We start from the raw sequence: 55392 nt of genomic DNA, 5'->3' as shown, positions 1-55392 counted from the left end.
CCGGGATGGGGTCGTCCCTGCAGCGCTGGACGCACCGGGTGCGCCGCACCCACCGCGACCGCCTGCGAGCGACGGCCGCGGCGCGCCGCTCCGGCTGACGACGAGAACCGACGGCGCCGCCTGACGGCTAGGGCTGGGCCGCGTCCGGCCGGGCCGCGTCGGGCTCGGCCTCCGCCGCCCGATCCTCTCCGGGCGCGGTGCGCCCCTCCTTCGGCATCGCCCAGACCGCGGCGAGCATGCCCACGGCGAGGACCGTGAGCGCGATGCAGACGAAGCGGGTGCCCTCGGCGAGGTCCGCCGGTGCGGGGACGCCGCCGCCCGCCTTCGCGTTTACGATCGCGCCGAACACGGCCACGGCGACGGCGCTGCCGATGTTGCGGGCGAAGAAGTTGGTCGAGGAGACCACTCCGCGCTCGTTCCAGTCGACGCTCGACTGCGCCCGGATCAGCGTCGGAGTCGCCACGAGCCCCATGCCGGCGCCGATCAGCACGCAGAAGCCGGCGATCTCCCACAGCGTCGAGGAGGCGCCGAGCAGGATGGTCAGCGCCGTGCCGATCACGACGAGCCCCGCTCCGAGGAAGCCCGTGTTGCGGAAGCCGATGCGCAGGTAGAGCCGGCCCGACAGGCTCGCCGCGACCGGCCAGCCGAGCGTCATCGCCGCGACGGCGAAGCCCGCGCCGAGGGCGGAGCTGCCGAGCACGCCCTGCGCGAAGGTCGGGAAGTACGAGGTGACGCCGAGCGTGATCGCGCCGACGGTCACCGAGACCAGGCTGGTCGAGATCAGCACGCGCCGCGTGAGGACCCAGAGGGGGAGCACCGGGGCGGCAGCTCGCCGCTCGATCGCGACGAAGCCGGCGAACGCGAGGGCCGAGACGACGAACACGCCGACTCCGGCGGGGGAGAGCCACGGCCAGGCGCTGCCGCCCTCGAGCAGCCCGAGGATGAGCAGCGCGGTGCCCACGGCGAGCACGGAGGCGCCCGCCACGTCGATCCGCTGCTTCTCGCCCCGCGTGGTCTCGCGGAAGCTGCGGATCAGGAGGAACGCCGCCAGGAGGCACAGGGGGATGTTGACGAGGAAGATGCCGCGCCAGGCGCCCAGGTCCGAGAGCACGCCGCCGAGGGTCGGCCCGACGACAGAAGAGATGCCCCAGACGCTCGCGAGGTAGCCCTGGGTCTTCGCACGCTCGGCGACCGTGTAGATGTCGCCGGCGATGGTGATGCCCATCGGCTGGATCGCTCCGGCCCCCAGGCCCTGCAGGGCTCGGAACGCGATCAGCGCGGGCATGCTCCAGGCGAGGCCGCACAGGAGCGAGCCGACCAGGAACAGGGCGATGCCGATCAGCATGATGGGCTTGCGCCCGATCACGTCGGCGAGCTTGCCGTAGAGGGGGACCGAGACCGCCTGGGCCAGCAGGTAGATCGAGAACAGCCAGGGGAACTGCTCGAAGCCCCCCAGGTCGGCGACGATGGACGGCACGGCCGTCGAGAGGATCGTGGCGTCGAGGGCGACCAGAGCGGTCGAGATCATCAGGGACAGCAGGATCGGGCCGCGCTCCGAGCGCAGTCCGACACTCGCGCGGGTGGGGGCGTCGGTCACTCTGCCCAGGCTATTCCATAGCCGGGGGATGGAAGCGGGGCGGAGAGGATCCGCTCCGGGGCTCGGTAGACTGGCGGCATGGAACTCGTTCTCTGGCTCGTCGTGTCCGCCATCGCCGGTGTCGGCCTCGTCTCCGGAGTCGCGGCTCTCATCGCCATGACGCGGGCGCCCTGGTCGGCCGACAAGTAGCCGCCCGGCCGGCCTCGCGCCGGCACTACTCGTAGATCCGCACCACGCTCCACTGCGGCTCCGTCGACGCGACCACGTCGAGCACGAACGCTCCGCCGGTCGCGAGGTCCGTCGCCTGGAAGCGCCAGCCGCCGATGCTCACCGGTGTGCGCCCGAACGTCGGCGGGAACCCCTCGAGGGGCGCCCACCACTCGCTCGTGCAGGTCCACACCGTCGGCCGGTCGGTCACCCGGTAGCTCCCGCCCCGCCACTCGAGCGCGATCGGCACTCCCTCGCCGTCGGTCGAGACCAGCGCCGTCTCGTCGATCACCGCCATCGTCGTGCTCCCGTTCACTCGCCGGACCCGGTTGGCCGTTCGAACATGTGTTCGATAGTCTGCGAGTGTACGCCGCGGCGCTCGTGCTCGCCACGGCCGCGGATCGACCGGTGGGAGGCGCGATGATCGAGTGGAGTCCGCTCCAGATGCTGCGCAGCAGCGGGCAGGACGAGTGGGTGATGGTCGACGCCCTGCGCACCGGCCGGATCGGCCTGGTGCGCCGCATCGAGACCGGCCCGTACCGCGAGACCTGGTTCCGCGCGGTGACCTGGGCGGCCGAGCCGGAGAGGCGGACGCTCGTGGGCTACTCCCGCTCGATGGACACCATCGCGGCCGCCCTGTGGGCCCATCAGCCGCCGACGGCGCAGGAGAAGCCCTTCCCCGGCTACCCGCCCTCGCGGCCGTCGGCGTGACTCCTTCAGCGAGAGGGGGCCCTGCCGTCCCCGCGACGGCGGCCTCCGTGTCCGCCACGGGGGAGAATGGCCCGATGCTCCTCGCACTCGTCGGCGGCCCCACGGGGGCGTGGCGGGCGGTCGACCCCGTCGGCGGCGCCGAGGCCGGGAGCGGCAGGGGGCCGGCCGAGCTGGCGGCGTTCGTCCGGGAGCGGGAGCCGGAGCGCCCGCGCTGGGTCTGGGACGACACCGCGCGCTGGTACCCCGCACTGCTGTCGGCCGGGGTGGTCGTCGCCCGGTGCCACGACCTCCGGCTGGCCCGCGCGATCCTCCGCCGCTCGGTCTCCGCCGCCTCATCGGCTCTCGCGCGCTCGCCCCTCGACCCGTGGGACGCGGGAGCCGCGGCCCCCGCCGCGCAGGACACGCTGATCGGGTTCGAGGAGGCGGCGGGCGGCTCCGACGAGCTCGACCCCGTCCTCGAGCTGGCCCTGCAGGAGGAGGCGCTCTCCGGCGCCGCCGAGGCCGGCCGGCTCCGCCTGCTGCTCGCCGCCGAATCCGTCGGCGCCCTGATCGCTCGCGAGATCGCCCACGCGGGGCTGCCGTGGCGCGCCGATGTGCACGACCGGGTGCTCACCGGGATGCTCGGCCCCCGCCCGCTCTTCGGCGGCCGCCCGGCCCTGCTGGAGGCGCTGGCCGTCCGTCTGCGCGACGAGCTCGGCGCGCCCGAGCTCAATCCCGACTCGCCGGCCGAGCTCCTCAAGGCGCTGCGGCGCGCGGGGCTGCCGGTCGAGTCGACGCGCTCCTGGGAGCTGCAGTCCCTCGAGCATCCCGCGGTGCCGCCCCTCCTGGAGTACAAGAAGCTCTCCCGGCTGCTCACCGCCAACGGCTGGGCATGGCTCGACGCGTGGGTGCGCGACGGACGGTTCCGGCCGGAGTACGTGGTGGGCGGCGTCGTCACCGGCCGCTGGGCGACCTCGGGCGGAGGGGCGCTGCAGCTGCCGCGGCAGATCCGCGCCGCGGTCACCGCGGATCCGGGCTGGAGCCTCGTGGTCGCGGATGCCGCGCAGCTCGAGCCGCGCATCCTCGCCGCGCTCTCGGGCGACTCGGCCATGGCCGCCGCCGGGCGGGGCCGCGACCTCTACCAGGGCATCGTCGACGCCGGCGTGGTCCCCGACCGGCCGAGGGCGAAGGTCGCGATGCTGGGGGCGATGTACGGGGCGACGAGCGGCGAGGCCGGGCGGCTGCTCCCGAGGCTCGCCCGTGCCTACCCGCGCTCGGTCGCGCACGTCGAGGCGGCGGCTCGGGCGGGCGAGCGCGGCGTGAGCGTCTCGACGTGGCTCGGGCGCAGCTCGCCTCCCGGACCCGAGGGGCTCTCGGCGGATGCGGCGCGAGCGCGCGAATGGGGACGCTTCACCCGCAACTTCGTGGTGCAGGGGACCGCGGCCGAGTGGGCGCTCTGCTGGATGGGCGAGCTGCGGGCGCGACTGCGCGCCGAGGGCGGCGCGGTCGGCCGGGCGCACCTCGTCTACTTCCTGCACGACGAGGTGATCGTGCACGCTCCCGCCGACGTCGGCGAGCGGGTCGCCGCGATCGTCCGCGAGGCGGCGGTGCGCGCCGGACGCTCGCTCTTCGGAGAGGGCGAGGTCGACTTCCCGGTCACCGTCGCCGTCGTCGACTCCTACGACCAGGCGAAGTGAGACGCGGGATCAGTACCAGTGCGGCGAGCGGTTGTTCCAGCTCGACCACGCGTTGCAGGGCGAGCCGTAGGCGCTCTTGATGTACGAGAGACCCCAGTCGACCTGCGTCGCCGCGTTCGTCTGGTAGTCGGCTCCCGAGTTGGCCATCTTGCTCGCCGGGAGGGCCTGCGGGATGCCGTAGGCGCCGGAGGAGCGGTTCAGCGCGTTCCAGCGCCACCCCGACTCGCCGTTCCACAGCGGGATGAGGCACCGGTCGACCTGGTCGGCGCCCCAGCCGAAGCGGCCGACAGCGGTGCGGGCGTAGGCCTGGGCCTGCGCGGGGGAGAGGCCGTCCGTGCGTCCGGCGTAGGTGCCGAGGGCGGCGATGGTCTTGGCGGAGCTGTTGCGTGCGCCGGTCGGGTCGTCGTCGCCGAGCTCGACCGGGCCGCCTCCTCCGCCGCCTCCACTGTTGGACGGCGCTGCCGGAGCCGCGACCGCGGCGGGAGCCGACGCGGCGCGCTGGCGGGCGGCCTCGGCCTCGGCGGCGAGGCGGGAGAGGCGCTGCTGCTCCTCGAACGCCGACTTCGCGTCCTGGCCGTCGGCGTACTCCCGCTCGATCTCGGCGGTGGTGTTCTTGAGCGAGGCGAGCTGGGTGTAGAGCTCCTGGCTGTACTTCTCCTGGTCGGCGACCTTGGCGTCGGCCTCGGCCTGCGCGGAGCGGGCGGCCGAGAGCGCGTCGGCCGCGGCGGTGGCGAGGGAGACGCGCTCGCCCCGGGCCTGCTCGGCCTGCGCGGCGAGGGAGACGGCCTGGTTCTCGGTCGACTGCGCCGCGGTCTGGAGCCGGCTGGTCTGCTGGGTGAGCTGCGTCATGGTGCCGAGGCGGTAGAGCAGCTCGCTCGACTCGTCGCCGCCGATGAGGAGGTTGAGCGTCGCATCGGTCCCGCCGTTGCGGTAGAGCTGCGCGGCGAGACGGCCGGCCTGCTCCTTCGCGGCGTCGGCGTCCGAGCGGGCGGCGGAGGCGCGCTCCTCCAGGGCGCTCACGCGCTGAGTCGCCTCGTCGAGAGCGCTCTGCGCGGCGTCCGCCTCGGCGGCCCGGCTGATGGCGGCGTCGGTGAGGGCGGCGGCCTGGTCGCGCAGGTCGGCGAGGAAGGCGGTGATGCGGTCGACTTCGGCGGCGGTGGCGCTCTCGCTCGACTTCGCGGCCTCCACATCGGACCACGAGGGGTAGTCGGACGGGTCGTAGGCGGCGGACGCGGAGAGCGGAGCGGCGAGGGCGGCGCACAGGACGAGGACCGTGCCCGCTCCGGCGGCGACGAGGCGCCGGCGCGTCCGGGAGGGGACGCGGAGACCGAGGGGGGTGCGGGACATGCGAACCACCCTAGGCGACGGCACCCGCGCCTGTCTCGTCCTAGCTCGAGGCTCGACGGCCCCGACGGGGACGCTCGAGAGCGTATCCGCGGACGCCCCGTCCCGGCCCGTCGCCCGTGAGCTCGTCGCGGGCCGCCTCGAGGAGGCGCCTCAGGGCCTCCTCCCGCACGCGGGCGGCGATCGCGGCGAGGCGGCGCTGCGGGTGCGCGTCCTCCTCCTCCTCCGCCTGCTCGTCGGCGGTGGCGGGCAGCGAGCTCTCGTACGCGTCGAGGACGGCGGCGAGGTCGGCGCCGGACAGGCTCGAGGCCAGCAGCACCCGGTCGAGGACGTCGTCCCAGTCCTCCTCCGGGGACGCTCCGTCACCCGTCAGCCAGGCGGCCGCCTCCGCGCGGCCCTCGTCGGTGAGCGCGTGCAGGGGGAGGCCGTCGTCGGTGGACCCGGCCGAGACGACGAGGCCCCGCTCGCGCAGGCGGTCGAGCGTCGAGTAGATCTGGCCGACGTTGACCCGGGGCCGGTGCGCGGCACGGTCGAGGAGCTCGGCGTGCAGCTGGAGGCCGTAGGCGGGGCCGAGCGTGAGCAGGGCGAGCAGGCCGTCGCGGACGGACACGGTGCTCCTCCCGGCGGGCGTCTGGCGGTGTGCGGCGTCCGGCGGCGCGGACGACCTGAGTATAGGCAGGAGCCGCCCACGGCCGGTCGAGCAGGCGCGGCGAGCCGCCTTGACGGAGGTCCGCCGCTCCTGCATGATCGGGCGTGGTGGCACGTCCACCGTCATAATCGAAGAAGGCGCACCGCAGAGTGTTCCGTGGTCCGGGTCGTTGGGGAAGACGCACCGGGACGAACGGAGGACACCATGGTGGCGCAGCAGACTCGGGGTGTGCTCTTCGTGCACTCCGCCCCCCGCGCGCTCTGCCCCCACCTCGAGTGGGGGACAGGTCGCGCCCTTGGTCGTGCCGTGAACTTCGCCTGGATCGAGCAGCCCGTGCTCCGCAGCACACTGCGCGCCGAGTTCGCCTGGGAGGGCCCGGTCGGAACCGGTGCCGTCATCGCGTCCGCTCTCCGCGGCTGGGCCGACGTCCGCTACGAGGTCACCGAGGAGCCCTCGCCCGGCGTCGACGGAGGCCGCTGGATGCACACGCCCGAGCTCGGCATCTTCTACGCGCAGACCGACAGCGCGGGCAACACCGTCGTGCCCGAGGACCGCATCCGCTCCGCCATGGAGCTCGCCGGCGCCGACCCCATCGAGCTGCACCGCGAGCTGCGCCTCGCCCTCGGCCAGGCCTGGGAGGACGAGCTCGAGCCCTTCCGCTACGGCGGCGACTTCGCCCCCGTCGTCTGGATGCACGGGGTCGGCTGAGTTCGTTCGACGCCGCTCCTCGCGCGGCGTCGCGCAGTCGGCTCGGGGAGGTGGTCGGGTTCCGTGGAGCGGCTTGCGTCCGGCGACGCCGATCCGCTGGCACGCGGATCGGCGGATACGCCTCGCGGGGGCCGCTCGCTCCCGCCTCCCTGAACCAGGCGGCCAGCGGACCCTCGTTCCGGCAGAGGCCCGCCTCGAAGTCGCGCCGTCGCCTCGCGGTTGCCGCTCGCTGGCACGTCGACCAGACGGTCGGCGGAGCACCGCGTTCCGGCGGAGGGCGTCGGAAGACTCGTGGACCCGCCCGCACCTCTGTCGCGCACGACGCCGACGGCCCGAGTAATGGCGAGTCGCACGCTCCCCACGAGCGCAGCCGCCCTGATCCGAGCATCCGACCCGAGTCGCGGCGAAGCCCGCGCTCCCCTCGAGCACAGCTGCTTGAACCGAAGCTTTCGACCCGAGTCGCGGCGAAGCCCGCGCTCCCACCCGGACAGCTTCCGCGATCGGAGTATCCGACGCGAGTCGCGGCGAAGCCCGCGCTCCCCACCAGCACGGCGTGCTCACCAGCCCGCACCAGACGGCGGCGCAGATCCCTCGCGGCACGAGGCGTATCCGGGGATCCGCGTTCCAGCGGATCACCGTCGCCGCACCGCACCGGCCCTCGGAAACCCCGCCCCCCTCCCCAGCGGACGCGCCTGCGCCGCGCAAGGAGCGGCGCAGCCCGCTTTCCGCACGGTGGAGCGGGGCTACGCCCCGCTACACCGTCCGGAAAGCGGCAACAGCATTGTGCCCCCCGAACCCGAACGAGTTCGAGATGGCGACCAGCGGTCCGTCGCCGAGGGCGCGGGGGCTGGTGACGACGTCGAGGGGGATCTGGGGGTCCTGCTCGAAGAGGTTGATGGTGGGGGGTGCGGTGCGCTCGTGGAGGGCGAGCACGGTGAAGATGGCCTCGAGCGCGCCGGTGCCGCCGAGGAGGTGGCCGGTGGACGCCTTGGTCGCGGAGACGGCGATGTTCGGGAGGTGGTCGCCGAAGACGCGCAGCAGGGCGCGGTATTCGGCGATGTCGCCGACCGGGGTGCTCGTCGCGTGGGCGTTGACGTGGGTGACGTCGGTGAGCGCGGCTCCGGCCTGCTCGAGGGCGCCGATCATGGCGCGGGCGGCGGCGGAGCCCTCGGGGTCCGGCGCCGTGATGTGGTACGAGTCGCTGGTGACGGCGCCGCCGGCGAGCTCCGCGTAGATGCGGGCTCCGCGGGCGAGGGCGTGCTCCTCGGTCTCGAGGATGAGCGTCGCGGCGCCTTCTCCGAGGACGAAGCCGTCGCGGGAGACGTCGTAGGGGCGTGAGGCGGTCGCCGGGTCGTCGTTGCGGCGCGAGAGGGCCTGCATCGACGCGAAGGCGGCGATCGGGAGCGGGTGGACGACCGACTCCGTGCCGCCGGCGACGACCACGTCGGCGAGGCCGAGCTGCATGTGCTCGTAGGCGTTCGCGAGGGCCTCGGTGCTGGAGGCGCAGGCCGACACGTCGGTGCGGGCGTAGGCGCGGGAGGGGATGGCCATGCTGATGGCGGCGGCGGCCGCGTTGGGCATGAGCATCGGGATGGTCATCGGGAGGACCCGGCGGGGACCGCGCTCGCGGAGGGTGTCCCACGCGTCGACGAGGGTCCAGAGGCCGCCGATGCCGGTCGAGTAGTCGACGCCCACGCGGAGCGGGTCGACGTCGGTCATGCCGGAGTCGGCCCAGGCCTCGCGGGCCGAGATGAGCGCGAACTGGCTGGAGGGGTCGAGGCGCTTCGCCTCGGGGCGGGAGAGCACCTCCTCCGGGCGGACCTTGGCCTGGGCGGCGAAGGTGACCGGGATGTCGTACTGGGCGACCCAGTCCTGCTCGAGGGAGCGGACGCCTGATTCGCCGGCGAGGAGTGCGTTCCAGGACTCCCGGGCGGTCCCGCCGAGGGGAGTGCTGGCACCGATTCCGGTGACGACGATCTTCTTGGTCATGACGAGCTTCTCTGTTCCGTGTGGGTGGGTGCCGGGCTCACCCCGGCCGACGGTCGCCGGCCGGGGTGTCCGCCACGAGGACGGGGTGCGCGGGCGACGACTACTCGGACGCCTTGACGATGAAGCGGACCGCGTCGCCGACCGTCTTGAGGTTCTTGACCTCGTCGTCGGGGATCTTCACGTCGAACTTCTCCTCGGCGTTGACGACGATGGTCATCATCGAGATGGAGTCGATGTCGAGGTCGTCGGTGAACGACTTGTCCATCTCGACGGAGTCGGTGGCGATGCCCGTCTCGTCGTTGACAAGCTCGGCCAGGCCGGCGAGGACTTCTTCGTTGGACAGTGCCATGGTTCTCTCCTTGGGGGTTCTTCGGGTGTTCGTCAGTGACCGTAGGTCAGTTTAGGGGTGGGGTCGCGCCGGTCACGGGAGCACCACGACCTGCGCGCCGAACACCAGTCCGGCGCCGAAGCCGATCTGCAGCGCGAGTCCGCCGTGCAGCTCCGGGTGCTCCTCGAGCAGGCGGTGGGTGGCGAGCGGGATCGACGCGGCGGAGGTGTTGCCGGTGGTCTCGATGTCGCGGCCGATGGCGACGGTCTCGGGGAGCTTCAGCTGCTTCGCGAGCTCGTCGATGATGCGCATGTTCGCCTGGTGGGGGATGAACGCGGCGAGGTCCTCGGGCTGGACGCCCGCCTCCGCGAGCGCCTGCTTGGCGACCTTGGCCATCTCCCAGACCGCCCAGCGGAAGACCGACGGGCCGTCCTGGCGGAGGGTGGGCCATTCGGCGGTGCCGTCGCGGTAGGCCGCGAGCGGGTTGTCCATGCCGACGGTGTCCCACTTGGAGCCGTCGGATCCCCAGACGGTCTTCGAGATGCCGGCGGTGTCGCTGGGGCCGACGACCGCGGCGCCCGCGCCGTCGCCCAGGAGGAAGGAGATGCTGCGGTCGGTCGACTTGACCAGCTCGGACAGCTTCTCGGCTCCGACGACGAGCACGTACTCGGCCAGGCCGGAGCGGATGAAGGAGTCGGCCTGGGCGATGCCGTAGGTGTAGCCGGCGCAGGCGGCCGAGATGTCGTACGCCGGGGCGGGGTTCGCGCCGATGCGGTCCGCGAGGAGCGCGGCCAGCGACGGGGTCTGCACGGTGTTGCTGATCGTGGAGACGAGCACGACGCCGATCTGGTCCGGGCGGATGCCCGCCTTCTCGATCGCCTCGAGGGAGGCGGTGGTCGCGAGGTCGACCGCGTGGATGTCGGCGGAGGCGCGGCGGCGCTCGATGATGCCGGTGCGCTGGCGGATCCACTCGTCGGAGGAGTTGATCGGCTCGATCAGGTCGTCGTTCGGGACGACGAGGTCGCCGCGTGCCGCGCCGATGCCGAGGATCCGGGTGTACGCGCTGCCGCTGGACTGGGTGAGGGAAGGGGTCGTCATGGGGTCTCTCCTGCTAGGCGGCGTGCTCGTCGAGGAAGGCGCGGGCGGCGTCCACGTCGTCGGGGGTCGTGATGGCGATGCTCGGCACGCCCTTGAGGCCGCGCTTGGCGAGGCCGACCAGCGCGCCGGCGGGTGCCAGCTCGATGATCCCGGTGACGCCCGCGTCGGCGAAGGCCGCCATGCAGAGGTCCCAGCGGACGGGGGAGGCGACCTGGCCGACGAGCAGCTCGAGGAACGCGGCGCCGGAGTCGACGACCGACCCGTCGCGGTTCGTCCAGAGCCGGAGCGTCGGGTCGGAGGGGGTCAGCCCGGCTGCGACGCCGGCGAGGGAGTCGCGGGCGGGCGCCATGTAGCGGGTGTGGAAGGCGCCGGCCACCTGCAGGGGGATCACGCGGGTCCCGCGGAGCGGCTCCGCCTTGAGCGCCTCGAGCGCGTCGACCGCGCCGGCGACGACGATCTGCCCGCCGCCGTTGTAGTTGGCCGGCTCGAGGCCGAGCTCGTCGAGACGGGCGATCAGGGCCTGCTCGTCGCCGCCGAGGACCGCGCTCATCGCGGTCGGCTCGGCGGCGGCCGCAGCGGCCATGGCACGGGCGCGCTCGCGGACGAACACCAGCGCGTCGGCCTCGGTGAGGACTCCGGCTCCGGCGGCCGCGGTGATCTCGCCGACGGAGTGGCCGGCGATGCCCGCGATGCGATCGCGCCGTCCACCCTCGAGGAGGGCGGCGAGGCTCACGAGTCCCGCGGAGACGATCAGGGGCTGGGCGACCGCGGTGTCGCGGATGGTGTCCGCGTCCGAGACGGTGCCGTGCGCGGCGAGGTCGATGCCGACCGCCTCCGAGTGCGCGGCGACCTGCTCGGCCACGGAGGGGATCTCGAGCCATGGGGCGAGGAATCCGGGGGTCTGGGAGCCCTGACCCGGGGCGACGACGACGATCACGGTATCCAGTCTTCCGATCTGCGCTCGCACGTGCGGCGCGTGGAGCCACTGACAAAGCACAAAGAGCTTGTCGCGGGTCTACAAGTGTTCAGGGGCGGGAGGGGTTCGGCGAGCGGAGGGCCTCAGCGGCGGGACGGCTTCCGGCGGACGGCGCCGTCCGGGTCGCTCATGGAGCCGAGGATGAGGGCGGACTGGAGGATGAGCGCCTCGCGGGCGCCCGTCGCGTCCCAGCCGATCACCTCGGCGACCCGCTTGAGGCGGTACCGCACCGTGTTCGGGTGCACGAACAGCTCGCGAGCGGTCGCCTCGAGGGAGCGGCCGTTGTCGAGGTAGGCCCACAGCGTGGTCAGAAGCTCGGTCGAGTGCTTCTGCAGGGGCCGGTAGATCTGCGTGATGAGGCTCTGGCGGGCGAGCGGGTCGCCGGCGAGGGCGCGCTCGGGAAGGAGGTCGTCGGCGTTGACCGGTCGCGGCGCGTTCCGCCAGGAGCGGGCGACCGCGAAGCCGGCGAGGGCCGCGCGGGCGCTGCGGGACGCCTCGACCAGGGTCGGCACCTCGTGGCCGAGGACGAGGTGGCCCGTCCCGAAGCCGGGCTCGAGCGCCTCCGCGATCTCGAGGAACGCGACCGGCGGGCCGGTCTCCTCCGTGGCGTTCTCGCTCGGCTCGGCGCGGCCGATGACCAGGACGAGCCGGCTGCCCTGCACGCCGATCAGCACGTCGGCGTCCATGTGCCGGGCCGTGCGGCGCAGCTGGTCGACGTCGAGCATCTTGGGGGCGGTGCCCACCAGGACGGCGACCTCGCCGTGGCCGTGCCAGCCGAGGGCGGCGATCCGGCTGGGCAGCTCGTCGTCGGCCTCGCCCGTGAGGATCGAGTCGACGACCAGCGCCTCCAGGCGCGCGTCCCAGAGACCTCGGGCCTCGGCGGCGCGCGCGTAGACGTCGGCCGCGGCGAAGGCGATCTCGCGCGAGTAGAGGAGGATCGCCTCGCGGAGGTCCTCCCCGCCGTTCTTGATCCGGTCCTCGACGACCTCGACCGTCACCTTGATCAGCTGCAGCGTCTGCGTCAGCGAGACGGAGCGCAGCAGCTCGCGGGGAGCGGCTCCGAACACGTCCGCCGCGATCCACGGCGTGGCCGACGGGTCGTCGAACCACGAGATGAACGAGGTGATGCCGGCCTGGGCGACGAGGCCGACCGCCGAGCGCCGACCGGGGGGCATGCTGCCGTACCAGGGCAGCGTGTCCTCGAGTCGCTTGATCGTCTGCGTCGAGAGCTCACCGGCGAGGGTGCGCAGCCAGGCAAGGGTCTGCTCCTTCGTGCGGGGAGCGCCCGGCCGGGTGGCCGGACGCTCCGCCGCAGGAGCAGGACCCCGCGCACTCGACGGTGCGGGTTCCTGCGAGAGCACGGACTCGTCCGTCAGCTCTCGCCGCCCGCGTTGCCGGTGGTGCCGGCGTTGACGTCGAGGAGGCGGTACTTCTCGATCGCCTGGACGGCGAGCGAGGGGTCGACCTCGCCGCGCTTGGCGAGCAGCTGCAGCGTCCGCACGACGACCGAGGGGCCGTCGATCTGGAAGTAGCGCCGCGCCGCCGCACGGGTGTCCGAGAAGCCGAAGTCGTCCGCGCCGAGCGTCGCGAAGTCGCCCGGGATGAACTGGCGCAGCTGGTCGGGGACCTGGTGCGAGAAGTCCGAGACGGCGACGAAGGGGCCCTTCGCGTCGGCCAGCTTCTGCGTCACGTACGGCACCTGCTCGGCGTCCTCGGGGTGGAGGAAGTTGTGCTGCTCGGCCTTGATGCCGTCGCGGCGCAGCTCGTTCCACGAGGTGACCGACCAGACGTCCGCCGAGACGCCCCAGTCCTCGGCGAGGAGCTTCTGCGCCTCGATCGCCCACGGCACCGCGACGCCCGAGGCGAGGAGCTGGGCCTTCGGCCCGTCCCACTGGCCCCAGGAGATGCGGTGGATGCCGCGGACGATGCCCTCGACGTCGACGTCCTCCGGCTCCTTCGGCTGCACGATCGGCTCGTTGTAGACCGTGATGTAGTACATGACGTTCGGGTCGGTGTGCTTCCCGCCGTACATGCGCTCGAGACCGGACTGCACGATGTGCGCGATCTCGTACCCGTAGGCCGGGTCGTAGCTCACGACGGCGGGGTTGGTCGCCGCGAGGATCGGGGAGTGCCCGTCCGCGTGCTGGAGGCCCTCGCCGGTCAGCGTGGTGCGTCCTGCGGTGGCGCCGATCATGAAGCCGCGCGACATCATGTCGCCGGCCGCCCAGATCGCGTCGCCCGTGCGCTGGAACCCGAACATCGAGTAGAAGACGTAGACCGGGATGAGCGGCTCGCCCTGCGTCGAGTACGAGGTGCCGATCGCGGTGAACGCCGCGAGGGCGCCCGCCTCGTTGATGCCGACGTGGAGGATCTGACCCTGCGGGCTCTCCTTGTAGGCCAGGAGGAGCTCGCGGTCGACCGACGTGTAGTGCTGGCCGCGCGGGTTGTAGATCTTCGCGTTCGGGAAGAACGCGTCCATGCCGAAGGTGCGCGCCTCGTCCGGGATGATCGGGACGACGCGGTTGCCGAAGTCCTTCGACCGGAGGATGTCCTTGAGGATGCGGACGAACGCCATGGTGGTGGCGATCTCCTGCGTCCCGGAGCCCTTCTTGCCGACCGCGTACGCCGAGTCCTCGGGGAGGTTCAGCTGCGTGTACTTCGAGCGGCGCTCGGGGAGGTAGCCGCCGAGCGCGCGGCGGCGCTCCTGCAGGTACTCGATCGCCTCGTCGTTCTGACCGGGGTGGTAGTACGGCGGGAGGTAGGGGTTCTCCTCGAGCTGCGCGTCCGTGATCGGGATGCGCATGGTGTCGCGGAACGACTTGAGGTTGTCCAGCGTCATCTTCTTCATCTGGTGGGTCGCGTTGCGGCCCTCGAAGCTGCGGCCGAGACCGTAGCCCTTGATGGTGTGGGCGAGGATGACGGTGGGCTGGCCCTTGTGCTCCGTCGCGGCCTTCATGGCCGCGTAGATCTTGCGGTAGTCGTGGCCGCCGCGGCGCAGGCCCCAGATCTGCTCGTCGGAGTAGCCCTCGACGAGCTTCTTGGCGCGCGGGTCGCGGCCGAAGAAGTTCTCGCGGACGTAGGCGCCGTCCTCCGTCTTGTAGGTCTGGAAGTCGCCGTCGGGCGTCTTGTTCATCAGGTCGAGCAGCGCGCCCTCGGTGTCGCGGGCGAGCAGGTCGTCCCACTCGCGGCCCCAGATGAGCTTGATGACGTTCCAGCCCGCGCCGCGGAAGTACGACTCGAGCTCCTGCACGATCTTGCCGTTGCCGCGGACGGGTCCGTCGAGGCGCTGGAGGTTGCAGTTGACGATGAAGTTCAGGTTGTCGAGGCCGTCGTTCGCGGCGACCTGGAGCTGACCGCGCGACTCGACCTCGTCCATCTCGCCGTCGCCGAGGAACGCCCAGACCTGCTGGTCGGAGGCGTCCTTGATGCCGCGGTTGGTGAGGTACTTGTTCGCCTGCGCCTGGTAGATCGCGTTGATCGGGCCGAGGCCCATCGAGACGGTCGGGAACTGCCAGAATTCCGGCATGAGCCGCGGGTGCGGGTAGCTGGAGAGCCCGCCGCCCCGGTGCGACTTCTCCTGGCGGAATCCGTCGAGCTGGTGCTCGCTCAGGCGTCCCTCGAGGAAGGCGCGCGCGTACGGGCCGGGGGAGGCGTGGCCCTGGATGAAGACCTGGTCGCCGCCGCCCGGGTGGTCCTGACCGCGGAAGAAGTGGTTGAAGCCGACCTCGTACAGCGAGGCGCTCGACGCGTACGTCGAGATGTGGCCGCCGACCCCGATGCCGGGACGCTGCGCGCGGTGCACGAGGATGGCCGCGTTCCAGCGGATCCACGCGCGGTAGCGGCGCTCGACGTCCTCGTCGCCCGGGAAGTCGGGCTCGTTCTCGGGCGCGATGGTGTTGATGTAGTCCGTGGTGGGCACCATCGGCACGCCGAGGTGGAGCTCCTTGGAGCGCTTGAGGAGGCTGAGCATGACGTCGCGCCCGCGACCCCGGCCCCGCTCCTCGACGAGCGCATCGAGCGACTCGTTCCACTCCGACGTTTCCTCGGGGTCCGAGTCCACGTGACCGACGGAATACGGGTCCTGATCGTTAACAGTCACCCTCGACCTCTCTCTGGGGGCAGATCGTGCCCGAGACATCACTCTCATGAAGCGGTGCGGATCCGCGGATCCGGGGCTCGGATGACGAGCCGCGCGCGGGCACCTCCGTCAGCCTAGCGATTCCCGTGCCCCGAACCTGGAATCGCACTGTGGTGATCCACGAGGGATGTGCGCCGACGACTGTAGGAGAGCGCCAGACGGGACGCGTCGACCGGCCCGTGATCGGGGGAGACGGGCCGTTCCTTGGAGTCTGCGCGGAGCGGGTCTAGCATTGCCCCTCGTGCTCGCGCGACTCTCGTGCGCACGGAAGGACATCGGACCGATGGCTCTCGAGAAGCTGACCCTGGCTCCCGACTTCGAACTCGCGAACCAGTACGGCGAGCGCATCCAGCTGGGCGACTTCCACGGGCGGCGCAACGTCGCCCTGGTGTTCTTCCCCCTCGCCTTCTCCGGCACCTGCACGGGCGAGTTCTGCGCGCTGCGCGAGAACCTCTCCCTCTTCGAGCACGCCGACGTGGAGCTGATCGGCATCTCGGTCGACTCCAAGCACACGCTGCGCGCCTGGGGCGAGAAGCAGGGCTACGACTTCACGCTCCTCTCCGACTTCTGGCCGCACGGCGACGTCGCCAAGCAGTACGGCGTGTTCACCGAGGCGAAGGGCTACGCGACCCGCGCGACCTTCCTGATCGACAAGGCCGGCGTCATCCGGGACACGTTCATGACCGCCCCGGGCGAGGCGCGCTCGATCGACGCCTACCGCGCCGCGATCGACGCGCTCGCCCCCGCGCACGTCTGACCCTCCGGAGGCGGACCGCCCCGGTCGTCAGCTGAGGATGTTGACGGCCCGCGAGATCACGAGAGCCAGCAGGACGAATCCGGTGAACGCCTCGGCGATCATCAGGAGCTTCATCCGGCTCGACAGCGGCATCGTGTCGGTCGGGCTGAACGCCATGGTGTTCGTCGTCGAGACCGAGAGGTAGTCGACGAAGCCGGGCCGCCAGTCGGCGCGCTCGGAGGAGGTCGCGGCGACCTCGGGCGCGGTGTCGCGGTAGGTGTCCTGCGGGAAGGCGAAGTCGGCCGCCGGCAGCTCGGTGCGGGGAAGCGTTCCGCGGGCGACCGGACCGCCGCGGTCGAGCTCCCAGAACAGCAGCGCGTACGCGACGACGTTGGTGACCCAGACCTGGAGCGCGGTGAGCAGCAGCGGCGGGCCGTCGGCCGTCCCGTCGACGAGGTCGATCACCACGGCGACCACGTTCACCTGGTTCGCCACGGCGAGCACGACCGCCAGGGCGATGGAGACCCCGCGCGACCAGCGCGTCTCGCTGTCGAGCCGGTGCGGGTTGACGACGAACAGCGGCACGAGCAGCGCGAGCGTGATGCCGGCGGCGACGAGGCGGACCACCGAGGTGTCGGGGCTGTGGCCGGCCACGTTCAGGGCGACGGCCACCAGGATCGCGGCGGAGGCGGGCCAGCGGCTCTCGGCGCGCCGCCTCGCCCGGGAGTCGCTGTCGGCGGTCATGTGCCGAGGCTAGTGCCCGCAGGGGGCCGCTCCGCCTGCCGTAGGATCGAGTCGATCGTCCGCGGGTGCGCCCGCGACGGGGGCCTTTAGCTCAGTTGGTAGAGCGCCACGTTTACACCGTGGATGTCATCGGTTCGAGCCCGGTAGGGCCCACCACCTCCGGCGATCGGACACTGCGCGTCAGCGGGACTGCCGGCGCTTGTAGGGCTTCGGCTGGCCCTTGACGATCGGGGCGCGCCCGGTCCCCTTGGAGGCCTTGGCCTTGCCTCCCGACTTCGGGGCCGCCTCCGGCTCGTCGCCGAGCGCGGCGAGCTCCTCGCGGGCGGAGGCGAGGCGCTGCCGCCCGGCCGCGGTGAGGGTCGTGGCGGCGGCACCGGGCTCGAAGAGCGGCTTGCCGAGGTCGAGCTCGACGGCGGCGACGGAGGAGTCGAGCTTCTGCCGCGAGATGCCGAGGCGCTCGGCGGCGCGCACGAAGTGCAGCTCCTCGGCGACCGCCACGAAGTGGCGCAGCTGGCTGATCTTCATCCCGAACCCTTCACGGCCGCTCCCTGCGGCACGACCACGGTACGCGGTCCGGGAGGGGGCGCCGACCGCCGGGAGCGCCGTCGGGAGCGGCATCGGTCCGTCGATCCGCGCCAGAGGACCCGGCGGACATTGCCGGACGGAGGCGGGAGGCCTACGGTCGCGCCCGTGGGCGGTCCCGAAGCCGGCCACGGAGAGAGGCCGACGTGGGCGCGCTCATCTACAGCTCGATCGCGTCGCTCGACGGCTACGTGAACGACGCGGACGGCGGATTCGCCTGGGCGGAGCCGCGACCCGCCGTGCACCGCTTCATCACGGAGCGTGAGGGGCGGGTGCGCACGTACCTGTACGGGCGGCGCATGTACGAGGTCATGCGCGCGTGGGAGCAGACCTGGGCACTGGCGGAGGAGTTCGCGTTCATCCGCGACTTCCAGGAGATGTGGCGGGCGGCCGACAAGGTCGTGTACTCGACGACGCTGGAGTCGGCCGAGACCCGCCGCACCCGCGTCGAGGGCGGGTTCGACCCGGTCGTCGTCGCCGCGCAGGTCAGCGCCGCCGACCACGACGTCTCGATCGGCGGGCCGACCCTCGCCCGGCACGCGCTGCTCGCCGGGATCGTCGACGACGTGCAGGTCTACACGGTGCCGGTGGCGGTGGGCGGCGGGACCCACTTCCTCCCGTGCGGGTTCCACGCGCGCCTCGACCTGCGCGAGGAGCACCGCTTCGCCGACGGCACGGTCTTCACGCGCTACAGCGTGCGGCGCTGAGACCGGCTACTCGGCGCCGACCAGCGCGGCGATCCGCGAGGCGAGCCGGGCGCCCTGAGCACGTCCGGCGCGGGCGGAGGCGGCGCGGACGGCCGGGTCGAGCGAGTTCGGGCCGAAGGCGCGCACCGACTCCTCGTCGGCGTAGAGCACCTCGACCCGCGAGTCCGCGAGGGCGTCGAGCTCGCCGGTCGGTATCAGGCCCGCGCCGGGCGTGCCGACTCCCGGCAGCGGAGTGACGATCAGGACCCAGTCGGCTCCCGCGGCGAGGTCGGCGTTGCTGCCGGAGCGCACGCCGCCGTCCATGTAGCGGACGCCGTCGATGCTGACGGGAGGCCAGACCCCGGGGACGGCGCAGCTGGCGGAGATCGCGTCGACGAGGCCGACACCGCTCTCGCGGTCGAACACGCGCAGCTCACCGGTGGCCGTGTCGACCGCGGTGATGAGCAGACGCTGCTCGGGCCAGTCGGCGTCGCCCACGCGGGCCGAGATGACGGCCCGGCGCGTGTCCTCGGGGAGCGTCTCGGCCTCGAGCGCGAGGGTGCCGATGCGGCGCCGCGCGTCCTGGGGCGAGGTCGCGCCCTCGACGGCCGCGGCGAAGAGGGCCTGGAGGCGCTCACCGTCGACGTCCGCTCCGATCTCGGCGGACTCCTCCTGGAGCTGGGCCTCGTACGACTCGTCGAGGCCGGTGCCGGTGCTCAGCTGCGCGGCGACCGCGGAGCCCGCGGAGGTGCCGATGAAGGTCGTCGACGGATCGAGCAGGAGGCGGGCCGCCTCGGGGGAGGCGTCTGCGAGGCCGCGGAGGACGCCGAGCTCCCAGGCGATTCCGGCGAGGCCGCCGCCGGCGAGGACGAGTGCACCAGGCATGGGGGAGGTCCTTTCGATCAGGATCAGGAGGGGGCGGGCGCTGCGGAGCGCCGCAGCACCAACGCTGTCACATCGTCGTGCGCGTCGTCTGCGAGAGCATGCAGACGCTCGAAGAGAGCGGGGTCGTCGTTGCTCCGCACCAGCTCGGCGAGACGGTCGAGCGCGTCGAGGCGCCCGCCGAAGACGTCGAGCAGGCCGTCGCTGCAGGAGAAGAGCGCGTCGCCGGGGGCGAGCACGCGCTGCTCCTCCTCCCAGGAGACGTCGGCGGCGATGCCGAGCGGGACGCCGGTGGAGGCGAGCCGCTCCGTGGTGCCGTCGGCGCGCAGCAGGAGGGTGAGGCCGTGGCCGCTGTCCACGAACGCGACGGCGCCGCTCGCGAGGTCGACCCGGGCGATCAGCGCGGTCGCGAACATCCCGGTCGCTGTCAGATCGGGCAGGAGCTGGCGGTTGACGGCCTCGACGGCTGCCGCGGGAGGGAGCTCCGGCCGCGCCTGGAACGCGGAGCGGATCGCGGAGGCGACGATCGCCGCCGACACCCCCTTGCCCATCACGTCGACCAGCTCGAGGGAGAGGTCGTCCCCGCTGCGACGCCACGCCGTGTAGTCGCCGGCGACGTCGTGCAGCGGCGTGGTCAGCGAGTCGAGGCTCCACTCGCCGAGGTCGAGGCGCTGGGGCCGGAGCCGCTCCTGCGTCTCGCTCGCGCGTCCGGAGAAGGCGATCTCGCGCAGCTCCCGCTCGGCCCACCGGCCGAGGTCCTCGAGGATCTCGCGCTCCTCCTCCGAGAAGCCGCGCACCTCGCTGTCGATGATGCAGATCGTGCCGACGCGGAGGCCGTCCCCCACGACGAGCGGGCGGCCCGCGTAGAAGCGCACGTGAGGGGATCCGGTGACGACTCCGCGGTCGGCGAACCGCGGATCGGCGGTGGCGTCCTCGACGACGAGGATGTCGCCCTGCTGGACCGTGACGTCGCACATCGAGTCGGCGCGCAGCATCCTGCTCGCCCGCGCCGAGCGCTGGGGCGACTTCGTGAACTGCGTCGACTCCTCGAGGATGTTGATCTCGGCGAGGGGGACGCGCAGGAGCCGGCGGGCGATGCGGGTGATCCTGTCGAAGCGCTCCTGGGGGGTGCTCAGGCCGATCCCGAGCTCGGCGATCGCGGCGAGGCGGGCGCGCTCGGTCGGCTCGCTCACGTGCGGGTCCGGGCGAGTTCCCAGAGGTTCTGCCCGTCGACACGGCGGTAGGAGAACTCGGTGACGAGGGCGTGGATGAACGGGATCCCGCGGCCTGCCTCGTCCCACTCGTCCGGCATGTCGCGGGGGTCGGCGACCTCGGCGGGCGCCTCCTCGGCGGAGTCGTTGAGCGAGGCGCGCAGCTCGGTCGCGTCGACGCGGATCTCGACCAGGCAGATGATGTGCCGGTACGACCGGGCGTGCTGGACGATGTTCGAGGTCAGCTCGACCAGCGCGGTCTCGAACGACATCCGGTCGACCGGCGCGACGCCCGGCTCCTCGAGCCACAGCTCCTCGAGCGCCTCGTGGACGGCGGTGACGCCGTCCTCGGGCGGCGTGCGCACGACGAAGGAGCGCTCAGGCACGGTAGGCCTCCTCGACGGTCTCGGCGCTCCCGAGCAGGCGGTCGAGGTTGGACAGGCCGAGCACCATGGCGGGCTGCTCGCCGGCGGCGGCCACGCGCAGCTCGCCGCCCGCCTTCCGCGCCTCCTTGAGTCCGGCGACGAGGACGCCGAGCCCGGACGAGTCGAGGAACTCGACGGCCGCCAGGTCGACGACCACGCGGACCTCTCCCGCCTCGAGCGCGCGCTGGAGGACCGCTTCGAGCTCCCACGCCGTGGACAGGTCGAGCCGGCCGACGGGGCGGATCACCACGATGTCGGGCTCGATCCGCTCGGTGCTGATCCTCGAGCTGGGCTCCATGGTGTCCTCCTGACGGGACGGCACGCGGTTCCGCAGGGCTCGGAGACGTGGTGAGGACGCGGTCGGGCGCGCGACCGAGGGGCTCCGGATCCGATGCGGGGGTGAATCGGGGAGTTCGTCCGCCTCCGACCGTACAAGGGAACGGGGCGCCCCGTGGGAGGCGTGACCGCATCCGCGCTGCGACACGCGGTGCGCGACCCGGGGGAGGAGGCTCCGATCAGCCCCGCGCGGCGGCGAGAGCGTCGGCGGCGAGCCGCACGGAGGTGTCCCGGCCGGTCAGCCAGAGCGGCACGGAGCGGGCGCGGAGCCCCGCCGACTCGAGCGCCGGGACCGCGTCCGCGTCCTCCTCGCCGACGAGCCAGGCGTCGAGGAGGCCGCCCCCGCTCCGGGCTCCGTAGTGCCGGCCGACGGCCTCGGCGGAGGTCTCGACGCCGATCGCGCCGAGGCAGGCGTCGGCCATGCCGCGCACCACCGCGCCTCCGATGACGGGGGAGACGCCCACGACGGGTGCGGAGGTCCGGCGGAGGGCGTCCGCGATCCCGGGGACGCCGAGGATCGTGCCGATCGAGACGACGGGATTGGAGGGGGCGACGAGCACCGCGTCGGTGTCGGCGATCGCCTCCAGCACGCCCGGGGCGGGGCGGGCGCTCTCCACCCCCTGCTGGACGAACCGGCGGGCGGGCGCGGACGCGCGCAGCCGCACCCACCACTCCTCGAAGTGGAGGAGCCGCACGCCCTCGCCGGGGAGCTCGACCTCGACGTGGGTCTCGACGTCCTGGTCCGACATCGGCAGCAGGCGGACCCCCAGCGGCCAGCGGGCGGTGATCCGGGCGGTCGCCTCCGAGAGGGTGAGGCCGTCGCGCAGCATCGAGCTGCGGGCGATGTGGGTGCCGAGGTCGAGGTCGCCCAGGGTGAACCACGGCCAGCCGACGCCGAAGGCGGTGAGCTCGGCCGAGACCCGCTCGCTCTCGCCGGCCCGCCCCCAGCCGCGCTCCGTGTCGTTCACTCCGCCGAGCGCGTAGGTGATCGAGTCGAGGTCGGGGCAGACCTTGAGGCCGGTGAGCCACATGTCGTCGCCGGTGTTGACGACGACGGTGATCTCGCTCGCCTCGCCGCCGGCGGCCTCGAGATCGCGGAGGTGCTCGCGGACCGCCGAGGTGAAGCGGGCGCCGCCGACGCCTCCGGCCAGGATCGTGATGCGCATCCGCCCACGCTAGCGGCACCGACGGATTCCTCCCCCGGCGAGCCTTAATGCTGCGGATCCGCGCCGGAAACACCGGGGAAACGTCGAACCCCGACGATGAAGCCCTGTCCCCGGAGCCGGACGGTCCGTCATTGCCTTCGGGCCCGGCGGGGACCACAGTGGGTCCACGTCCCCGGCTCCGCACCGCCCGGCGGAGCACGACCGGAGCCGGACAGGGACGCCCGAGCATGGAGGTACCGATGACCATCGTCCGCGCAGCGATCACCCAGACGACCTGGACCGGCGACAAGGAGTCGATGCTCGACAAGCACGAGCGGATGGCCCGGGACGCCGCAGCCGACGGCGCGCAGATCGTCTGCTTCCAGGAGCTGTTCTACGGCCCGTACTTCGGCATCACCCAGGACAAGAAGTACTACCGCTACGCCGAGCCCGCCGACGGGCCGATCGTGCAGCGCTTCGCGGCCCTCGCGAAGGAGCTGGGCGTGGTGATGATCCTCCCGATCTACGAGGAGGAGCAGACCGGCGTCTACTACAACACCGCGGTCGTGGTCGACGCCGACGGGACGATCCTCGGCAAGTACCGCAAGCACCACATCCCGCACCTGGACCGCTTCTGGGAGAAGTTCTACTTCCGGCCCGGGAACCTCGGCTTCCCGGTCTTCGACACCGCGGTCGGCAAGGTCGGCGTCCACATCTGCTACGACCGCCACTTCCCGGAGGGCTGGCGGGAGCTGGGCCTGAACGGCGCCCACCTCGTCTTCAACCCCAACGCCACCAAGCCCGGCCTGTCGAACCGCCTCTGGGAGGTCGAGGGCCCGGCGGCCGCGGTGGCGAACGGCTACTTCGTGCTGCAGCCCAACCGCGTCGGCCGGGAGGACAACGAGTACGGCGACCTCGCGGTCGACTTCTACGGCACCAGCCAGATCATCGATCCGCGCGGGGAGTTCGTCGGCGAGCGGGGCTCGGGCGAGGCCGAGGAGATCCTGATCCGCGACCTGGAGATGGACATGGTGCAGGAGATGCGCGACGACTGGCAGTTCTACCGGGACCGCCGGCCGGAGTCGTACACCAGCATCCCGAAGCCGTGACCGCAGACCGAGACGGGGAAGACCGATGAAGACCCTCATCACCGGCGGGACGGTCGTCAACGCGACCGGCACCGGAGCCGCAGACGTCCTGATCGACGGCGAGACCATCGCCGCCGTCCTCGCCCCCGGCTCCACGCTGCTGGGCTTCGACCTGGCGGCCCACGTCGACCGGGTGATCGACGCGCGCGGCAAGTACGTCATCCCGGGCGGGATCGACGCGCACACGCACATGGAGATGCCGTTCGGCGGCACCTCCGCCTCGGACACCTTCGAGACCGGCACGCGCGCCGCGGCCTGGGGCGGCACGACGTCGATCGTCGACTTCGTGGTGCAGTACCCGGGCGAGAGCGTCGTCGACCGGTTCCAGGCGTGGCAGGAGAAGGCGGCCGGCAACTGCGCGATCGACTACGGCTTCCACCAGATCCTCTCGGACGTGCAGGACTCCTCGCTCGTCGCGATGGACGAGCTGATGCGCGAGGGGGTGACCAGCTTCAAGCTGTTCATGGCCTACAAGGGCGTGTTCCTCTCGGACGACGGGCAGATCCTCCGGGCGTTCCAGAAGGGCGCGGAGAACGGCGCGATGATGATGATGCACGCCGAGAACGGCGCCCTCATCGACGAGCTGGTGAAGCAGACCCTCGCCGCCGGGAACACCGCGCCGTACTTCCACGGCACCTCTCGCCCCTGGCAGGCGGAGGAGGAGGCGACGCACCGCGCGATCATGATCGCCGACCTCACCGGCGCGCCGCTGTACGTGGTGCACGTCTCCGCGAAGCAGGCGGTGGAGCAGATCGCTCAGGCCCGCGACCGCGGCATGAACGTCTTCGGCGAGACCTGCCCGCAGTACCTCTACCTCTCGCTCGAGGAGCAGCTCGGCGCGCCGGGCTTCGAGGGCGCGAAGTGGGTGTGCTCCACGCCGCTGCGCTCGAAGGCGGAGGGGCATCAGCACCACATGTGGCAGTCGCTGCGCACTAACGACATCCAGATGGTCTCGACCGACCACTGCCCCTTCTGCATGAAGGGCCAGAAGGACATGGGGATCGGCGACTTCTCGAAGATCCCCAACGGCATCGGCTCGGTGGAGCACCGGATGGACCTGATGTACCAAGGCGTGGTGTCGGGGCAGATCTCCCTGCCGCGCTGGGTCGAGCTCACCTCGACCACCCCGGCGCGGATGTTCGGGATGTACGGGAGGAAGGGCGTCATCCAGCCCGGGGCCGACGGCGACGTCGTCGTCTACGACCCGAGCGGGCACACCTCGATCGGGATCGGCGAGGGCCGAAGCCACCACATGAACATGGACTACTCGGCCTGGGAGGGCTTCGAGATCGACGGCCACGTCGACACGGTGATCTCCCGCGGCAGGGTCGTCGTCGACGACGGCTCCTACGTCGGCACGAAGGGCGACGGGGCGTACATCCCGCGCGGTCTGAGCCAGTACCTGATCTGAGCCGGCACCCGATCCGAGCCAGCACCTGATCGAGCAGAAGGAACCCCATGGACTTCGGAGTCGTCCTCCAGACCAACCCGCCCGCCTCGCGCACCGTCGCGCTCGCCGTCCTCGCGGAGACGCACGGCTTCGACTACGCGTGGACCTTCGACTCGCACCTGCTCTGGCAGGAGCCCTACGTGATCTACTCGCAGATCCTCGAGAGGACGCACCGGATCACGGTCGGCCCGATGGTCACCAACCCCGCCACGCGCGACTGGACGGTCATCGCCTCGCTGCACGCGACGCTCAACGAGATGTACGGGAACCGCACGGTGTGCGGGATCGGACGCGGCGACTCGGCGGTGAGGGTGACCGGAGGAGCTCCGACGACGCTCAAGACGCTGCGGGAGTCGATCCACGTCATCCGCGAGCTCGCCAACAGCCGTCCGGTCGAGTACAACGGCCAGACGCTGCAGTTCCCGTGGAGCCGGGGCTCGTCCCTGGAGATGTGGGTGGCCGCCTACGGCCCGCTCGCCCTGAAGCTCGCGGGCGAGGTCGGCGACGGCTTCATCCTGCAGCTGGCCGACGTGGACATCGCGCGCTGGATGATCGGCGCCGTCAAGGAGGCGGCGGCGAACGCCGGCCGGGATCCCGAGTCGCTGCAGTTCTGCGTCGCGGCGCCGATGTACATCGGCACCGACCGGGAGCACATGCGCGACCAGTGCCGCTGGTTCGGCGGGATGGTCGGCAACCACGTGGCCGACATCGTGGGCCGCTACGGCGCCTCCGGAGCGGTGCCGCAGGCGCTGACGGACTACATCGCCGGGCGCGAGGGCTACGACTACAACGAGCACGGCCGCGCGGGCAACAGCCACACCGCCTTCGTGCCGAACGAGATCGTGGAGCGCTTCTGCGTGCTGGGCACGGCGGACGAGCACATCGAGAAGCTCCGGGCGCTCGCCGACATCGGCGTGACGCAGTTCGCGGGATACCTCCAGCACGACAACAAGGAGGAGACGCTGCGCGTGTACGGCGAGCGGGTCATCCCGGAGCTGCGCGAGCACATCGTGGCCCGCGCATGAGACCGGCCCTCGCGCGCGGGCTCGTGCTCGGCGCCGCCGGGCTGCTCCTGCTCGCGCTGGTGTGGGAGGGCTGGAAGGTGCTCGGGCCCGAGGCCGGGGTGGTCGTCGGAGGAGTCACGGTGCTCCCGCGCACGAGCGCCATCGCGATGCCCCACCTCTGGGAGATCGCGGCCCGGCTCGGCGAGCCGGTCACCGGAGCGCGGAACGCCCCGGCGCTCTGGTCGGCCGTCCTGGGGGCGAGCGCCTTCTCGCTCGGGATCGCCGCGGTCGGCTGGGTCGTCGGCACGGTCGTGGGGCTGCTCCTGGCTCTCCTGATGCAGCGGTTCCGCACGGCGGAGTCGGCGGTGCTGCCCTGGATCGTGCTGAGCCAGACGGTGCCCCTGATCGCGATCGCGCCACTGGTGCGGCGCTGGGGGTCGCAGCTCGAGCTCGGACCGGTGACCTGGGAGAACTGGATGTCGGTGGCCCTGATCGCCTCCTACCTCGCGTTCTTCCCCGTGTCGATCGGGGCGCTCCGCGGGCTCGGCTCGCCGACGGCGCACCAGGTCGAGCTGATGCACGTGTACGGCGTCGGCTGGTGGAAGACGCTGGTGCGCCTGAGGCTCCCGGCGAGCGTGCCCTACCTGCTGCCGGCCCTCCGGCTCGGAGCGGTCAGCGCCGTCGTCGGCACGATCGTCGCCGAGGTCTCGATCGGCCTGCGCGGCGGGATCGGCCGCATGATCATCGAGTTCGCCTCCGCTGCCGGAGGCGACCCCGCCAAGCCCTGGGCGCCGATCCTCGGGGCGGTGCTGGTGGGCCTCGCGGCCGCCGGCGCCGTCGCTCTGCTCGGCACCCTCCTCCGTCCGTACCGCCGAGGGGAGCAGCCCGCATGAGCACTGCAGGATCCGCGGTCGTCGTCGACTCCGTCACGAGGACCTTCACCACCGCCCGCGCCGCGAGCGTCACGGCGCTCCAGGACGTCGCGCTCGAGGTGGCCGCGGGGGAGTTCGTCTCGCTGATCGGCCCGTCCGGCTGCGGCAAGTCGACGCTGCTGCGGCTGATCGCCGACCTCGACGAGCCGGACTCCGGCTCGATCGCCGTGTTCGGCAAGACGGCCCGGCAGGCGAGGCTCGACCAGGACTACGGGATCGCGTTCCAGCAGGCGGGCCTCCTGCCGTGGCGCACGATCCGGGCGAACATCGCCCTGCCGCTGGAGCTGCACGGCGTCGCCGCGACCGCCCGGCGCTCGCGCGTCGACGAGCTGCTGGCGCTGGTCGGGCTCGGCGACTTCGCCGACTCCTACCCGGACCAGCTCTCCGGCGGGATGCAGCAGCGCGTCGCCATCGCGCGGGCGCTCGCCGAGAGCCCGCGTCTGCTCCTCATGGACGAGCCGTTCGGGGCGCTCGACGAGATGACCCGCGAGCGGATGCAGACGGAGCTGCTGCGGATCCGGCGCGAGACCGGCGCCGCCGTCGTCTTCGTCACCCATTCGATCCCGGAGGCGGTGTTCCTCTCGGACCGCGTCGTGGTGATGTCGCCGCGGCCGGGCAGGATCCGCGACGTCCTCCCGGTCGGACTCGCCGGAGCATCCGAGCGCGACGCGGCGGTCAGGGAGGACACGGCGTTCTTCCGCGACGTGAGCGCCGTGCGCGAGCTGCTGCACGGCGATCCCGCCGCCGTGCCGCGCGGAGTGGAGAGCCGGTGAGCACGACGGCGCTGGCGCGCAGCGTGCTCGCGCCGGTCGTGCTCGGGATCGCCGCGGTCCTGCTCTGGCAGGCCGGGGTCACCGCTCTGGCGATCCAGCCGTTCGTGCTCCCGTCGCCGCTGGCGATCGGACGGGAGTTCGCCGCGAACCTCGGCTCCGTCGCCGAGGGCAGCGCGGTGACCGGCCGTAACGCGCTGGTCGGCCTGCTGGTCGGCGCAGTGCTGGCGGTCGTGGTCGCCGGACTCTCGGCGCTCGCGCGGGTGTTCGACGGACTGGTCGCGCCGATCGTGGCCGCGGCCGCTGTCGTGCCGATCGTCGCCCTCGCTCCGGTGCTCTACACGATGTTCGGAGCGAACGCCGAGACCGCGAGGCAGCTCGTCGCGGCGCTCGCCGTGTTCGTGCCGGTGTACGTGACGACGCTGCGCGGGCTGCGGCAGGCCGCTCCGGTGCACCGCGACCTGCTGAAGGCCTACGCGGCGACCCCCTGGCAGACCGCCCGCACGATCACGCTGCCGGGAGCAGTGCCCTACGTCTTCACGGGGCTCCGCATCGCCTCCTCGCTCGCGGTGATCTCGGCGCTGGTCGCCGAGTACTTCGGCGGACCCGTGGGCGGGCTCGGCAAGTCGATCACGACGGCGGCCTCGGGCAGCGACTACGCGCTCGCCTACGCCTACGTCCTGGGCGCTGTGCTCGTCGGCCTCGCGTTCTACTGCGTGACGGCCGCGCTCGAGGCGTTCGCGCTGCGCCGCAGCCGGCTGCGCTGAGCGCGGCGCCGCGCGTCCCCGCACCCTCCTCGATCCTCCCGATTCCCGATTCCCGACTCCACCCGACGCACCATCCGCACCGCCCGCATCATCAGCGCCACCTGCACCACAGCGCCACCTGCACCACAGCACCACCTGCACCGCCGCACCACGGGGCGCGCCGCACCGGCGACCCCGCAGACCGCACCAGGAGGACCCGTGACCAGACGCACCCGCATCACCCTGACGACGACCGCCGCCTTCGCGGCCGTGGGCCTCGCGCTCACCGGCTGCAGCGCCTCCGGCGGCTCCGAGTCGGGGTCGGATTCCGGCTCCGGCGGCCTCACGCCGGTCATCCTGCAGCTGCAGTGGGTGGCCCAGGCGCAGTTCGCCGGGTACTACGCCGCGCTCGACCAGGGCTACTACGAGGACGAGGGCCTCGACGTGACGATCGCCGAGGGAGGCGGCGACATCGTCCCTCAGGACGTGCTCGCCTCGGGCGACGCGGACTACGCGATCTCCTGGGTGCCCAAGGTCCTCGGCTCGATCGAGCAGGGGGCCGGGATCACCGACGTCGCGCAGATCTTCGAGCGCAGCGCCACCACGCAGATCTCCTTCAAGGACAAGGGGATCACCTCGCCGGCCGACCTGGCCGGGAAGAGCGTGGGCAGCTGGGGCTACGGCAACGAGTGGGAGCTGTTCGCCGGCATGCAGAAGGACGGCGTCTCCCTCGACGACATCTCGCTGGTGCAGCAGCAGTTCGACATGAACGGCTTCCTCGCGGGCGACATCGACGCGGCCCAGGCGATGACCTACAACGAGTACGCCCAGGTCCTCGAGACCGTGAACCCCGCCACAGGCGAGCTGTACCGGCCGGACGACCTGAACGTCATCAGCTGGAACGACATCGGGACCGCGATGCTCCAGGACGCGATCTGGGCGGACGCGGGCAGGCTCGCCGACGACGACGCGTACGCCGAGCAGACGGTCGCCTTCATCAAGGCCTCGATCAAGGGCTGGATCTTCGCGAAGGACGACCCGCAGGCGGCGGCCGACATCGTCACCGCGGCCGGATCCACGCTCGGCACCAGCCACCAGCTCTGGATGACCAACGAGGTCAACAAGCTGATCTGGCCCTCGACGAGCGGCGTCGGGATGATCGACGAGGCCGCGTGGCAGCAGACGGTCGACATCGCGAAGGAGACGGAGAACGAGACGGGGGCGACGATCATCAGCGCGGACCCGCCCGCCACCGCCTATTCGAACGAGTACGTCGAGGAGGCGCTCGCGGAGCTCGCCGACGAGGGAGTGGACACGAGCGGTGCCGACTACGCGCCGATCGACGTGACGCTGGAGGCCGGCGGCGCCTGAGCCCGGACTCCGCCCCTCCCGGCTCCTCCCGGCCCCTCCCGCCCCGGAGGGGCCCGGGAGGGGTAGGCTGGACCCTCGTGACTACTTTCAAGAAGACGCCGTTCACCGTGAACGTGCGCGACCTCGTGAGGCGGCCGGGCGAGATGCGCGAGCACCGCCTCGAGCTCGAGGCGCCGGAGCCGTTCGGCGAGGGGATCGTCGCGGTCCGCAAGGGATCGGCCGTCGATCTCGACGTCCGGCTCGAGTCCGTGCACGAGGGGATCCTGGCCAGTGTCGAGGTGTCGGCGAGGGCCGACGGCGAGTGCAGCCGGTGCCTGACCGACATCTCCCTGCCTGTCGATGTCGAGTTCCAGGAACTTTTCGCGTACTCTTCTGACGAAGCTTTCGACTATGAGGTTCACGACGACCACGTGGATCTTGAACCTCTGGTCAGGGATGCGGTGGTTCTGTCGCTGCCGTTCCAGCCGGTCTGCCGGCCGGACTGTCCGGGCCTCGACCCCGTCACGGGGGAGCGGCTGGCCGATTCCTCCACGCCCGAACCCGAGGCGCCGCGCGACTCCCGGTGGGCCGCGCTCGCAGGGTTGAGCGAGGGGGACGGCGGGGCCGCAGCGCCCGGAGCTTCCACCGACAGAGCTTCCGCAGACAGCGGTGAGGGCGCGACCGCCCGCACCGAATCCGACTAGAGGTAGAGAAGAGAGAATCATGGCTGTTCCCAAGAGGAAGAAGTCCCGCGCGAACACCCACGCCCGTCGTTCGCAGTGGAAGGCCGAGGTCCCCACCCTCGTCAAGACCATCGAGAACGGCAAGGTCGTCTACAGCCTTCCCCACCGCGCCAAGGTCGTCGAGGACTCCGCGGGCACTGCGTTGTTCCTCGAGTACAAGGGCCGCAAGGTCGCCGACGTCTGATCCCGCTCCTGGTCCGCACGGCGCGGGGCGCACCGCCCCTCGACGAACGGACCGCGGTCCATGGTGAACCAGACCTCCGCACGACCCTCCAGCGACGACCGGTCGCGTCTGGAGGCCACGCTCGGCGTGAGCCTCGACGGTGAGCTCTTCGAGCTCGCCCTGACGCACCGGTCGTTCGCTTTCGAGCACGGCGGCATCCCGCACAACGAGCGCCTCGAGTTCCTCGGCGACTCGATCCTCGGGCAGGCCGTGACCGTCATGCTCTACACCGAGTACCCCGCCCTCAGCGAGGGCGACCTGGCCAAGCGCCGGGCGAGCCTGGTCTCGACCGTCGCGCTCGCCGAGATCGCCCGCGGCATCGGCCTGGGCGAGTTCCTCCGCCTCGGACGCGGCGAGGAGCTGACCGGCGGCCGCGACAAGGCGTCGATCCTCGCCGACACCGTCGAGGCCATCATCGGCGCCGTCTACCTGGGCACCGGCCCCGACGCGGCCCGCGACCTGGTGCTGCGCCTGATCGCCCCTCTGCGGGCCGATCCGCTCCGCTTCGGCGTCTCGATGGACCCGAAGACGAGCCTCCAGGAGGCGGCCGCCGAGCGCGGTGCGCCGGCCCCGCGCTACGAGATCGCCGCCACCGGCCCCGACCACAACAAGGTGTTCGTCGCCACCGTGATCGTCGGCGGACTCGTCACCGCCCGCGGCGAGGGGACGAGCAAGAAGGCGGCCGAGATGGCCGCCGCGCTCGACGCGTGGACGCGTCTGGCGGCCCCCGGCGCACCCGCCGCTCCCGCGGTCTCGGACTGACCGTGCCCGAGCTGCCCGAGGTCGAGGTGGTGCGGGCGGGTCTCGCTCCCGCGGTCACCGGCTCCCTGGTGACCGGCGTCGAGATCGTCGACGAGCGCTCGCTGAAGCGGCACGTGCATCCGCACGGGACCTTCGAGCGCCTGCTCGTCGGGCGCCGGCTCGAAGCGGCGGTGCGGCGCGGGAAGTTCCTCTGGCTGCCCGCGGGCCGCGACGAGGCGCTGCTGGTGCACCTCGGCATGAGCGGCCAGGTGCTGCTGCGCACGGCGGATGCGGCGCTGCCGCGGCTGGCGCGCATCCGGATCGGGATCGAGCACCCCGAGCACGGCGAGCTCGCCCTGCACTTCGTCGACCAGCGGATCTTCGGCTCGATGGCGGTCGACGCTCTGGTGCCGACCCCGGACGGAGCGCCGGGCGGCTACGCGGGCGAGGAGGTCCGCGGAGGCGGCTGGCTGCGCGCCGTGCCCTCGCAGGTCGCGCACATCGCCCGCGATCCGCTCGACCCCTCCTTCGACCTGGGCTCGGTCGTCGCATCGCTGGCGAGGAGGAGCAGCGGGATCAAGCGGGCGCTGCTCGACCAGACGCTCGTGAGCGGCATCGGGAACATCTACGCGGACGAGTCGCTGTGGGCGGCGGAGCTGCACCCGGAGCGGCCGAGCTCGTCGCTCGGCGAGGCGCGCATCCGCCGCCTCTTCGCCGAGGTGCGCTCGGTGCTCGAGCGGGCGCTGGCCGAGGGCGGCACCAGCTTCGATGCGCAGTACGTGAACGTGAACGGCGCCTCCGGCTACTTCTCGCACAGCCTGCACGCCTACGGGCAGACGGGGAAGCCGTGCGCCCGTTGCGGCGAGGTGATCGTGCGGGTGCCGTTCATGAACCGCTCCTCGCACCTCTGCCCGCACTGCCAGCAGCTGCCGCGCTGACGCGCCGGGAGGCGCCGCCTCAGGCGGCGGCGTCGGCGGGTGCCGGAGCGTACCGGGAGTGGACGACGAGCTCGCCCAGCAGCGTCGCGACGAGCGTGATGACGGCGGCGATCGCGAGGCCGAGCCAGAGTCCGACCAGCAGGGCGAGCGCGCCGACTCCGGCACCCGCGGCGATCAGGACGATCGCCGCCGCGCGGCGGAACCACGGCTGACCGGAACCACCCGCCAGGCGGGAGTCCGCAGCGAGGCCCGTGATCGTCGAGGTGACGACGACCGTCGTGACGTCCTTGACGGCGAGGTGGCGGGCGGTCGCGGCCTGGAGGCCCATCGCCCCGCCCAGTACGCCGGTGACGGTGAAGGCGAGCGGCTCGGGGTGCTCAGGCACGACCGCGAGCACGATCGCCAGGACGCCGAGCAGGATGCCGACCACCGCGAAGAGCCAGGTCGAGCGCGAGGTCCAGCCCTTCTTCACCGGGCGGAGCACCCGGCCGCCGATCACGGCGCCGATCATGAAGGCGCCCAGCGCGATCAGGGGGCCGACCACGGGCAGGTCGGCCGCGCCGGAGAGGGCCATGCCGAGGATGACGACGTTGCCGGTCATGTTGCCGGCGAAGACGCGGTCGAGCCCGAGGTACCCGACGGCGTCGATGATGCCGGTCGAGAAGGTGAGGGCGAGCATCAGGCCGAGGGTCGCGCCCTCGGAGCGGGTGCGCAGGCGTCGGAACACGGGAGTCCTGTCGTCGGGGGCGGGTCTGGAGAATCGTGGCACACGCGTGCACATGCTCGAAACACGGCGCGGTTAGGGTCGGACGGCGCGGACGGGCCGCGCGGGAGGCGGACGCGCATGCGGTGGACGGAGTGGGCGGTGCAGCCCGGTGAGGGAGTGCCGCCGGGGGTCGACTACCTGCCGGCCGAGCCGGGTTCGGTGCTGTGGGGGCGCCTGCCGTGCGCGGCGGACGCGCCCGTGCTCACCGTCGACTCGGGGGCCGAGGTCGTCATCGACACGCTCAGCCACGAGGGCGTGCTGGAGGATCAGGGCCGCGATCCGGTCGCCTTCTTCGGCCGCCACGGAGTCGCTCCGGAGGGGGTGCTGCGCGACGCGGTCGCGCTCGCCGCGGACGGGCCGTTCCGCGACGGCGAGACGGACGGGCCGCACGTGGTCACGGGGCCGATCGCCGTCCGGGGAGCGCTGCCGGGGGACCTGCTCCGGATGACCCTCCTCGAGGCCGAGCCGCGCGTGCCGTACGGAGTCGTCTCGAACCGGCACGGCCGCGGCGCGCTGCCGGGCGAGTACCCGCTGCAGGAGGGGCCGTTCAGCGTCTTCGCGCGCGTCGACGAGGACGCGCAGGGCGGTCTCCGCGGCGTGATCCCGCTGGTGCCGGGAGGAGAGCGGGCCGCCCGGTTCCCGCTCCGGCCCTTCCTCGGGATCATGGGCGTCGCCGTCGCAGGGGAGGAGCGCCCGCACTCCGTGCCGCCCGGTGCGCACGGGGGCAACATCGACATCGCACTGCTGACCGCCGGAACCAGCCTCTACCTTCCCGTGCAGGTCCCGGGCGCGCTCGCGTACGTCGGCGATCCCCACTTCGCGCAGGGCGACGGCGAGGTGGCGCTGACGGCGATGGAGGCGAGCCTGCGCGTCCGGGTGCGCCTGGAGGTCGTCCCGCGTGCCGAGGCGCTCGCGGCGTTCGGGGAGCTGCTCGGGCCGATGGGGGAGACCGGCGAGTTCCTCGTGCCCACCGGGATGGACGAGGACCTGGACGTCGCCGTGCAGAAGTGCGTCCGCGCGGCCATCGCGCTGCTGGCGGCCCGCTACGGGATGGACCCGGCTCACGCCTACGCCTACCTCAGCGCGGCGACCGACTTCGACATCTCCCAGGTCGTCGACCTGGTGAAGGGCGTGCACGCCCGGGTCCGGACGGCCGACTTCGATGACTGACCCGCGGGTGACGACGCTCGAGGGTGACCTGCCGGACGGGCTGGTGGACGCGGTCCTGGCGTACGAGGCGGCGCTCGGGGCTGACGACGTCGCGGCGCTCGCCGACGCGTTCGTGGACGCGCCGACGACGCTCCGGGGCGACGCCTCCGGACTGCTCGTCGGCCACGCGGTCATCACCGGCTTCCGGGGTCGTCGCGGCGGGGCGCCGGTGCGGGAGCTGATGGAGCTGCACGTCAGGGCGGTCGATGCGGGCACGGCGCTCGTGGTGAGCGTGAACGCTCCGGCCCGTGGCGGGCGCGGGCTCGTCACGCAGCTGTGGTCGCGCGAGGGCGGGACCTGGCGGGTGCGCGCCGCGCAGGTGCAGGCGCCCTCGCCCGCGCTGGACCCCCGTGTCTGGCGGGCCGTCGGCGTGCCGCTCGTGCCTGCCGCCGGCTCCGGGACCCTCGACGGACTGGACGTCGCGGTCAAGGACCTCTTCGCGATCGAGGGCCAGCGGATCGGCGCGGGAGTGCCGGCCCGCCTCGCTTCCGCGCCAATCGAGGCGGCGACCGCTCCGGCCGTCGCGCAGCTGCTCGCAGCGGGAGCGTCGGTGCGCGGGATCGCTCAGACCGATGAGTTCGCCTACAGCATCGCCGGCCGGAACTCCGGCTACGGGACGCCGCCCAATCCGGCCGTGCCCGGAGCGATCCCGGGCGGATCGTCGAGCGGACCGGCGACCGCCGTGTCGCTCGGGCAGGCAGCCGTCGGGCTGGCGACCGACACCGCGGGATCGATCCGGGTACCCGCCTCCTACCAGGGCCTGTGGGGGCTGAGGACGACCCACGGTGCAGTGCCCGTCGAGGGGCTGCTGCCGCTGGCGCCGAGCTTCGACACCGTCGGGTGGCTGACGCGGGACCTCGGCACGCTGAGGCGGGTGGCCGAGGTCTGCCTGCCGTCCGGCCCGCCGGTGCGGAGTCTCGCGGTGGCGCCGGCACTCCTGGGCGGAGTGGACGCGGCCGTTCGGGCGGCGTTCCGATCGGCGGTCGGGAGGATGAGCGCCGACGAGGTCGAGCTGCCGCCCGTGGCGGAGATGCTCGAGGCGTTCCGGCTCGTGCAGGCGGCGGAGGCTTGGCGGTCGAGCGGCTCGTGGGTCGCGGCGCATCCGGGAGTGCTGGCGGCGGACGTCCAGGCGCGCTTCGACGCGGCCTCGCTCGTCGACGAGCAGACGGAGGCGGACGCGCGGGCGCGAGTCGCGGGGTTCCGGGAGGCGCTCGACCGTGCGCTCGAGGGGCGGGTGCTCCTCCTGCCGTCGACGTCGTCGGTGGCGCCGGCCCTCGATGCGTCGGCCGAGGCGATCGACGCGGCGCGGACGGCGACGCTCGGCCTGACCTGCGTCGCCGGGATCGGCGGGTATCCGGCGCTGTCGGTGCCGCGGTTGAGTGTCGGCGGCGCTCCGGTGGGGCTCTGCCTGGTGGGACCGCGGGGGTCGGATCTCGCACTGCTGGAGCTGGCCGGCACGCTCTGAGAGGGGCCACGCCCGGAGCTCGTTCTCTCCCTCGTCGTGAATCGAGGCGGAAGCCGTGACCCGCTCTCCCTCTCCCTCTCCCTCTCCCTCTCCCTCTCCCTCTCCCTCTCCCTCTCCCTTTCTCTCTCGCTCCGTCCCTCCGTCGCTCCGTCCCTCCGTCGCTCCGTCCCTCCGTCCCTCCGTCCCTCGTCGTGGATCCGAGGCGGAAGCTGCGCCGTTGTGGCCGAGTCGCTGCGCTGACCGCTGTCCTCGAGTGCGATCTCAGCGGTGAGCAGGGGCGCCGAGCCCGGAGGGTGGAACGAGCCCGGGTGCAGCGAGTGCGGGCTCGGTGGACCGGTTCGTCGGCGGGCGCGTCGGACGACCGTCTTCCACGGCTCGGCCCTCGGCTGAGACAGGCCGCCGGCTCGGACCCGCGCGGCGCGAGCGGGCGTGCACGAGCACGCCCGCTGGAGCACGCGCTGGAGCATGCCCGCAGGAGCGCGGCTCCTTCCGCCGTCAGAACGGGGGCGGCGCATCGCCGAAGGTCGGCCTGCGCCGCGGCGGCGCGGGCGGCGCGGGCGGATCGGGTGGACGGGTGACCACGCGGCGGCCCGTGGGGGTGGTCCAGTCGGCCGATCCGTCGGGGTGGAGCGTGTAGGTCCAGCGGTCGCCGTGGCGGGTGTGGTGGTGGGCGACGCAGAGCGACGCCAGGTTGTCGAGGGCGGTGGCGCCTCCGTGACGCCACTCGAGCGTGTGGTCGGCCTCGGCGGTCGCCGCGGGCCGGGTGCAGCCGGGGAAGCGGCATGTCCGGTCGCGCAGCTGGAGGGCGAGGCGCATCCGCGGGGGAGGGAGGCGGTGCGTGCGTCCGACGGAGACCACGGCGCCCGTGCTCGGATGGGTGAGCACCGGGGTGACGGCCGAGTCGGCTCCGAGGAGCTCGCGCGCGACGCCGGCCGGGATGAGGCCGTAGCCGTCCAGTTCCGCGGGGGTCTCGTCCTGCCCGGCCGCGGTGCTCGCGGCGAGGGTCAGACGCACCTCGGCCCGGATGCCGCGAGCGGACGTGTGCGGACGCTCGTCGCCCGGCGCCGTGCCGGACACGTCGCCGTCGCAGAGCAGGTCGACCAGGGCGTCGGCCCGCAGCTGCGCGAGCGTGCGCTCCTCCGCTGCACCGCTCCCGTCGCGGAGGGCGCGGGCGATCCGGTCGAGCCGCGCGAGCGCACCGAAAGCGGCCGGAGCGGGGAGGGTCGCGCAGAGCGTGGCCATGCCGTCCTGCTCGGGCGAGACCCGGACCGACCGGTCCTCCCGAGCGCGGGCGTGTCGGTCGGCCAGAGGACTCTCGTGGAGCTCGTCCCGCAGCCGGGTCAGGCGTCGCCGCAGCTGGGTCGGCGTCATCGAGGCGGCCAGTCCCGCGGCGCGCTCGTCGAACTCCGGGAGGGTGGCCGGCGGCAGGGTGGCCGCGACTCCGCAGATGATCTGCCCCGCCTCCCAGCGCAACCGCGCCTCGGCCAGCGCGGCGCGCGTGCAGGGCAGGTGGTCGACCAGCAGGCGGGCGTGCTCGAGCTCGCGCGCGGCCACACGCTCGGACACGGCGAGTGCGACGGCGAGCTCGGCCCGGACGGAGCGCTCCACGAGGTCGCGCGACTCGGCGGGAGACCCGCCGCGCGCGAACGCCTCCGGGCGACGCAGAGCAGCCGCGTACGCCTCGTGCAGCGCCTCGGCGGAGGCGAGGTGGAGCGGAGCCGCCGAGCGGGCGAGCAGCGCCGCGCGGTCGCCGAGGGCGCGGACCTCCTCGAGTCCCTGCCGCATCCCATCCGCCATACCCGTATTGAACCAGTGACCACCGACACGCGGGCCGCAGGTGCGTCCGATCGGGAGAACCCGCTCGCCTGACGGCCCTGTGGAGGAGGCTCGCCGCACCAGCGGACGTCGAGCCGGCTTCGATCAACCGGATCAGGACGATCCGCACAGGACCGACGTCGCCGTCAGCAGGACCACGAGGACGCCGATGACGACGAGGAGAGCTCCGCCCGCGGCCGTCAGGAACGGCGACTGCCCCGAAGGCCGGGCCCGTTGCCCGTGCTTCCGCAGCTGATCTCGGGCCCGCGCAGAGATCCGCTCGCTCTGAGTGATGAACACCACACCGAAGATGATCGCGATCGACGCCTAGGTGAGGGCGACGATCCGGTCCTCGATCACCGTCCGGAGGCCCTTCCCTCCATCACGGCCCTCCTGCCGACCAGCGTCTCGCGACCCTCCCCGACGACCCGCGCCACACCGCGAAACACCGGCGAAACGTCCGTCGCATAGGCTCTCCGGGTGAAACGACTGTTTCTCTCCCGCTCGTGAAGAGGTGGCCCATGACCGCGCCCGCACCGTTCCTCCCCGTCGATCCGCCGCCGCGCCTGCTGATGGGGCCGGGCCCGATCAACGCGGATCCGCGCGTCCTGCGTGCGATGTCGGCGCAGCTGGTCGGGCAGTACGACCCGTTCATGACGGCGACGATGACGGAGACGCAGGAGCTGTACCGGCAGGTGTTCCGCACCCGCAACGAGAAGACGATGCTCGTCGACGGCACGAGCCGTGCGGGCATCGAGGCGGCGCTGGTCTCGATGCTGGAGCCGGGCGACCGCGTGCTCGTGCCGGTCTTCGGGCGGTTCGGGCACCTCCTCCGGGAGATCGCGGAGCGCTGCGGCGCGGAGGTGCACGTGATCGAGGCCGAGTGGGGGCAGGTCTTCCCCGTCTCGGCGATCGCCGAGGCCCTGGCCCGGGTGAAGCCGAAGATGCTGGCCGTGGTCCACGGCGACACGTCGACCACCATGGCGCAGCCGCTGGAGGAGCTCGGCGCCCTCTGCGAGAAGCACGGCGCCCTCTTCTACACCGACGTCACCGCCTCCGTCGCGGGCAACGCCTTCGCGACCGACGAGCTCGGGCTCGACGCGGTCACCGCGGGGCTCCAGAAGTGCCTGGGCGGCCCGTCCGGATCGGCTCCCGTCACCTTCTCGGAGAAGGCCGTCGCGGTGATCGAGTCGCGCAAAAGCATCGAGGCGGGGATCCGCGACGAGGGCGACACTGTCAGCGCCCGCCGCGTCCGCTCCAACTACTTCGACCTCGGCATGATCTTCGACTACTGGGGGCCGCGCCGCCTCAACCACCACACCGAGGCGACCACGATGCTCTACGGCGCGCGCGAGTGCGCCCGCATCGTCGTCGAGGAGGGCCTGGACGAGACGGTCGCCCGCCACGCGCTGCACGGGTCGGCGATGCTCGCCGGAGTCCGCGGCCTCGATCTCGAGGTGTTCGGCGACGTCGGGCACAAGATGACGAACGTCGTCGCGGTGCGCATCCCGCAGGGCGTGAACGGTGACGCGGTGCGCGGGGAGATGCTCGCCGACTTCGGCATCGAGATCGGCACGTCCTTCGGGCCGCTGCACGGGAAGGTCTGGCGCATCGGCACGATGGGCTACAACGCCCGGACGGACGCGGTGCTGACCACCCTGGCGGCGCTGGAGGCGGTGCTGCGCCGCGCGGGCGCCTCCGTGCCGGTGGGCGGCGGAGTCGCGGGGGCCTACGAGGTCTACGGGGCGGCACGCGCATGACCGGCACGACCGCGGACCCCACGACCGCGCCCCCCGCCGCCACCGCCGCGACCGCCCCCGACGCCGCCGCGATCATGGCCCGCTGCGACGAGCTCGCCGCGGTCTCCTCCAGCCGCGACGGCATCGAGCGGGTCTACCTCTCGCCCGAGCACGCCCGGGTGAACGCGATGGCCGCGCGCTGGATGACCGAGGCGGGCATGCGCACCTGGCAGGACGCGGCCGGCAACCAGTGCGGCCGCTACGAGGGCGCGACTCCGGGACTCCCGGCGCTCCTGCTCGGCTCGCACCTCGACACGGTGCCCGACGCGGGCCGCTACGACGGGATCCTCGGCGTGATGCTCGCGATCGCCGTGGTGTCGCGCCTGCAGGGGGCGGGCCGGCGCCTGCCGTTCGCCGTCGAGGTCGTCGCGTTCGGCGACGAGGAGGGCACCCGCTTCGGCACAGCGCTCCTCGGCTCCCGCGCCCTCGCCGGCACCTGGGACGAGCACTGGTGGGAGCTCGAGGACGCCGACGGGACGACGCTCGTCGAGGCGTTCCACGAGTTCGGGCTGGACCCCTCGCGCATCCGCACCGCCGCGCGCGACGCGCAGGACGTTCTCGCCTACCTCGAGGCGCACATCGAGCAGGGCCCCTACCTGGAGGAGGCGGACCGCGCCCTCGCCGTGGTCTCCTCGATCGCGGGCGCCCGCCGCTTCGCACTCACCCTCACCGGCAAGGCCGGGCACGCGGGCGGAGTTCCGCTCGACCGCCGCCGCGACGCGCTCACCGGGGCGGCCGAGGCCGTGCTCGCGGTGGAGCGCATCGCGCGGGAGCAGGGCGTGATCGCCACGGTCGGCCGGCTCGAGACCTTCCCGGGCGCGGTCAACGTCATCCCCGGCCGGGTCGAGTTCAGCCTCGACCTCCGCGCCGAGACCGACGCCCAGCGCGACGCGGCGTGGGACGCCATCGAGCACGCGATGTCGGAGTCGGCGTCGCGCCGCCGTCTCGCGCTGATGGTGGAGGAGACCCACTCGGCCCCCGCGGTCGTCGCCTCCTCTCGGCTGCAGGACGTCGTGCGCGCGGGCATCCGCGCGACCGGGGACGCGGAGCCGATGGTGCTGTTCTCCAAGGCCGGCCACGACGCGATGGCGGTCGCCGACCTCGCCGAGTACGCGATGCTCTTCCTCCGCTGCGAGGGCGGCGTCAGCCACCACCCGGACGAGAACGTGACCGAGGCCGACGTCGCGACCGCGCTCGACGCGTTCGAGGCGGCCGTGCTGGCGCTCGCCGACGGGACGCAGACCGCGTGACCCCCGCCCCGGCCCCCTCGACGAGCATCGGTCACCGCATCGATGCCGGCTACGCCGCGCTGTCGCGGCAGGAGCAGCGGGCGGCCGACTTCATCCTCGACCACCTCGGCGACCTGGCCGTCTACACGGCGACCGAGCTCGCCCAGCACAGCGGAGTGTCCAAGGCCACGGTCTCGCGGCTGTTCCGCCGCCTGGGGTTCTCGAACTCGCAGGAGGTGCGCGAGCACGCCCGGGCGCTGCGGTCCTCCGGTGTGCCGGTCGGTCCCGCGCAGGGACAGGGGGATCCGCTCGCCGCGCACCTCGAGAGCGAGCGGGCGAACCTGGCCCGGCTGGCCGCCGCGTTCGGCGACGGGCGGCTGGAGGAGGCGGTGCGGCTGATCGCGGGAGCGCGCGAGGTCGTCGTGATCGGACTGCGCAACAGCTACCCGGTGGCGCTGCACCTGCGCCAGCAGCTCGCGCAGGCGCGCGGAAGCGTCCGGATCGCCCCGCAGCCCGGCCAGTCGCTCGGTGAGGAGCTCGAGGGGCTCGGAGCCGAGGACGTCGTGGTGCTGGTCGGCTTCCGCCGCCGCCCCGCCTCTTTCGCGGCCCTGATCGGGACGCTCGCCGCGCGCGAGGTGCCCGTGGTGCTCCTCGCGGATCCGCCCGCCCGGCGCTACGCGGAGCACGCGGCGGTCTGGCTGGAGTGCCCGGTCGACAGCGGCACGGCGCTGGACAGCTACGCGGCGGCGATGAGCGCGGTCGCGCTCGTGGCGTCCGGAGTGCTCGGCGCGTCCCCGAGGGAGTCGCGCGAGCGGATCGCCGGGATCAGCACGGCCTACGCGGAGCTCGCCGAGCTGGAGGACCGGCCGTGAGCGAGGCGGCGGAGCTGATCCGCGCGCACGCCAAGGACCCCGTCGGGCAGGCCGACCCGACTCCGGCCCTCGGCCGGGCCGAGCTGATCACCCCCACCTGCGGCGACCGGATCGAGCTGCGCGTCGACGGCGGCGCGGAGCAGGTGCGCCTCGCCTGGAGCGGGCGGGGGTGCGAGGTCTCGCGGGGATCCGCGTCGCTGCTCGCGGACGGTCTCGACGGGCTGCCGGCGTCGGACATGCGGGAGCGGATCGACGCGTTCCTCGCGGCGATGGCGCACCGGAAGGGTGCACTCGCCGGCGAGGAGCAGGCGCTGCTCGCGGTGGCGGGCAACCCCGTCCGCTCCGTCTGCGCGACGCTGGCCTGGCGGGCGCTGGCCGCCGCCCTCGACGACGCGGGCCTGGCGTGAATTGCTCAGTCCGGCCCGTCGCGGTCGGCTCCCGACCACAGATCGCCGCACTCCACCCCGCGCGCGCCCCTCGCGCGGAGCAGGTCGCGCGCGCCGGAGTCGCCGTGCACGCCCTCGAGGAGCTCCGGCCAGTGGTCCCGTCCCAGCAGCACCGGATGACCGGGCCGACCGCGGAAGACCGCGCGGGCGAGCACGTCCGGCGCGACCGGCGCCTCCGCGAGCAGCCGGGCCCCCACGCTCGGCGGCTCCTCGGGCAGGTCGACCAGGGCGACCAGCGCGGCGACGCCCTCGGCCGCGGCGAGACCCGCGCGGAGCGACGCCGAGAGGCCGGTCTCCCACTCCGCCGCGACGACCACGTCCGCGGACGGCGGCACCAGGAGTCGCGCCCGTCCGGCCTCCGCGCCCAGGACCACGAGCACCCGCTCGCAGCCCACCGCGCGGAGCCTCTCGACGGCTCGCTCCACCCAGGGAACTCCCGCCGCGTCGCACCGCAGCGCCTTCGGGCCGCCCGCCCGGCGCCCCGCACCCGCCGCGAGCACCAGCCCGACGAGGTCCCGACTCCCGACCAGATCCATCCGACCATCGTGCCGCAGGCCGAGCCCCTGCTCCGCCGGACGAAGGAGACCGCATGACCGACACCCGATCCGAGACCGCCCGCGACGTGCTGCTCGCGTGCCTCGCCGTCTCCCGCTGGGCCGACGAGGTCGCCTCCGGCGCGCCCTACCCGTCGGCCGACGCGCTCGCCGACGCGGCCGAGCGGGCCGCGCGCACGCTCACCGAGGAGGAGGTGGAGGCGGCGCTGGCCGACCACCCGCGGATCGGGGAGCGGCACGCGGGTGCGGGGCGCTCCTCCGCGTTCTCGGCCGCGGAGCAGGCGGCGAGCCGCACGGGCGACGAGGAGCTGACCCGGCGGCTGCTGGCCGGCAACCGCGCCTACGAGGAGCGGTTCGGGCGCGTGTTCCTCCTCCGCGCGGCCGGCCGCGACCGGGCCGAGGTCGTCGCGGAGCTGGAGCGGAGACTCGGGCTCGACGACGAGACGGAGGCCCGCATCGTCGCGGAGCAGCTGCGGGAGATCACGGTGCTGCGGGTCCGCGGCCTCGACGACGGGCGCCTCGTCCGGGCGGAGGCCGCACGATGAGCGGGCACGCCAGCCGCGTCACCACCCACGTGCTCGACGCCGTCCGCGGCCGCCCCGCGCGCGGGGTCCCGGTGGCTCTCGACGCCCGTGCCGGCTCCGGCTGGGAGCGCCTCGCCGAGGCCCGCACCGACGACGACGGCCGCGTGGCGGCCTTCGGGCCGGAGCGCCTGGCCGCCGGGGTGCACCGGGTCGTCTTCGACACCGGCGTCTGGTTCGCCGCCTCGGGCACCGAGTCGTTCTACCCCGAGGTCGTCGTCGCCTTCCGCCTCGACGACGAGGAGGCGCACTTCCACATCCCGCTCCTGCTCAGCCCCTTCGCCTACTCGACCTACCGGGGCAGCTGATGCAGCTGCAGGACGTCCTCGACGCGCCGCAGCTGCGGCTGCGCGTGCTGGTCGCCGGCGACGGAGCGCTCGCGCGGCCGGTCGACGGCATCTTCACGACCGATCTCCTCGACCCGCGCCGCTACATCTCGCGCGACCAGCTGGTGCTGACCGGTCTGGTCTGGCGTCGGGACGCCCAGGACAGCGCGGCCTTCGTCGCCACGGTCGCGGACTCGGGTGCCAGCGCTCTGCTCGCCGGCGAGGGGCTGCTGGGCTTCGTGCCGGACGACCTCGTCGTCGCCTGCCGCGAGCACGACGTCCCGCTGATCGCCGTGCCGGCCGATGTGTCGTTCGGCGCGATCACGGCGCACCTGTCGAACGCCCTCGCCGGCGACCGCGTGGCCCGGCTGACGGCCGCCCTCGCCCGCCAGCGGGAACTGCTGACGGAGGTCTACCGGGGGCAGCAGCTCGACGAGCTCGTCACGCGCACCTCGCGCGAGCTCGGACTCCCCGTGTCGGTGCTGACCGCGACCGGCCGGACCGCGGCCTCCGCCTCGCCCCTGGGGCTGGGGGAGATCGAGCGGGTCGTGCACGCGGCGCTCACGGCCCGGCGCAGCCCGGTCGTGGTCGCGGACGCCCGCGGCGGCGGCCTGTCGGTCCTCACCGTCGCCGGTGCGGGCGAGCACCGCGCCACCTCCTGGCTGGTCGTCGTCGGGGGCGACTGGAACGACTGGCCCGCCGCAGTGCTGGACGCCGTGACCGAGCTCGCCGGAGTCGTGGGGGTCTACCGGCTGCAGCGGGAGGCGGCGCTCTCGGCCGACTCCGCTCTCGCCGACCGCCTGCTCGAGCTCGTGGAGGAGGACAGCGAGCAGCCCGAGGCCGCGGTGTACCTGCGGCAGCTCGGACTCGGCGGCGCCGGGCGGTGCGCCGTGGTCGCCGCCGAGTTCGAGGGCGACGCGCCCCCGGACCTGGCGCGCCGTGTCCTGGTCGACGCCGCCGCGCACCTGGGCCGCGCCGTGGTCGGACGCGACGCCCAGGGCTGCGCGGTGGCGGTGCTGCCCACCGAGGCGACCGATGCGATCCCCACCGGCGCGGATCCGCTCGCCGTCGTCACCTCGGCGCTGCGACGAGCGGGAGCCGCGTGGCCGGGCGCCGTGCTGCGCGTCGGGACGAGCGCCGCGACTCCGCTGCCCGCGCTCGGCGGCGCCCTCCGCTCGGCACGCTACGGGATGCTGCTGCCGGGCTCTCCGGGCGACGACGCTCCGGTGCGGGTCAGCGACTCCGGGGAGGTCACCTCCGCCGTGCAGCTGCTGACCGCGGTCCCCGACCACCTGCGCTCGGTGTTCGTCGAGCTGGTGCTCGGGCGGCTCGTCGAGCACGACGCGCGCTACGGCTCGCAGCTGGTCGCCACGCTCGCGGCGTTCCTGGACTGCGGCGGCTCGTGGGTGCGCACGGCGGAGCAGACGCACCTGCACCTGAACACGGTGCGGTACCGCATTGCGAGGGTGGAGGAGCTGACGCAGCGCGACCTGTCGGACACCGCGGACCGCGCCGACCTGTTCCTGGCGCTGCGCCTGCGCTGACGGCCGAGTGCGCGCGGTCCGCACCGCGCCGCCCGGGCCGGCCCCGTCACTCCGGAGGCGCGATCCGCCTGCCCCGGACGTGCACCGCGGCGATCGCCGGCTCGCGCAGGGTCATCAGCAGGGCGAAGAGCAGCTGGGCCGTCGCCTCCTCCTCGTCGTCCGCGCGGATCCCGTGGGCGAGGACGTCGGCGAGCGGCTCCCACCGGTCGGGCTCGATGCGGAGGAAGTCCGCGTCCTTCCCGGGGTCGAGGCTGCCGAACCGCTCCTCCTGGTCGAGCGCCCGCGCGCCGGCGAGCGTCGCCGTGAACAGGAGCTCGGCCGGATGCAGGGCGACGGCCGCGTCGCCGGGCTCCGAGAGGTGCACCTTGAAGGCGTCGTTCGCCACTCGCGCCAGCAGCCACTCGTCGCCCGCGCCCACGTCCGAACCGAGGGCGACGGTGACCCCCGAGGCGACGGTCCGGCGCCAGGGCATGGTGCCGGAGCCGAGGAACTGCTGCGAGGTCGGGCAGTGGGCGATCGAGGTGCCGGTCTCCTCCATCCGGTGCAGCTCCGCGTCCTGGCAGTGCACGGCGTGAGCGAGGATCGTGCGCGGCCCGAGGAGGGAGGAGCCGCCGCGCGCGGAGCCGGGCAGGAAGAGCCCGTCGTAGGTGTCGAGGTAGCTGCGGGTGCCGTACGAGCCGAGCACGGCGGCGATCTCGCCGTCGCCGGGCCGGTCGTTCTCGTTGAGGTGGCTGTGCACGTAGACGCCGCGTCCGCGGACGTCGTCGTAGAGGTCGCCGAGCGCTCCGAGGGTCCGGGGAGTGACGGACAGCGAGAACCGCGGGACGAGCGCGACCTGCAGGAGCGGGTTCCTCCCGTGCCAGCGGTCGATCTCCTCCGACGCGAGCGTCAGCGCCTCCTCCTCGGAGGTGATCAGGGGAGCCGCCGAGGCCGGGCCCGTGGTCTGGATCCCGCGCCCCGACACGATCCGCAGCCCCGCCTCGCGGGTGCGCTCGAAGAGGGCGTCCTGCGCGGCCGGGAACGCGGAGCCGAAGACCATCGCGGCGGTCGTGCCCGCGGCCACCCGCCGCCGGGTGAAGGCTCGCGCGACGACGTCGGCGAACTCCGGGTCGGCGAGCCGCGCCTCCGAGGGGAACACCGTCCGGTCGAGCCACTCGAGCAGCTGGCCGCCGCCGAAGCCGTCGGTCGAGAACGTCTGGGGGAAGTGCACGTGCGCGTCGACGAAGCCGGGCAGCAGGACCGACGCGGCGTCGCCGGAGACCGGCAGGAGCGCGAAGCGGTCCGGCAGCTCGCGGTACGGACCGACCCAGCCGATCGTGCCGTCCTCGTCCACGGCGAGAGCGCCGTCCGGGATCGACACCAGCGACTCCCGCGCGGTCGCGAGCGTCGCACCCCCGGCGACGTGCAGCACGTGCCCCCGGTGGACGCCCCCGGCGCCGGTCACACCAGGCCCGTGTAGGCGGTCCAGGCGGATCCCGCGGGCGGCGCGTCGTCGCGGGTGACGCTCGCCTGGATCAGCCCGTAGGGGCGGTCGGCGGCGTGGAAGACCTCGTTGTCGTTCTCGACGCCGAAGGGCGAGAGGTCGTAGACGAAGTGGTGCTTGTTCGGCGCGGAGAGACGGATCTCGACGATCTGCGGGTACTCCTCCAGGACCGCCTTCCCCATCTCGAAGAGCGTCTGCTGGAGGGCGAGGGAGTGCACGGTCGCGAAGCGGCTCGTCATGAGCGCCTTGACGCCCGCGTAGACCGCCTCCCAGTCCATCGCCGCGATCTCGTCCTCGCTCAGGGCGAAGCGCCACTTCGCGACCAGCGAGGTCGCCATCACCCGGTCGATCGTCGGCTGGAGGACCGTGTACGGGTCGGTGAGGAAGCCGTGGAACTCGCTCCCCGTGGACTTCAGGATCGTGAGGTCCTTGAAGCCGCCGGTGATCCAGATCCGCCGCTCGTCGCCCGAGCCCTCGACCGTGACCGACGCGATCCGCGTCTCCTGGCCCTTCCGGACCCAGGTGTGGTCGTGCTCGCGCCCGTCCACCAGCACGCGCTCCCAGGCGAACTCCTCGATCTCGATGCGGGCGCCGTGGACGGGCTCGTAGCCGTCGACGAAGTGGCGGGCCAGCTCGAGGCCGTAGGGCTCGATCGAGCGCAGGCCCTTCTCCTTGGCGAAGGCGTACGCCGTCTGCTTCTGCGTGTCCGTGGGCAGGACGGCCGACTGGTCGCCCTCTCGGTGCGCGGCCTCGAAGTCGCCGCGGAGGGCCGTGGAGACGTTGACGTCGTGGATCTCGTGCCGCGGGGTCTCGCGGTAGATCCGCACGACGCGGTTCTCGGCCTTCCCGTACTGGTGGTCCCCGAGGATGATCGACATGTCCGCTCCTGTCCGTTCCGTGCGGCCGGGCCCGGTCACGCGGTGGTGCCCGTCCTGCTCGCGGCTCCTGCGAGCCCGTCTGCCAGCCTCGCGCCTGCCGGGGGCTCCGCGCACCGGCGGAGCATCCCGAGGAGCCGCCGCCGGGACTCCGAGTCTTGTGCGATCCGCCCGCTCCGCGGCTCCGACCCGCCTCCGTTCACACGCTCGAAACCTGCCGATGACACGGCGGCGCTCTGCGTGAGCGGTCGAGCTCCCCGAGGTGTCGTCAGGGAGGCGGGGGATCGGCGGGTCGAGGTCAGGGGCGGGTGAGGAGGCGCCCGGCGGGCGGGACCGTCGCGGCGGTGACGCGGCGGCCGCCCACCCAGGTGGCGGCGACGGCGCCGCGGAGGACGCGGCCCTCGTAGGCCGAGACGGGGTTCCGGTGCGAGAGGGCGTCGACGTCCACGCGCCACTGCGCCTCCGGGTCGAACGCGACCAGGTCGGCGTCGGACCCTGCGTGCAGCAGGCCCTTCTGGCCGAGCCCGGCGAACGCGGCGGTCGCCGTGGACATCCAGGCGACGACCTGCTCGAGCGGGATGCCCCGCTCGCGGGCCCCGGTCCAGACGGCGCGGAAGCTCAGCTCGAGTCCCGAGATCCCGCCCCAGGCGACGCCGAAATCGCCGCCGGCGGGGAGCTTCAGCTCGGCGGTGGCGGGGGAGTGGTCCGAGGCGATGATGTCGATCGTACCGTCGAGCAGCCCCTTCCAGAGCAGCTCGCGGTTGCGCTCGTCGCGGATCGGCGGGCAGCACTTGAACTGCGTGCCGCCGTCGGGGATCGAGCCGGCGTCGAAGGTGAGGTAGTGCGGGCAGGTCTCGGCGGTGATCGGCAGCCCCTCGGCCTTGGCCTCGCGCAGGAGCGGCAGCGCGTCGGCGGAGGAGAGGTGCAGGATGTGCGCGCGGCAGCCGGTCTCGCGGACGGCCTCGATCACGTGCAGGATCGCGCTGCGCTCGGAGGCGGGCGGGCGGGAGTCGACGAACGCGCCGTAGGAGGCGCCGGGCTCCAGCGCGCTCGCCTCCAGCTCGGCCGGGTCCTCGGCGTGCACGATCAGCAGTCCGTCGAAGGCGGCGATCTCGCGCATCGCCTCGACGAGCTGCTCCCGGCTCAGGTGCGGGAACTCGTCCACGCCGCTCGGCGAGAGGAAGCACTTGAAGCCGAAGACGCCCGCGTCGTGGAGCTCGCGCAGCGTGCCGAGGTTCGAGGGGATCGCCCCGCCCCAGAAGCCGACGTCCACCTGCGCCTGCGGCCCGGCGGCCTCGCGCTTGGCCTCGAGCCCCGCCACCGTGGTGGTCGGCGGGATCGAGTTCAGCGGCATGTCGATGATCGTGGTGACGCCCCCGGCGGCGGCCGCGCGGGTGGCGGAGGCGAAGCCCTCCCACTCCGTGCGGCCCGGCTCGTTGACGTGCACGTGGGTGTCGACGATCCCCGGGATCAGGACCTGGCCCTCGGGGAGGACGATCTCCTCCGTGGTCCGCCAGGGGGCGTCCCGCTCGCCGACCGCGACGATCAGGCCCTCGGCGATCGCGATGCTGGCCGGACGCCGGCCGTTCTCGGTCAGCACGTCGGAGGCGCGGATCACGAGGTCGAGGAAGGGAGCGTCGTCAGGCATGGATCGACCCTATACTCGGCATGTTTCCTGCGTGTGAGCGCCCGTCGGCGGCTCCGCCCGGCCTCTCCGCAGCCCCGGCGCCGTCGCCTCCCGTCCGAGAAGAGGAGGCCGTCGTGCTCGACATCGCCGCCCCCCTGCTCGAGCGCGTCGAGGGGGGCGGGAGCGTCGCGGTCGTCACGGTCACGCACGTCTTCGGCTCGGCTCCCCGCGCTCTCGGCTCCTCGATGGCGGTGGACGCGGAGGGGCGCGCGATCGGCTCGATCTCCGGCGGCTGCGTCGAGGCGCAGGCGTACGCGCTGGCCCAGGAGGTGCTCGGCACCTCGGGCAGCGCGTCCGAGCACTTCGGCTTCGACGACGAGGCGGCCTTCGCCGCCGGCCTGTCCTGCGGGGGGCAGCTGCGCGTGTTCGGCCAGGTCGTCGACTCCGGCTCCACCGCGGTCCTCGCCGAGCTGCGCGCCGCCCGCGCCGGCCGCTCGGCCGCGCTGGCGATCGTCGTCGGCGGCCCGGAGGAGCTGATCGGCCTCGTCCTCACCGGAGCGACGCGCCTCCAGGACGTCGTCGGCCCGCACCTGGACGAGGACACCGCCCGCCGCATCCTCGCCGAGCGCGAGGCGCGCCTGGCCTCCGGCCGCTCGGCCACGGTCGAGACCGGCTGCCGGAGCGCCGAGCTCGAGATCGCCTACATCGTGCACGCCGAGCGGCCGCGCCTGCTGATCTACGGCGCCGTCGACTTCTCCGCCGCGCTCTGCTCCGCCGGATCCCTGCTCGGCTACCGCGTGACCGTCTGCGACGCGCGTCCGGTGTTCGCGACCGCCGAGCGCTTCCCCGGCGCCGACGAGGTCGTGGTCGAGTGGCCGTCCGACCACCTCGCCCGCGCCGAGGTCGACTCGCGCACCGTGATCGCGGAGCTCACGCACGACGAGAAGTTCGACATCCCGCTGCTCGAGACCGCGCTCGCGCTCCCGGTCGCCTACGTCGGCGCGATGGGATCGCGGCGCACCCACGAGCGGCGGCTGCGGCTGCTGCGCGAGGCGGGAGTGACGGAGGAGGCGCTCGCCCGCCTGCACTCGCCGATCGGCCTGGACATCGGCGCGTCGACGCCGGAGGAGACGGCCGTGTCGATCCTCGCGGAGGTCCTCGCCGCGCGCACGGGGACGTCCGGGGAGCCGCTCGCGGGGCGCTCGGGCCCGATCCACGCGGCGCGCTGAGCCGCACGTCCTCCCTTGACGGCGCGCCGTCGTGATCGCGCCGGCCTGCTCGCACTCCGGCGGGAAACGGCCGCGAAACACCGCGCTGCCATGCTCGGGGCATGCAGCGCCACGTCCTCACCGGAGCCCACGTCGCCACCGTCGACGCGCACGGGACCGAGCACCCCGTCGGCCACGTCGTCGTCGACGACTCCCGCATCGTCGCCGTCGGAGCCGGCGACCCTCCGGCGTGGGCCCTCGACGGACGGTCCCCGACGGGCCTGCCGGCGCAGGAGGCGATCGCGCTCACGCGGGTCGACGGCCGCGGCCACCTGCTCACTCCCGGGCTCGTCAACACGCACCACCACCTCTACCAGTGGCTCACCCGCGGCTGGGCGCAGGACTCGATCCTCTTCGACTGGCTCGTCGCGCTCTACCCCGCCTGGTCCCGCATCGACGCCGACCTGACCCGCTCCGCCGCCCTCGGCGCGATGGGCGTCCTCGCCCGGTCCGGCTGCAGCACCGTCGCCGACCACCACTACGTCTTCCCACGGGGCTCCGGCGACATCGTCGGCGGCATCGTCGACGCGGCCGGCACCCTCGGCCTCCGGCTGCACGCGACCCGCGGGTCGATGGACCTCGGCGAGTCCCGGGGCGGCCTCCCGCCGGACTTCGCCGTCGAGACCACGGCGGCCGCGCTCCAGGCCAGCGGAGAGGCGGTCCAGCTGTACCACGACGCCTCCGCCGACGCGATGGTGCGGGTCGCGATCGCCCCGTGCTCGCCGTTCTCGGTGACCACCGACCTGCTGCGAGAGTCGGCCGTCCTCGCCCGTCAGCTCGGGGTCCGGCTGCACACCCACGGCTCCGAGACCGTGGAGGAGGACGCCTACACGCGGGAGGCGTTCGGCCTCTCGCCCACCGACCACCTGGAGTCGCTCGGCTGGCTCGGCGATGACGTCTGGATGGCGCACTGCGTCCACCTCGACGCCGACGCGATCGCGAAGTTCGCGGCCACGGGCACCGGAGTCGCGCACTGCCCGTCCTCGAACGGCCGGCTCGCGGCGGGCATCGCGCCGATCCCGCAGCTGCTGGCTGCGGGAGCCCCGGTCGGCCTCGGCGTGGACGGCGCGGCGTCGAACGAGTCCGGTCAGCTCGGCTCCGAGATCCGCGCCGCGGTGCTGATGAACCGCCTGCGCGCCGGCGCCGACCGGATGAGCGCCCGGCAGGCGCTCTCGGTCGCCACCATCGGCGGGGCCCGGGTGCTCGGTCGGCAGGACGAGATCGGCTCGATCGAGGTCGGCAAGCTCGCCGACCTCGCGCTCTGGCGGATCGACGGGATCGAGCACGCGGGCATCGCGGACCCGGTCGCGGCGCTCGCACTCGGAGCGCAGCCCCCGCTGAGCCTGCTCCTGGTGCAGGGTCGCCCGACGGTGCGGGAGGGACGGCTGGTGAACGCGGACGAGGACGCGATCGCCCGCGAGGTCGCCCGGGCGAGCACGGAGCTGGCGTCGCGCGTCTGAGCTGCGGCAGCCGATCGGCGCTCAGCTCGTCGTCGTTCAACCGGGCGGCGCCTCCGCCTCGACGGTCGCGACCGGGGCGGCGTCCGGGTGCAGGAGCCGCCAGATCCGGTCGCGGGAGAGCGGCAGCTCGGTCGGCCGCACGCCGATCGCGTCGCGGACGGCGTTGGCGAGTGCGGGGGCGACCGGGTTGTAGGGCGCCTCGCTCATCGACTTCGCGCCGAACGGCCCGAGCTCGTCGGCGGTGTCCGCGAAGAGCACCTCGGTCTCGGGCACGTCCGCCATCTGCGGGATGTGGTAGTTCCGGAGGATCGCCGTGGTCACGGTGCCCTCGCCGTCGAGGATCACCTCCTCGTACAGCGCCGAGCCGATCGCCTGCGCCACTCCGCCCTCGACCTGCCCGCGGCACTGCGCCGGGTTGATCACGAAGCCGGCGTCGGCCGCCTGGACCGACTGCAGGATCCGCACCTCGCCCGTCGGCTCGTGCACCGCGACGCGGAAGCCCTGGACGTTGAACGCGAGCGAGCGCTGAGCGCCGTCCTCGCTCCCGGTCGCGGTGACCGGTCCGCCGGCCGCACGGACCAGATCGGCGAACGCGACCCGGGTGCCGTCCGGAGCGAGCAGGCCCTCGTCGTCGGGCTCGAAGGTCTCGTCGTGCCCGGTCAGCCGCTTGGCGAGCGCCTGCAGCTCGGCGAGGAGGCGCGTCGCGGCCGAGTGGACGGCCTTGCCCGCGACCACCGTGCCGGCGCTGCCGAACGCTCCGGTGTCGTAGCGGGCCGCGTCCGTGTCGGACTGGTGGATCCGCACCCGGTCGGCCGAGGCGCGGAAGGCGCTCGCGACCAGCTGCGTGTGCACGGTGGTCGTCCCGTTGCCGAACTCGGCCGTGCCGACGCCGATGGTCAGCACTCCCTCGGCGTCGACGGTGACGGTCGCCTCCGAGAAGTGGCCCCGCGGTGGGATGGTGGCGATCATCGCCAGTGCCGTGCCCTGCCCTGTCCGCCACCCCGGTCCGTCGGGGGCGGGGGAGCCGCCGCCGCCGGCCAGTGCCGCCTCGGTGAGGTCGAGGCACTGGTCGAGCCCGTAGGAGGCGAAGCCGATGTCGTCGCCCTCGACGTGCGTGACCACCAGCGGCTCGCCCGGGCGCACCGCGTTGATCCGCCGCAGCTCGAACGGGTCGATCCCGAGCTCGCGGGCGAGATCGTCCATCGCCGACTCGATGCCGAAGATCACCTGCCCGAGGCCGTAGCCGCGGAACGCCCCCGAGGGGAGGTTGTTCGTGTAGACGGCCTGCGCGTCGACGCGCTTGCTGGGCGCGCTGTAGACGGCGACCGACTCCGAGGTGCCGTGGAACATCACGCCGGGTCCGTGGTTGCCGTAGGCGCCGGTGTCCGAGAGCACGTCCACGGCGAGGGCGGTCAGCCGTCCGTCGCGCCGGGCGCCGAGCGTGACGCCGACCCGCATCGGGTGTCGGCAGGGGGCCATCGTGAACTCGTCGCTCCGGGTGAACTCGAACTGCACGGGCCGGCCGGTGGCGAGCACGGCGAGGGCGACGACGTCCTCCGTCAGGATCTCCTGCTTGCCGCCGAAGCCGCCGCCCACCCGTGCCGTGAAGACGCGGACGGTCGACGGATCGCGGTCGAACAGGCGCGCGATCTCGTCGCGCACGAGGAAGGGCACCTGCGTCGAGGTCCGCAGCACCAGCTCTCCGCCCTCGAGCCAGCCGATGGTGCCGTGGGTCTCGAGCGCCGTGTGCGCGACCCGGGAGGTCGAGTACCGGCCCTCGACGACCACGTCGGCCTCCGCGAGTCCGGCGGCCACGTCCCCGTACTCTCCGTGGAGCTCCGCGACGACGTTCGCCTCCGGCCGGGCGATGCGCGAGGCGATCGGATCCTTGTCGGCGTGCAGGAGCGGCGCGCCGGCCGAGCGCGCCTCCTCCGGGTCGAAGACGGCGGGCAGCACCTCGTAGTCGACCTCGACGGCGCGGCAGGCCGCCTCCGCCTCGGCCACCGACTCCGCGACCACCACGGCCACGCGCTGCCCGCGGAACCGGACGACCGTGTCGAGCATGCGGGTGTCGTCCGGGTCGTCGAGCCGGGACTCGTGGCGGGCGGTGGAGTAGAGGACGTCCGGGACGTCCTCGGCGGTGAGGACCGCGACGACGCCCCGCATCGCGCGGGCGGCGGTCGTGTCGATCGAGCGGATGCGCGCGTGGGCGTGCGGGCTCTGGACGACCTTCACGTGCAGCAGGCCGGGCACGGCGACGTCGAGGGTGAACGGCTCGCGGCCCTGGACGATCCGCCGGCCGGCAGGCGCGCCGAGCGAGCGGCCGACCCGGGACTCCTCGGCCGATGGGCGACCGGTGCGGCGGACGGGGGTGAGACCCGACGGCGGGGCCGCGTGCCGTCCGCGGACCGGGGCCTCCGTGCGATCCGCTCCGGACGGCTCGGCCGCGTGCGCGCCGTGCCCGGACGCGCAGGCGCCCGTCACGGCCTCGCGGATGGGGCGGTAGCCCGTGCACCGGCAGAGGTTGCCCTTCATCAGCCGCGGCACGTCCTCGGCGCGGACTCCGTCGAGCGCCGTGGCCGTGACCACCATGCCGGCCGTGCAGAAGCCGCACTGGAACGCGCCGGCCTCGACGAACGCCTCCTGCACCGCGCTCGGCTCCTCGGGCGTGCCGAGGCCGGCCGCGGTCGTCACCTCGCGGCCCTCGACGCGGTGGGCGGGGTAGAGGCAGGAGTGGAACGGCGTCCCGTCGACGAGGACGGAGCAGGCGCCGCAGTCGCCGGCGTCGCACCCCTTCTTCACCTCGAAGTGCTCGTGGTCGCGGAGGAGGGTGCGCAGCACCTGGCCGGGGCGGGGGGAGGCGTCGACCGGCTCCCCGTTGACGGTGAACCTCATCGGGCGCCTTCGGTCAGCTCGGTGCGGATCTCCTCGGCGAGCACGCGGACGACGGCGTGGCGCCAGTCGGCGGCTCCGTGCGGGTCGGTGAACCAGGTCGCGACGCCGTCGACGGCCGCGGCGAGCTCGGCCGAGGAGGGAACGGCGGCGAAGCGGAGCAGCTCCGGCCGGACGGTCGCCGCGGTGATCGTGAGGAGGAACGCGCCGTCGGTGTCGAGGCGGCCGATGACGACGGCGCCGGAGCGTCCGAGAGGGGAGAGCGCCGTCTTGCGGAACGCGGTGCGCGCCCGGAGGGAGGAGAGCGGGAACTCGATCGAGCGGATGACGTCGTCCTGGGCCAGGGAAGTGGTCATGTTGCCGGTCACGAGCTCGGCGACCGGCACGGCGACGTCCGAGCCGTCGGCCCGCCAGACGAGGGCGGTGGCGTCGAGCGCGGCGGCGAGGCTGATCATCGGTCCGGCGGGCAGGGCGTTGGCGATGTTGCCGCCGACAGTGGCGACGTTCCAGATCTTGAAGGAGCCCAGCAGTGCCGTGCAGCACTGGAAGAAGAGCGGATGGGCGGTGTCGCCCGCGTCGGGCATCGCGGCGAGCTCACTGAGCGTGCAGGTCGCCGCGATCGAGAGCCCGGCGTCCGTGCGCACGATCGGCTCCCACGCGAATCCCTGCAGGTCGAGGAGCTCGTCGAGGTGGTCGTGGGGGAGAGAGAACACCCAGGAGCCGCCTCCGATGACCGCTGAGCGCGGCCCGCGGCCCGCCAGCTCGGAGCGCTCGCGCACCACCCGGACGCGCTGGATCGTGTTCAGGTCCATGCCGCGCCTCCGTCCCGCGCCCGTCGGGCGTCTCCCCCCAGTGAACCCCACCCGTGTGACGCCCGTGTTTCATACCGAGCCCGTCCCCGCCGGGCTCGGAGCGGTCGGCCGGAGAGGGTGGCTGCGATTCGCAGAGCGGGGAGTGATCGCCTAGAC

At 73.3% G+C, this 55392-nt stretch carries 53 protein-coding genes and 1 tRNA gene (1 of these 54 only partly in view); 29 read left to right on the top strand and 25 right to left on the bottom strand.

Going from position 1 to position 55392, the window contains the following annotated elements; all coding sequences use genetic code 11:
* Positions 1-98, top strand: partial view of a glycosyltransferase family 2 protein gene (locus C5C44_RS00280; protein ID WP_104223456.1) — the 3' end only. The gene continues 679 nt to the left of window position 1, outside the view; the window shows 98 of its 777 coding nt (coding positions 680-777); its start codon lies off the left edge, out of view; its stop codon occupies positions 96-98.
* A 29-nt stretch (positions 99-127) separates the two neighbouring features.
* Here the strand turns inward: C5C44_RS00280 and C5C44_RS00275 are convergent, their stop codons facing one another.
* Positions 128-1528 (bottom strand): MDR family MFS transporter, encoded by a 1401-nt coding sequence (locus tag C5C44_RS00275; protein WP_104263019.1) that lies wholly within the window; start codon positions 1526-1528, stop codon positions 128-130.
* A gap of 283 nt (positions 1529-1811) precedes the next feature.
* Positions 1812-2120, bottom strand: coding sequence for a hypothetical protein (locus C5C44_RS00270; RefSeq protein ID WP_104226677.1), 309 nt, complete (start codon positions 2118-2120; stop codon positions 1812-1814).
* Between the two features lie 104 nt (positions 2121-2224).
* Here C5C44_RS00270 and C5C44_RS00265 point away from each other — a divergent pair, with 104 nt between their 5' ends.
* Both C5C44_RS00265 and C5C44_RS00260 read left to right on the top strand, forming a co-directional pair.
* Positions 2225-2515, top strand: a complete 291-nt coding sequence (locus tag C5C44_RS00265; RefSeq protein WP_146082406.1) for a hypothetical protein — start codon at positions 2225-2227, stop codon at positions 2513-2515.
* A gap of 74 nt (positions 2516-2589) precedes the next feature.
* Positions 2590-4191 carry a bifunctional 3'-5' exonuclease/DNA polymerase gene (locus C5C44_RS00260; protein WP_104260983.1) on the top strand — a complete coding sequence of 534 codons (1602 nt, stop codon included), beginning with the start codon at positions 2590-2592 and terminating at the stop codon, positions 4189-4191.
* A 9-nt stretch (positions 4192-4200) separates the two neighbouring features.
* Here C5C44_RS00260 and C5C44_RS00255 read toward each other — a convergent pair whose 3' ends face one another.
* Both C5C44_RS00255 and C5C44_RS00250 read right to left on the bottom strand, forming a co-directional pair.
* On the bottom strand, positions 4201-5538 hold the full coding sequence (locus tag C5C44_RS00255; protein WP_104335061.1) for a hypothetical protein: 1338 nt from the start codon (positions 5536-5538) through the stop codon (positions 4201-4203).
* Positions 5539-5578: 40 nt separating this feature from the next.
* A complete protein-coding gene (locus C5C44_RS00250; RefSeq protein ID WP_181132637.1) occupies positions 5579-6145 on the bottom strand; it encodes a PadR family transcriptional regulator in 567 nt (188 codons plus the stop codon).
* Between the two features lie 243 nt (positions 6146-6388).
* Between C5C44_RS00250 and C5C44_RS00245 the strand changes: the two genes are divergently transcribed.
* Positions 6389-6892, top strand: a complete 504-nt coding sequence (locus C5C44_RS00245) for a DUF3145 domain-containing protein (protein WP_104226674.1) — start codon at positions 6389-6391, stop codon at positions 6890-6892.
* 753 nt (positions 6893-7645) lie between these two features.
* Here C5C44_RS00245 and C5C44_RS00240 read toward each other — a convergent pair.
* From C5C44_RS00240 to aceE, 6 genes are all read right to left on the bottom strand, one after another.
* Positions 7646-8881 carry a beta-ketoacyl synthase gene (locus tag C5C44_RS00240; RefSeq protein WP_104335059.1) on the bottom strand — a complete coding sequence of 412 codons (1236 nt, stop codon included), beginning with the start codon at positions 8879-8881 and terminating at the stop codon, positions 7646-7648.
* Between the two features lie 100 nt (positions 8882-8981).
* Positions 8982-9230: an acyl carrier protein gene (locus C5C44_RS00235; protein WP_104223463.1), complete on the bottom strand. Its 249-nt coding sequence runs from the start codon at positions 9228-9230 to the stop codon at positions 8982-8984.
* Positions 9231-9302: 72 nt separating this feature from the next.
* Complete coding sequence (locus C5C44_RS00230) at positions 9303-10307, bottom strand: beta-ketoacyl-ACP synthase III (protein WP_104223464.1); 1005 nt, start codon at positions 10305-10307, stop codon at positions 9303-9305.
* Between the two features lie 13 nt (positions 10308-10320).
* Complete coding sequence (locus C5C44_RS00225) at positions 10321-11244, bottom strand: ACP S-malonyltransferase (protein ID WP_104250961.1); 924 nt, start codon at positions 11242-11244, stop codon at positions 10321-10323.
* Positions 11245-11366: 122 nt separating this feature from the next.
* Positions 11367-12533: a CdaR family transcriptional regulator gene (locus C5C44_RS00220; RefSeq protein WP_181027189.1), complete on the bottom strand. Its 1167-nt coding sequence runs from the start codon at positions 12531-12533 to the stop codon at positions 11367-11369.
* A 122-nt stretch (positions 12534-12655) separates the two neighbouring features.
* Positions 12656-15382, bottom strand: coding sequence for a pyruvate dehydrogenase (acetyl-transferring), homodimeric type (aceE, locus tag C5C44_RS00215; RefSeq protein WP_104247522.1), 2727 nt, complete (start codon positions 15380-15382; stop codon positions 12656-12658).
* A gap of 322 nt (positions 15383-15704) precedes the next feature.
* Here aceE and C5C44_RS00210 point away from each other — a divergent pair, with 322 nt between their 5' ends.
* The gene (locus tag C5C44_RS00210; protein WP_104223507.1) at positions 15705-16178 is read left to right on the top strand and encodes a peroxiredoxin; all 474 of its coding nucleotides are present in this window, start codon (positions 15705-15707) and stop codon (positions 16176-16178) included.
* A gap of 27 nt (positions 16179-16205) precedes the next feature.
* Here the strand turns inward: C5C44_RS00210 and C5C44_RS00205 are convergent, their stop codons facing one another.
* The gene (locus C5C44_RS00205; RefSeq protein WP_104335058.1) at positions 16206-16901 is read right to left on the bottom strand and encodes a hypothetical protein; all 696 of its coding nucleotides are present in this window, start codon (positions 16899-16901) and stop codon (positions 16206-16208) included.
* Between the two features lie 80 nt (positions 16902-16981).
* Here C5C44_RS00205 and C5C44_RS00200 point away from each other — a divergent pair.
* Positions 16982-17057, top strand: a tRNA-Val gene (locus tag C5C44_RS00200).
* 24 nt (positions 17058-17081) lie between these two features.
* On the opposite strand, the gene C5C44_RS00195 is transcribed toward C5C44_RS00200, so the two are convergent.
* A complete protein-coding gene (locus tag C5C44_RS00195; protein WP_104223469.1) occupies positions 17082-17426 on the bottom strand; it encodes a LysR family transcriptional regulator in 345 nt (114 codons plus the stop codon).
* 203 nt (positions 17427-17629) lie between these two features.
* On the opposite strand from C5C44_RS00195, the gene C5C44_RS00190 reads away from it, so the two are divergent.
* Positions 17630-18190, top strand: coding sequence for a dihydrofolate reductase family protein (locus C5C44_RS00190; RefSeq protein WP_104247523.1), 561 nt, complete (start codon positions 17630-17632; stop codon positions 18188-18190).
* Between the two features lie 6 nt (positions 18191-18196).
* Here C5C44_RS00190 and C5C44_RS00185 read toward each other — a convergent pair whose 3' ends face one another.
* The 5 genes from C5C44_RS00185 to cofD form a co-directional block, all read right to left on the bottom strand.
* On the bottom strand, positions 18197-19054 hold the full coding sequence (locus C5C44_RS00185; protein ID WP_104238200.1) for a patatin-like phospholipase family protein: 858 nt from the start codon (positions 19052-19054) through the stop codon (positions 18197-18199).
* 23 nt (positions 19055-19077) lie between these two features.
* Positions 19078-20244 carry a PP2C family protein-serine/threonine phosphatase gene (locus tag C5C44_RS00180; protein ID WP_181127411.1) on the bottom strand — a complete coding sequence of 389 codons (1167 nt, stop codon included), beginning with the start codon at positions 20242-20244 and terminating at the stop codon, positions 19078-19080.
* Entirely contained in the window at positions 20241-20648 is a 408-nt protein-coding gene (locus C5C44_RS00175; protein ID WP_104247525.1) for an ATP-binding protein, read from the bottom strand. The genes C5C44_RS00180 and C5C44_RS00175 overlap by 4 nt, the downstream gene beginning before the upstream one ends.
* The gene (locus C5C44_RS00170; RefSeq protein ID WP_104223474.1) at positions 20641-20985 is read right to left on the bottom strand and encodes an STAS domain-containing protein; all 345 of its coding nucleotides are present in this window, start codon (positions 20983-20985) and stop codon (positions 20641-20643) included. Before C5C44_RS00170 ends, C5C44_RS00175 begins: the two co-directional genes overlap by 8 nt.
* A gap of 217 nt (positions 20986-21202) precedes the next feature.
* On the bottom strand, positions 21203-22189 hold the full coding sequence (gene cofD, locus C5C44_RS00165; protein WP_104335057.1) for a 2-phospho-L-lactate transferase: 987 nt from the start codon (positions 22187-22189) through the stop codon (positions 21203-21205).
* A gap of 239 nt (positions 22190-22428) precedes the next feature.
* Here cofD and C5C44_RS00160 point away from each other — a divergent pair, with 239 nt between their 5' ends.
* The 11 genes from C5C44_RS00160 (at position 22429) to mutM (ending at position 32213) form a co-directional block, all read left to right on the top strand.
* Entirely contained in the window at positions 22429-23277 is an 849-nt protein-coding gene (locus C5C44_RS00160; RefSeq protein WP_104223476.1) for a nitrilase-related carbon-nitrogen hydrolase, read from the top strand.
* A gap of 25 nt (positions 23278-23302) precedes the next feature.
* Positions 23303-24727, top strand: a complete 1425-nt coding sequence (hydA, locus tag C5C44_RS00155; RefSeq protein WP_104223477.1) for a dihydropyrimidinase — start codon at positions 23303-23305, stop codon at positions 24725-24727.
* Positions 24728-24774: 47 nt separating this feature from the next.
* Positions 24775-25791 (top strand): TIGR03842 family LLM class F420-dependent oxidoreductase, encoded by a 1017-nt coding sequence (locus C5C44_RS00150; protein WP_104335056.1) that lies wholly within the window; start codon positions 24775-24777, stop codon positions 25789-25791.
* Positions 25788-26663 carry an ABC transporter permease gene (locus C5C44_RS00145; protein ID WP_104335055.1) on the top strand — a complete coding sequence of 292 codons (876 nt, stop codon included), beginning with the start codon at positions 25788-25790 and terminating at the stop codon, positions 26661-26663. Before C5C44_RS00150 ends, C5C44_RS00145 begins: the two co-directional genes overlap by 4 nt.
* Positions 26660-27475 (top strand): ABC transporter ATP-binding protein, encoded by an 816-nt coding sequence (locus C5C44_RS00140; RefSeq protein WP_104335054.1) that lies wholly within the window; start codon positions 26660-26662, stop codon positions 27473-27475. The genes C5C44_RS00145 and C5C44_RS00140 overlap by 4 nt, the downstream gene beginning before the upstream one ends.
* A complete protein-coding gene (locus C5C44_RS00135) occupies positions 27472-28239 on the top strand; it encodes an ABC transporter permease (RefSeq protein WP_104308363.1) in 768 nt (255 codons plus the stop codon). Before C5C44_RS00140 ends, C5C44_RS00135 begins: the two co-directional genes overlap by 4 nt.
* Before the next feature lie 198 nt (positions 28240-28437).
* Positions 28438-29589 carry an ABC transporter substrate-binding protein gene (locus C5C44_RS00130; protein ID WP_258066587.1) on the top strand — a complete coding sequence of 384 codons (1152 nt, stop codon included), beginning with the start codon at positions 28438-28440 and terminating at the stop codon, positions 29587-29589.
* A gap of 143 nt (positions 29590-29732) precedes the next feature.
* Positions 29733-30272 carry a DUF177 domain-containing protein gene (locus tag C5C44_RS00125; protein ID WP_104288506.1) on the top strand — a complete coding sequence of 180 codons (540 nt, stop codon included), beginning with the start codon at positions 29733-29735 and terminating at the stop codon, positions 30270-30272.
* Positions 30273-30291: 19 nt separating this feature from the next.
* The gene (gene rpmF, locus C5C44_RS00120) at positions 30292-30495 is read left to right on the top strand and encodes a 50S ribosomal protein L32 (RefSeq protein ID WP_104223482.1); all 204 of its coding nucleotides are present in this window, start codon (positions 30292-30294) and stop codon (positions 30493-30495) included.
* Positions 30496-30555: 60 nt separating this feature from the next.
* A complete protein-coding gene (gene rnc / locus C5C44_RS00115) occupies positions 30556-31296 on the top strand; it encodes a ribonuclease III (RefSeq protein ID WP_104250952.1) in 741 nt (246 codons plus the stop codon).
* A 2-nt stretch (positions 31297-31298) separates the two neighbouring features.
* Complete coding sequence (gene mutM / locus C5C44_RS00110) at positions 31299-32213, top strand: bifunctional DNA-formamidopyrimidine glycosylase/DNA-(apurinic or apyrimidinic site) lyase (protein WP_104335173.1); 915 nt, start codon at positions 31299-31301, stop codon at positions 32211-32213.
* Positions 32214-32232: 19 nt separating this feature from the next.
* Here mutM and C5C44_RS00105 read toward each other — a convergent pair whose 3' ends face one another.
* Positions 32233-32940, bottom strand: coding sequence for a YoaK family protein (locus C5C44_RS00105; protein WP_308470741.1), 708 nt, complete (start codon positions 32938-32940; stop codon positions 32233-32235).
* 117 nt (positions 32941-33057) lie between these two features.
* On the opposite strand from C5C44_RS00105, the gene C5C44_RS00100 reads away from it, so the two are divergent.
* Positions 33058-34149 carry an acetamidase/formamidase family protein gene (locus C5C44_RS00100; RefSeq protein WP_104226656.1) on the top strand — a complete coding sequence of 364 codons (1092 nt, stop codon included), beginning with the start codon at positions 33058-33060 and terminating at the stop codon, positions 34147-34149.
* A complete protein-coding gene (locus tag C5C44_RS00095) occupies positions 34142-35653 on the top strand; it encodes an AtzH-like domain-containing protein (protein ID WP_104335053.1) in 1512 nt (503 codons plus the stop codon). The genes C5C44_RS00100 and C5C44_RS00095 overlap by 8 nt, the downstream gene beginning before the upstream one ends.
* Positions 35654-36148: 495 nt before the next feature.
* Here the strand turns inward: C5C44_RS00095 and C5C44_RS00085 are convergent, their stop codons facing one another.
* Complete coding sequence (locus tag C5C44_RS00085) at positions 36149-37438, bottom strand: HNH endonuclease signature motif containing protein (protein WP_181132636.1); 1290 nt, start codon at positions 37436-37438, stop codon at positions 36149-36151.
* Between the two features lie 551 nt (positions 37439-37989).
* On the opposite strand from C5C44_RS00085, the gene C5C44_RS00075 reads away from it, so the two are divergent.
* The 4 genes from C5C44_RS00075 to C5C44_RS00060 are packed head-to-tail and all read left to right on the top strand — an operon-like array spanning position 37990 to position 41775.
* The gene (locus C5C44_RS00075) at positions 37990-39228 is read left to right on the top strand and encodes an alanine--glyoxylate aminotransferase family protein (RefSeq protein WP_258065856.1); all 1239 of its coding nucleotides are present in this window, start codon (positions 37990-37992) and stop codon (positions 39226-39228) included.
* Complete coding sequence (locus C5C44_RS00070) at positions 39225-40517, top strand: allantoate amidohydrolase (protein ID WP_104335050.1); 1293 nt, start codon at positions 39225-39227, stop codon at positions 40515-40517. Before C5C44_RS00075 ends, C5C44_RS00070 begins: the two co-directional genes overlap by 4 nt.
* Complete coding sequence (locus tag C5C44_RS00065; RefSeq protein ID WP_219812920.1) at positions 40514-41368, top strand: MurR/RpiR family transcriptional regulator; 855 nt, start codon at positions 40514-40516, stop codon at positions 41366-41368. The genes C5C44_RS00070 and C5C44_RS00065 overlap by 4 nt, the downstream gene beginning before the upstream one ends.
* Positions 41365-41775 carry an iron-sulfur cluster assembly scaffold protein gene (locus tag C5C44_RS00060; protein WP_104335049.1) on the top strand — a complete coding sequence of 137 codons (411 nt, stop codon included), beginning with the start codon at positions 41365-41367 and terminating at the stop codon, positions 41773-41775. Before C5C44_RS00065 ends, C5C44_RS00060 begins: the two co-directional genes overlap by 4 nt.
* A 5-nt stretch (positions 41776-41780) precedes the next feature.
* On the opposite strand, the gene C5C44_RS00055 is transcribed toward C5C44_RS00060, so the two are convergent.
* The gene (locus C5C44_RS00055) at positions 41781-42350 is read right to left on the bottom strand and encodes an NTP transferase domain-containing protein (RefSeq protein ID WP_104223492.1); all 570 of its coding nucleotides are present in this window, start codon (positions 42348-42350) and stop codon (positions 41781-41783) included.
* A 53-nt stretch (positions 42351-42403) separates the two neighbouring features.
* Between C5C44_RS00055 and uraD the strand changes: the two genes are divergently transcribed.
* The 3 genes from uraD to C5C44_RS00040 are packed head-to-tail and all read left to right on the top strand — an operon-like array spanning position 42404 to position 44819.
* Entirely contained in the window at positions 42404-42913 is a 510-nt protein-coding gene (uraD, locus tag C5C44_RS00050) for a 2-oxo-4-hydroxy-4-carboxy-5-ureidoimidazoline decarboxylase (protein ID WP_104335048.1), read from the top strand.
* A complete protein-coding gene (gene uraH / locus C5C44_RS00045; RefSeq protein WP_104262995.1) occupies positions 42910-43257 on the top strand; it encodes a hydroxyisourate hydrolase in 348 nt (115 codons plus the stop codon). Before uraD ends, uraH begins: the two co-directional genes overlap by 4 nt.
* Positions 43257-44819: a PucR family transcriptional regulator gene (locus C5C44_RS00040; RefSeq protein ID WP_104335047.1), complete on the top strand. Its 1563-nt coding sequence runs from the start codon at positions 43257-43259 to the stop codon at positions 44817-44819. Before uraH ends, C5C44_RS00040 begins: the two co-directional genes overlap by 1 nt.
* Before the next feature lie 46 nt (positions 44820-44865).
* On the opposite strand, the gene C5C44_RS00035 is transcribed toward C5C44_RS00040, so the two are convergent.
* The 3 genes from C5C44_RS00035 to allB form a co-directional block, all read right to left on the bottom strand.
* On the bottom strand, positions 44866-46263 hold the full coding sequence (locus tag C5C44_RS00035; protein ID WP_104335046.1) for an amidohydrolase family protein: 1398 nt from the start codon (positions 46261-46263) through the stop codon (positions 44866-44868).
* Positions 46260-47180, bottom strand: coding sequence for a factor-independent urate hydroxylase (pucL, locus tag C5C44_RS00030; RefSeq protein WP_104335045.1), 921 nt, complete (start codon positions 47178-47180; stop codon positions 46260-46262). The genes C5C44_RS00035 and pucL overlap by 4 nt, the downstream gene beginning before the upstream one ends.
* A 295-nt stretch (positions 47181-47475) precedes the next feature.
* Positions 47476-48825 carry an allantoinase AllB gene (gene allB, locus C5C44_RS00025; protein ID WP_104335044.1) on the bottom strand — a complete coding sequence of 450 codons (1350 nt, stop codon included), beginning with the start codon at positions 48823-48825 and terminating at the stop codon, positions 47476-47478.
* Between the two features lie 113 nt (positions 48826-48938).
* Between allB and C5C44_RS00020 the strand changes: the two genes are divergently transcribed.
* Complete coding sequence (locus tag C5C44_RS00020; protein ID WP_258066586.1) at positions 48939-50033, top strand: XdhC family protein; 1095 nt, start codon at positions 48939-48941, stop codon at positions 50031-50033.
* Positions 50034-50134: 101 nt separating this feature from the next.
* Positions 50135-51532: an 8-oxoguanine deaminase gene (locus C5C44_RS00015; RefSeq protein ID WP_104269238.1), complete on the top strand. Its 1398-nt coding sequence runs from the start codon at positions 50135-50137 to the stop codon at positions 51530-51532.
* A 36-nt stretch (positions 51533-51568) separates the two neighbouring features.
* On the opposite strand, the gene C5C44_RS00010 is transcribed toward C5C44_RS00015, so the two are convergent.
* Together C5C44_RS00010 and C5C44_RS00005 are read right to left on the bottom strand one after the other, a co-directional pair.
* On the bottom strand, positions 51569-54427 hold the full coding sequence (locus C5C44_RS00010) for a molybdopterin cofactor-binding domain-containing protein (RefSeq protein ID WP_104223501.1): 2859 nt from the start codon (positions 54425-54427) through the stop codon (positions 51569-51571).
* Positions 54424-55236, bottom strand: a complete 813-nt coding sequence (locus C5C44_RS00005) for an FAD binding domain-containing protein (RefSeq protein ID WP_104335042.1) — start codon at positions 55234-55236, stop codon at positions 54424-54426. Before C5C44_RS00005 ends, C5C44_RS00010 begins: the two co-directional genes overlap by 4 nt.
* Positions 55237-55392 lie beyond the last annotated feature (156 nt).

The organism is Rathayibacter sp. AY1F6 (assembly GCF_002932035.1).
Lineage (GTDB): Bacteria > Actinomycetota > Actinomycetes > Actinomycetales > Microbacteriaceae > Rathayibacter.
Note: the sequence above shows the minus strand (reverse complement) of the source record. Positions and strands in the feature narration are given on the sequence as shown.

What these genes read in the sequence shown, in the direction of transcription:
- C5C44_RS00245 (WP_104226674.1), top strand. Translation starts at nt 6,389, where the DNA reads ATGGTGGCGCAGCAGACTCGGGGTGTGCTCTTCGTGCACTCCGCCCCC.
- C5C44_RS00210 (WP_104223507.1), top strand. Translation starts at nt 15,705, where the DNA reads ATGGCTCTCGAGAAGCTGACCCTGGCTCCCGACTTCGAACTCGCGAAC.
- uraH (WP_104262995.1), top strand. Translation starts at nt 42,910, where the DNA reads ATGAGCGGGCACGCCAGCCGCGTCACCACCCACGTGCTCGACGCCGTC.
- C5C44_RS00040 (WP_104335047.1), top strand. Translation starts at nt 43,257, where the DNA reads ATGCAGCTGCAGGACGTCCTCGACGCGCCGCAGCTGCGGCTGCGCGTG.
- uraD (WP_104335048.1), top strand. Translation starts at nt 42,404, where the DNA reads ATGACCGACACCCGATCCGAGACCGCCCGCGACGTGCTGCTCGCGTGC.
- C5C44_RS00260 (WP_104260983.1), top strand. Translation starts at nt 2,590, where the DNA reads ATGCTCCTCGCACTCGTCGGCGGCCCCACGGGGGCGTGGCGGGCGGTC.
- C5C44_RS00185 (WP_104238200.1), bottom strand. Translation starts at nt 19,054, where the DNA reads ATGCCTGGTGCACTCGTCCTCGCCGGCGGCGGCCTCGCCGGAATCGCC.
- C5C44_RS00145 (WP_104335055.1), top strand. Translation starts at nt 25,788, where the DNA reads ATGAGACCGGCCCTCGCGCGCGGGCTCGTGCTCGGCGCCGCCGGGCTG.
- C5C44_RS00195 (WP_104223469.1), bottom strand. Translation starts at nt 17,426, where the DNA reads ATGAAGATCAGCCAGCTGCGCCACTTCGTGGCGGTCGCCGAGGAGCTG.
- C5C44_RS00160 (WP_104223476.1), top strand. Translation starts at nt 22,429, where the DNA reads ATGACCATCGTCCGCGCAGCGATCACCCAGACGACCTGGACCGGCGAC.
- C5C44_RS00255 (WP_104335061.1), bottom strand. Translation starts at nt 5,538, where the DNA reads ATGTCCCGCACCCCCCTCGGTCTCCGCGTCCCCTCCCGGACGCGCCGG.
- C5C44_RS00095 (WP_104335053.1), top strand. Translation starts at nt 34,142, where the DNA reads ATGACTGACCCGCGGGTGACGACGCTCGAGGGTGACCTGCCGGACGGG.
- rpmF (WP_104223482.1), top strand. Translation starts at nt 30,292, where the DNA reads ATGGCTGTTCCCAAGAGGAAGAAGTCCCGCGCGAACACCCACGCCCGT.
- C5C44_RS00085 (WP_181132636.1), bottom strand. Translation starts at nt 37,438, where the DNA reads ATGCGGCAGGGACTCGAGGAGGTCCGCGCCCTCGGCGACCGCGCGGCG.
- C5C44_RS00100 (WP_104226656.1), top strand. Translation starts at nt 33,058, where the DNA reads ATGCGGTGGACGGAGTGGGCGGTGCAGCCCGGTGAGGGAGTGCCGCCG.
- C5C44_RS00140 (WP_104335054.1), top strand. Translation starts at nt 26,660, where the DNA reads ATGAGCACTGCAGGATCCGCGGTCGTCGTCGACTCCGTCACGAGGACC.
- allB (WP_104335044.1), bottom strand. Translation starts at nt 48,825, where the DNA reads ATGCCTGACGACGCTCCCTTCCTCGACCTCGTGATCCGCGCCTCCGAC.
- C5C44_RS00055 (WP_104223492.1), bottom strand. Translation starts at nt 42,350, where the DNA reads ATGGATCTGGTCGGGAGTCGGGACCTCGTCGGGCTGGTGCTCGCGGCG.
- C5C44_RS00170 (WP_104223474.1), bottom strand. Translation starts at nt 20,985, where the DNA reads ATGGAGCCCAGCTCGAGGATCAGCACCGAGCGGATCGAGCCCGACATC.
- hydA (WP_104223477.1), top strand. Translation starts at nt 23,303, where the DNA reads ATGAAGACCCTCATCACCGGCGGGACGGTCGTCAACGCGACCGGCACC.
- C5C44_RS00265 (WP_146082406.1), top strand. Translation starts at nt 2,225, where the DNA reads ATGATCGAGTGGAGTCCGCTCCAGATGCTGCGCAGCAGCGGGCAGGAC.
- C5C44_RS00275 (WP_104263019.1), bottom strand. Translation starts at nt 1,528, where the DNA reads ATGATCTCGACCGCTCTGGTCGCCCTCGACGCCACGATCCTCTCGACG.
- C5C44_RS00070 (WP_104335050.1), top strand. Translation starts at nt 39,225, where the DNA reads ATGACCGGCACGACCGCGGACCCCACGACCGCGCCCCCCGCCGCCACC.
- C5C44_RS00075 (WP_258065856.1), top strand. Translation starts at nt 37,990, where the DNA reads ATGACCGCGCCCGCACCGTTCCTCCCCGTCGATCCGCCGCCGCGCCTG.
- cofD (WP_104335057.1), bottom strand. Translation starts at nt 22,189, where the DNA reads ATGCGCATCACGATCCTGGCCGGAGGCGTCGGCGGCGCCCGCTTCACC.
- C5C44_RS00015 (WP_104269238.1), top strand. Translation starts at nt 50,135, where the DNA reads ATGCAGCGCCACGTCCTCACCGGAGCCCACGTCGCCACCGTCGACGCG.
- C5C44_RS00230 (WP_104223464.1), bottom strand. Translation starts at nt 10,307, where the DNA reads ATGACGACCCCTTCCCTCACCCAGTCCAGCGGCAGCGCGTACACCCGG.
- C5C44_RS00205 (WP_104335058.1), bottom strand. Translation starts at nt 16,901, where the DNA reads ATGACCGCCGACAGCGACTCCCGGGCGAGGCGGCGCGCCGAGAGCCGC.
- C5C44_RS00010 (WP_104223501.1), bottom strand. Translation starts at nt 54,427, where the DNA reads ATGAGGTTCACCGTCAACGGGGAGCCGGTCGACGCCTCCCCCCGCCCC.
- C5C44_RS00125 (WP_104288506.1), top strand. Translation starts at nt 29,733, where the DNA reads ATGCGCGAGCACCGCCTCGAGCTCGAGGCGCCGGAGCCGTTCGGCGAG.
- pucL (WP_104335045.1), bottom strand. Translation starts at nt 47,180, where the DNA reads ATGTCGATCATCCTCGGGGACCACCAGTACGGGAAGGCCGAGAACCGC.
- C5C44_RS00235 (WP_104223463.1), bottom strand. Translation starts at nt 9,230, where the DNA reads ATGGCACTGTCCAACGAAGAAGTCCTCGCCGGCCTGGCCGAGCTTGTC.
- rnc (WP_104250952.1), top strand. Translation starts at nt 30,556, where the DNA reads ATGGTGAACCAGACCTCCGCACGACCCTCCAGCGACGACCGGTCGCGT.
- C5C44_RS00005 (WP_104335042.1), bottom strand. Translation starts at nt 55,236, where the DNA reads ATGGACCTGAACACGATCCAGCGCGTCCGGGTGGTGCGCGAGCGCTCC.
- C5C44_RS00150 (WP_104335056.1), top strand. Translation starts at nt 24,775, where the DNA reads ATGGACTTCGGAGTCGTCCTCCAGACCAACCCGCCCGCCTCGCGCACC.
- C5C44_RS00240 (WP_104335059.1), bottom strand. Translation starts at nt 8,881, where the DNA reads ATGACCAAGAAGATCGTCGTCACCGGAATCGGTGCCAGCACTCCCCTC.